Below are 57526 nucleotides of genomic sequence, written 5' to 3'. Positions count from 1 at the left end.
ATAGATCCTGACAAGCTTGTTGAACGTCGTCACGCAGCTCCCAGTCATCCAAACGCAGACGCCCAGCTTCATCCGTCACGAGTTCGCCCCGCTGTCCTTGAGCTGAGTAGAGGTGCTCACCGAATAGGCGGTTCAATTGATCAATAGTGCCTTCGTGCAGCCCCTGCTCTTTCATGATGCGATAGACCATGGCGATATACAGCGGCATCACCGGAATCGCCGCACTCGCCTGGGTAACGACCGACTTCAATACAGCAACGTTGGCGCCACCGCCGCTCGCTTTTAATTTGCTGTCGATTGCCGCGGCAGCGCGATCCAGGTCTTCCTTGGCTTTACCTAACGCGCCATGCCAGTAGATCGGCCAGGTGATTTCGGTACCGATATAGCTAAATGCCACACTGCGTGCGCCTTTCGCCAACACGCCCGCTTGATCGAGCGCTTCCATCCACAACTCCCAATCTTCGCCACCCATGACGGTAATGGTATCGTCGATCTCTTGCTGGGTAGCAGGCTCTACTTCCGCTTCGATAATCGCGTCTTTATTAGTGTCGATTGCGGTGGCACGGTAGGTTTCGCCAATCGGCTTCAGGCTGGAACGCTTCAGCTCGCCGCTGTCCGGCAGTTTACGCACGGGCGATGCCAGCGAGTAGACCACCAGATCGATCTCACCCATGTCTTGCTTGATCAGTTCAATGGCTTTTTCCCGCGCTTCATGGGAAAACGCATCGCCATTAATCGACTTGCTGTAAAGCCCTTCCTGCTTGGCAAACTTATCGAAAGCCGCACTGTTGTACCAACCGGCAGTACCCGGCTTTTTATCGGTGGCGGGCTTTTCAAAGAAGACGCCTAGCGTATCGGCCCCATAGCCAAACGCCGCGGTAATACGGGCGGCCAAGCCATAGCCACTCGAAGCCCCTATTACCAACACTTTTTTCGGGCCAGCTTGTTTATCCAAACCGCGGGCACGGGTCGCTTCAATCTGCTCGCGAACGTTCTGCTCACAGCCAATGGGGTGAGTGGTGGTACAAATAAAGCCGCGCACTTTGGGTTTAATAATCACATTGAACCTCGTTATAGGATTGATTTGGTTACCAACGTCGCCCTGCCAAGGCAACTTTTTGACTCAGTGGGGCTATTCTAGCTGTCTCCGTGCCGTGTGTCCGCTCTTGAGCTAATGTGTAGCCGTGCGCTATTGTCCGCCCTTGAGCTAGGGGCGCTTTCACGTCACGATAGTTGCCTAAGCACCGACTTTTCCAATGAGGCGACCATGAATGCACAGCAGCTAGTAGATGAACGTGGTGACCTTTGGCTAGCGCTAGCCCCGCTGTGGCTTGATCGTGAACCCAGCGAACGCGATTACGCCCATATGGTAGAGGTCGTGCAGCGCTACGATATGACCCTCAATGAACTTGAGTGGATGTTTCGCTTGGAAATGGCCCCGGTGATGTCTCGCCACCAGCTTTCAATCGCCAGCGAGTGGCGACAATTTGACGATTATAAGCTGATGAAGCAGTTGGTTAATCACAACATGCGCTTGAAGGGCTGGCGGCGCAAAAGCTGGGCGCTGTTTTCGGGGTTGACCACGATGATGGTTCGCCACCGCTGGAATGCGCTAATGAACCGTGTCGCTGTTGCGAGGGGAGAGCAGATTTAGGCTGACTTTTTCAGGCAGTCTCACTCTTGTTGTACAGACTAGCGTTATGGGTAGGCTTGATCCAGCGCTTGCTCTAATGCCAGACGCAGCGGGCTCCCATGGTCGCGGGGCCCAAAGCGCGCAATCACTTTACCATCGCGGCCTACTAAGAATTTGGTGAAATTCCACTTAATCAATTGGGTCCCCATCACACCGGGCGCTTCACGTTTAAGCCAGCAAAACAGAGGATGGGCCTGGCTGCCATTGACGTTTACCTTCTCCATCAGCGGAAAACTCACCCCAAATTTCTGTTCCCCAAACTGGCAAAAGGCCTGTGCGCTCTCGGGTGACTGGCGGCCAAACTGGTTGCAGGGGAAACCAAGCACGGTAAACCCCCGGTCTCGATAGCGCTGATAAAGCGCTTCCAGCTCGCCTAACTGTGGGGTAAAGCCACATTGGCTGGCAACGTTGACTACCAGCAGTACTTGGCCACGCAGCGCGCGTAGGTTGAACGGCAGCCCTTGGTGGGTATAGCAGTCTTGGTCGTAAATTTGCATCACTCGACCCCACAAAACCTCAAACGGCATAGCTATCACCATGCCACGACTCTACTTTTTACACCAGCGGCCCAGCGACCACTCTTAGTGCCAGCGCGATCAGCAGTACCCCTGTAATGCGGTTAATCCAGTGGGCACGCTGTTGCAGCCAAGGCAAAATGCGTGAGTGGGAAAGCAACACAGCCACCAACACGTACCAACCACCATCAATAATCATCGCTGTTAGCACTATTATAGCTTTGGCCACCGCACTCATGCCCGGTGTTACAAACTGACTTAGCAGGGCGACAAAAAAGAGGATTAGCTTAGGGTTACCTAACGCGACGAGCACGCCCTCTTTGGCTGCTTGGCCCCGGTTAGTGGTCATCACTACCGGCTGTAAGGCGCCCGCTTGACCGGCGCGCAACGCTTTAATCCCCAGCCATGCCAAATAAGCGGCGCCGCACCAGGTAATCAGTTGGAACAGCAGCGGAAAACCGGCAATTAATGCCCCCAACCCCCACACGGTCAATAGCGCGTAAAATCCCACGCCCAGCGCATGAAATATGGCTGCCGTGACACCGACAAAACGACCACCGCCTAATGTATGGCGTAGCACCAGTGCCAAACTTGGCCCCGGCGACATAGCGCCCATGGCACAGATAGCGGCAAGTGATAGCCACAGTGTCAACGGCATGCGATTTTCTCCTTGAAGGGACGACATCACGATATGAGGCGTAGGCGCCAGTATACGCTAAGCCAAGCAACACTTCGGCCAGCGTCTTAAATAACGCTGTTAGCATGGTACGCTGTTGGGTAAAATTTGCTTTTTTCGCACTTATTTCCACTTATAACTTTCAGAATCGCCGCTCAATGCGAGGGGCGTATGGCTAACACAGGACGGCAACATGGGTAGGGCTTTTCAGAACCGTAAGGAATCCATGGCCAAAACGGCCGATGCAAAGACCAAGGTCTACAGCAAATACGGGCGCGAAATTTACGTCTGCGCCAAAGCTGGTGGTACCGACCCGAACGGTAACTTAGCACTGCGCGGTTTAATGGAGCGGGCTAAAAAAGACCAAGTGCCCTCTCACGTGATTGATAAAGCGCTCGATAAAGCCAGCGGTGCCGGTGGGGAAGATTTCTCTGCCGCACGCTATGAGGGCTTTGGCCCTGGCAATGTGATGGTGATTGTCGACTGTCTAACCGACAACCCCAACCGCACCTTTGGCGATGTGCGCGGCTGCTTTACCAAAACCAAGAGTAAAATTGGTACGCCCGGCAGCGTTAGCCATATGTTTGACCACTGCGCCATCTTCTCCTTCGCCGGAAGCGATGAAGACGCCGTGCTGGAAGCATTGATGGAAGCCGATGTCGATGTCACCGACATTGAACAGGAAGGCGAGCGTATTACCGTTTTCGCGCCGCATACCGACTATGCTAAAGCCAAACAGGCGCTGCTGGATGCGTTCGGCGAGATTGACTTTGAGGTTGACGAAATTCAGTTTCTGCCGCAAACCACCACGCCGGTTGAAGGCGATGACGTGGCAATGTTTGAAAAATTCCTGGGCATGCTCAACGAGCTGGACGACGTGCAAAACGTCTATCACAGCGGTGAGCTGCCCAAGGAAAGCGAGAGCTAATCACTGCCTCTCGAGGAAGCCGAGCCCACCGCGTTGCGAGTATCCAAGGCCGCATCCGGTGGCAACATCGCTGACTGTACGCCCGCGGCACTCAGCACTTTTTTGCCGCGTAAGGTAAGATCGGTAATAAACAAAAATTGCTGGCGAGGATCCACCGGGTAGGCGCGAATACGGTAGTGGGTGCCCCAGGGTTTCTCTTCGGCTACGACAATAATTGGCTTATCGAACTTCAGATAGGCACTGGTTAGCGCCACATCGCGCAATGCTTTGCGCACCCAGCCTGCTTCGTGCTCCGGGTGAAGATAGAAGCTCGCCACGCACTGCAGGCTGGTACCGCCGTTGTTGGCATTATAAACGGCGTGATCCCACAGCTTTAAATGCGGCACATAGACCAAATCATCGTCAGGGGTTTGGATGTCAACGGTGCGCAAGCCAACGTGCTTGACCTCGCCGTAGGTATCTTCAATCTGCACCCAGTCACCGGGCCGATAAGGCAGCTCTACCGCTGAGACAACGCCCGCTATCAGGCTGCTGACGTAATCTTTCATGGCAAAGCCAATGGCTAAGCCCAGCGCCCCCATAACGGTCACCATGTTGCGTAGCGACGGCTCAATAATTGTCGGTACGATGATGGCGAGCGCAGTAATTAATATCAGCAAGCGTGTCATCGGCACCAAGGCAAAAATACGAAAACGTACTTGGCCATGCATTCGATTGCCGATCCAGTTCAGCCCACGCTGGCTGACAATAATCAGCACAATGGTTGTTAGCAGCACGACACCTAACGTAATCAGCGTTTGGCTATCAATATCGTTAAACAGTCGCGCGTACTTCTGTTGTTCTTCCATGGAATGCCCTCCGTGGGCCTATCGAGAAGGGCTGCTTAAAGAGGGTCGACCAGATAATTACGAGATTCCAATAACTGACGAACGCTCGCGTAGCTTAGCGGTGCGACCTGCCAGCGCCCTTCGCAACTTAAAATAATGCCTTTGCGTTGCAGGGCTAAACGGGCATTCAGTGCTTCATGGTGTGAGAACGGCAGCACATCTCCTAGAGCGTGGTCATCAAGGCCGCCATGAACCAGTAACGCATGCAGTACCAGTGTGGCAATATCCCCGGTGTTTGCGGAAAGCTCCGCCTCGGCAAGGGCATCCACCAGCCATAGGGCATCTTCATCGTCTGCGTTTGGCTCACGCAGCCGCTTACGCCAGTAGTGCCATGCAAGTCCTACATGACCACGGCAGTGAGCCGCTAAGCGCTGGAGCTCTTTATTAGGCGCTTTACCGTTTTGCTCAGATGCTGAATCAGACAATACCTGCTTGCCGGTTCGCGTACTGTAAACCGCTGGAGGCTGCCCTTCATGAGTCGCCAACGCCGCAAAGTAGCGTGACAGCTGTTCGCCCTCCATCGATTGCAGGGTAAATACCGGCGCGCCATTAATTCCGATCACCTGCTGAAGATACGCATAGGCCCAGCTATCACAGCCAATCACGCCCTGCCCCAGGCGGCCGCTTAAAGCGCGTTCAAGAAACTCACGAATACCCTGAATTCCTTGGGTGTGGCGTAAAAAGTGACGCTCTAAGGCCGGTACTGCCCACTTTTGCTGATTGACGCAGCGCTCTACCCACTCAGTGCCCCCCTTGGCGAGTTCGTTAAGCGTGGGGGGCGGTAAACAGGCAACCTGGTGCTCTTCCGCCCACTGCCTAACCACCGCTGTATGGCCGCCATGAGGTGGGGCAATAAAAAAGGTGACCGGTGCTTGGCAGCTTTCAAGCTGTTGCGCTAACGCCTTAGCTGCAAACGACCAATCGATTGGCGGCACTAAATGCGCCAGCCGAACCTCAGGTAGCGCGTGTAGCTCGCTCTCTTCTTTCACTTGCTGTTCGGCGGCGTTCTTGCCCACTAGCCATGTTGACACCGAACGTAATGAACGTCGCCACTGGCTGGCCTGGGTCTGCTCGGGGGTATGAAATTGATCAAGCTCAACGACTTCCCATAATGGCGTGTCGGCTGATGATGGGTGCTCCCCCATGTACCTATTCCTGTCGCTAGAAATACCAGCACTTTAGCACGGCATTCCTAAAGGCTAACCTCATCACCGAACTTATAGTCTAAAATAAAGTCGTTAACAGTAGTATTTAACGCTCTTACAGGACGGATGTCGTAGGCAACAGCTAAAGGAGAAAGCGATGAGTGTTGTTCATGTCAGCGAAGAAGAGCTACACGCCAAATTAGAAAAATGCATCGCGGGTGAGCGGCTATTGATCGAGCATGAAGGCAATCGATTCAGTGCCAGAATTCAGCATGTCGGCTTGTTGGGCGTGAAAGTAATTCCAGAAACCGAGATTAAAAATAGCCACCGCACGCCAGGTGATGTGGAAGGGATTACCGTTCCTTATGACGATATACTGGAGCTAGAGGTTAAGGGCGTTGTTTACAGTCGATTGCCAGATTAATCCTAACCTTGCACGCCCGTAAGTTAACCAAGGCGTGCAAGCTTTCAGACTAAGCTCTAGTAGGGATAACTATGCCAACTGGCTTAAAAAGTCAGGCAGATCTTGCCGAAGTGCTTGCCTGATTCCTGATGGCGAAAAGCGTCAGCGATTTCAGCGAGCGGGAATTCGCGATCGATCACTGGATGCATATCAAACGTTTCCAGCGCGCGAATCATCTCGATCTGATCGCGGCGACTACCCACAATCAAACCTTTTAAACTCGCCTGTTTGGCCATTAGCTTAGCCGTTGGCACTTCACCTTCACGGCCAGTGAGAATACCAATCAAGGCGATATGCCCACCGATTTTCACCGCGTCAATGGACTGCGGCAACGTGCCAGAACCGCCTATCTCAACAACGTGATCAACACCTTCGCCGTTGGTCAGCTCTTTTACGCGCTTACCCCAATCTGGCGTCTCTTTATAATTGATGGTGTGCTCAGCACCCATTTCACGAAGCCGCGCCAGCTTTTCGTTGGAAGATGACGTCGCAATGACCCGCGCGCCCATCAGGCGGGCAAACTGCAGGGCAAAAATCGATACACCGCCGGTGCCCAGCACCAGCACGCTATCGCCTGCTTTAATACCACCATCGACAACCAGCGCGCGCCAAGCGGTTAATCCCGCGGTCGTTAAGGTAGCTGACTCAGCGTGGCTGTAGCCTTTGGGCTGATGAGTAAACCACTCGAACGGGCGCACTACCTGTTCACGGGCATAGCCCTCTACGCCGTCGCCCGGCGTGGTGCGAAAATCGCCCACTCTTGCCGGGCCTTCCAACCAGTGGGGAAAGAAGGTAGAGACCACGTGATCGCCGACGGCAAACTCGCTCACACCTTCGCCAACAGCCTCGACCACGCCTGCGCCGTCTGACATAGGAATGCGATTCTCTTCTGTCGGAATCATCCCGGCAACCACAGCGTAGTCATGGAAGTTCAGTGAGCTGGCGTGCAGGCGTACTTTAATTTCACCGGGGCCAGGCTCCCCTGGCGCCGCTAGCTCAACGACGCCTAGTGTGTCTAAACCGCCGGGCTGCTTAAGGTTGATCGCTTTCATCGTTACCTCACTATACAAGCGTGTATGTAACTATTATCAATTGGGGCTACTGCCCTCAACATCAAGCCCAAGAAACCCACCGGACTGCCGCTGCCACAAGCTGGCATAAATACCGTTTTTCGCCAGCAGCGCCTGATGCGTGCCGGTTTCGACGATGCGGCCCTCGTCCACCACAATCAGCCGGTCAAGCATGGCGATGGTAGAAAGGCGGTGGGCAATGGCGATGACCGTTTTACCTTCCATCAGCGTATCCAGCTGCTCTTGGATCGCCGCTTCGACTTCTGAATCCAGCGCTGAGGTCGCCTCGTCCAACACCAGGATCGGCGCATTTTTGAGCAGAACCCGAGCAATCGCGATGCGCTGGCGCTGGCCGCCGGATAGCTTCACGCCCCGCTCACCCACGTGGGCATCTAAACCGCGGCGCCCTTTCGGGTCGACCAGTTCGTCGATAAAGGTATCCGCATGGGCCCGGCGTACGGCATTCCAGACATCTTCATCGCTGGCGTGAGGGCTGCCGTAACGAATGTTATCGCGCAGCGAGCGGTGCAGAAGCGACGTGTCTTGGGTCACCATACCAATCTGGTGGCGCAAGGAGGTTTGAGTCACGTCGGCAATGTTCTGACCATCAATCAGAATGCGCCCACCCTGCACATCGTAGAAACGCAGCAGCAGATTGGCGAGGGTCGATTTACCGGCACCCGAGCGGCCGATCAAACCGATTTTCTCGCCAGGGGCAATGGTAAGATCCAAGCCATCAAATACCGTTTTGCTTTCGCCTTTCGCCTGGGCATAACCAAAGCGCATGGCGTCAAACCGTATCTCCCCATCGGGCACGTTTAGCGGTTGGGCGCCGGGAGCGTCACGCACCGTTGGCTCCTGGGCAATGGTGTTCATACCATCCTGAACCGTGCCGATATTTTCAAACAGGCCAGCGACTTCCCATAAGATCCAGTCAGACATAAAGCGGATACGCATCACCAGCGCGATGGCAATCGCCAAAACGCCCAGGGAAATCGCCTCTGTGTACCAGGCGCTGATCGCCATGGCCGCCGTACCTACCAACAGCGCCGTGTTGAGCAGCGTCAAACCCACGCTCATGATCGTCACCAAGCGCATCTGGCGGTGAACGGTGACCATAAAGCCTTCCATCGCGTCTTTGGCGTAGCGCTGCTCGCGCTCGGTGTCGGCAAACAGCTTGATGGTTTGGATATTGCTGTAGCTGTCCACCACGCGGCCGGTCATCTGGGCGCGGGCGTCCGCCTGGGCCATGGAGACATCTCGCAGGCGCGGCACAAAGTAACGCATGATCGCCAGGTAGCCCACCAGCCATAAGCCCAGAGGGATCAGCAGCAACAGATCCGCCCGGCCCAGCAGGTAGGCCGCGCCAGTGAAATAGACGACGGCGTAGACCAATAGATCCATCACCTTGGTGACGGTCTCGCGGATCGCCAGCGCCGTTTGCATCACCTTTTGCGACACTCGCCCGGCAAATTCGTCTTGATAAAATGCCAGGCTCTGGCTAAGCATATGGCGGTGTGATAGCCAGCGGCCGATCATCGGGTAGTTGCCGAAAATACTCTGATGGGTGACCAGTGACTGCATCAGTACCAACAGCGGCAAGCCGATCAACAGCAATAGCCCCAGGCCAGCAAGCCACAGGCCGTTTTCAGCCCAAAAGCCTGCACGTTCAACGTTGCCTAGCCAATCGACCAGTTGACCCATGTAGCTGAAGAAAACCACTTCAGCCGCCGATACCAGCGCCGTGAACAGCGTCATTAGCAGTAACAGCGGCAACATCGGACGGGAAAAGTGCACAATAAACGGCATTAAGCCTTTAGGCGGCGTTTCAACGTTGCCTTCTGGATAGGGATCAACCCGCGTTTCGAAGTAACGAAATAGCGGCTGTAAAACACGCGACAGCATATATTTTCCTTGTGAAGAACGCGGGTAACATTGCCTACAGCGCCGATACCCTGACAGGGAAGCGGAAAAAATGCGCTACAACATAAGCTGAAACGTTAATAAGGCTGCGGAATTTCACCTTCATCGTCATCATCGTCACGCATACGAGCCTGACGTTCCGCTTCTTCCTCTTTGGCATCGTCGATGACTTCCATCAGCTCATCGACGTTAGCAATATGGGTGTCAGCATCGAAGTGGCCGGTGAGCTTGCTATCCGGATGCAGTTCGCCGGTTTCATACAGCGCCCACATCTCTCTGCCATATTCGGTATTCAGCAGCGCTGGCGCGTACTTACCGAAATAATCTCGCATGTTATCGACATCGCGATAGAGCATGGCGGCCGCGCTGTTATTACCGGCGGCGTCAACGGCCTGGGGTAAATCGATAATCACCGGGCCCGAGGCATCGACCAGCACATTAAATTCCGACAAATCGCCGTGAATCAAACCTGCGCACAGCATCCTAACCACGTCTTGAATGACTTTGGCGTAGTAGGTCTCAGCCTGCTCTGGCGTTAGCGTCACTTCGTCCAAGCGCGGTGCCACATTGCCTTCGGCATCGCTGATCATTTCCATCAACAGCACACCGTCGACAAAACCGTGGGGCTCGGGCACCCGTACTCCTGCAGAGGCAAGGCGATAAAGAGCATCGACTTCGGCGTTGAGCCATGCCTGCTCCTGCTCTTTTTGGCCGTAACGGGTTTTTTTGGCCATTGCCCGGGAACGGCGGCTGTTGCGCTCTTTACGCCCTTCTTGGTACTGAACAGCCTGTTTAAAGCTGCGCTGCTTGGCCTCTTTAAACACTTTGGCACAGCGCACTTCTTCACCGCAGCGCACCACGTAGACCTGCGCCTCTTTACCGCTCATTAACTGCACCAGCACCTCGTCGATCATTCCATCATCGACCAGCGGCTGTAATCGCTTAGGGATTTTCATGGTTAGCTGCGTCGGCTCCTCTTTGGTACGCGTTCAATAACGGATACGGCGAACACGGAAAGCCCGCCCTTTTAATTTATCACGCTCGAGTTTGGCCTGAGCCTGCTGAACTACATCACGCTCAACGGCCACATAGGCACTGCGCGCCAGCACTTTAATCTTGCCCACTTGGTTACCACGCAACCCGCCTTCGCTGGTCAGCGCGCCAAGAATGTCACCGGGGCGCAGTTTATCTTTCTTACCACCGGCTAATTGTAACGTCGCCATCAGAGGCTCAAACGGCACTGAGTGCTGGGGTTTAGGCAAAGGCTCGGTGGCAATAGGTTGCTCCAGCAAGCCTTCTAGCCGCTCCAGCCGGTAACTCTCTTTAGGCGTCACTAACGTACAGGCAATACCGCTAGCCCCGGCACGCCCTGTACGCCCCACCCGGTGCACGTGGACATCCAGCTCGCGGGCAATCTGGTAATTGAAAACGGCGTCCAGTTGGGCAATATCCAAGCCGCGGGCGGCCACGTCGGTGGCCACCAGAATAGAGGCACTCTGGTTAGCAAACAGAACCAATATACGGTCGCGATCTTTCTGCTCTAAATCGCCATTGAGCGCCACGGCGCTAAACCCGGCATCGGTTAGCTGCTCAGCCACTGCCTGGGTTTCGCGTTTGGTGTTGCAGAACACCACACTGGTGGCAGGCCGGTAGACCAGCAGTAGCTGACGCAGGGCGTCAAATCGAGCGTCTTCATCGGCGACGCTATAAAAGTGCTGTTGAATCGTAGTGGCATCATGCACTTCGGCGATTTTCACCATCACCGGCTCACGCATCACGCCACGGGTCATCACCGTTAGACCGCCCGATGACTGCTCATCGGGGAACGTCGCGCTGAACAGTAGCGTTTGGCGGTCAGTTGGGGTGTCGGCAATGATGTCATCGATGGTGGCCTGAAACCCCATATCCAGCATGCGGTCGGCTTCATCCAGCACCAAAATCGAGAGCGAATCAAGGGTCAGCGATCCTTTGCGCAAATGCTCGTCAACACGCCCTGGTGTGCCCACGACGATGTGCGCACCATGCTCTAAAGAGCCAAGCTGAGGGCCAAACGGTGCGCCCCCGCAAAGGGTCAGTATCTTGACATTAGCCATGCCACGAGCCAAACGGCGCAATTCTTCTGCCACTTGGTCAGCGAGCTCACGAGTGGGGCACAGCACTAAGCCTTGCACCGCAAAGCTCTCTACTTTCAATTTAGCCAGCAGCGCTAAGCCAAAGGCCGCCGTTTTACCTGAGCCGGTTTTCGCCTGCGCCAGCACATCGCGCCCGGCCAGCATAGGCGGCAGGCTTTCAGCTTGCACTGGCGACATTTCATGGTAGCCAAGGGACGCAAGGTTGCTCAGCAAAGCTTGCGGCAACGCTAACGAGGAGAAAGAGGAGTCAGACACGATATTACCTTGCTTGGGCCACACATGGGCGGCCATCGGAAACACAGCGTGCGCCCCCTGGAGGGCAAGTGACGCACAAACGTAACGGCACCATACCAGAAAGTGCTTCGGCCTGCGCCGCCATCACATCGACATTACGTTGCCAGAGGAACAAAAGTGGCCTGGCTCAAGGTGGCTAGATCCCGTGGCGAGAGCTCAATCTCGAGCCCTCGGCGCCCGGCACTGACATAAATATTGGCAAAGTTTTCTGCGGAGTTATCGATAAACGTCGCCAGCCGCCTCTTTTGCCCCAGCGGGCTCACGCCTCCCAATACATAACCAGTAGTGCGTTCTACCTCGTCGGGTTGCGCCATCGTTGCTTTCTTCGCCCCGGCAGCCTTGGCGATCTGTTTTAAGCCTAACTGGCAATTCACCGGTACAATGCCCACTGCCAGCTGCTTACCATCCAGCTTCACAACTAACGTTTTAAATACCTGCTCAACCGCTACGCCCAGCTTTTCCGCCGCTTCCAACCCATAGGAGTGCGCGGAGGCATCGTGCTCATACTCATGAAGCTGAAAGGCAAAGCCTGCGTGTTTTGCGCTATTAATAGCCGGTGTCATGTCGCTCTCTTGGTTAACAGCGTTGATGCTAAGGATTTTACTGTGGGGCGCATTTCGCCCTTTAGGTTAATAGCGCGACAGGTAAAAGAAAGTCAACCGATTAGAACAGGTGGAAGATTTGATTGATGCTTCTGGAAAGCTGCGCCCCAGCTACTATGCTCAACAGTGCAGTCGATAAAAGGAAGCTAACTGAAAGGAGTCCAACAATGCCAGCAACCTCTAAAGCACAGCAGAAAGCGGCAGGTGCGGCCCTTTCCGCTAAGCGCGGAGAAACCAAGCCGAGTGAACTTTATGGTTCTTCTAAAGAGATGTATGACTCGATGAGTGAGGAGGAACTAGAAGAGTTCGCGAGTACAAAGCGTGAAGGTAAGCCGCAAAAGAAAGACGATTAATCAACCGCTTGCTGACCAACAAAAACGCCAGCTTCGTTAAGCTGGCGTTTTTTAGCATTGCCTTAAACAGAACGTCAATCTTTTTCGTACACCTTAGCCAGCGACCAGTGTCAGACTGGTGACTGGGCGCAGATTTAGCCGCTTACAACGCTGCTCGACACTATCGACAATCTCTTGGGCGTCGTTGAACTGCTGCTTATCGAGTTGAATATCCACCATGAGAAAACTGCCTACCTGGGCAAGCCTCACATCGTCGGCGGTGACATCAAAATCAGCGACATCTTCCACTACGTTTTCGCGCACGCTGCTGCATGAGCCACCAAACATAAGCTCACGTAATGCCCCCTTCACCATGCGAATAGGCATAGGCAAGAAATAGCCTGCAATGATCAACACCATCACCGGGTCGGCAAAGCGCGCATAGCTGGCCCAGGGCGATTGGGTCAACACCCAAGTAAGCCCAAATCCGAGCATGACAGCAGCACTCAGCCAGGTATCCATCTGCCACTGACGTAACTCGGCGGCTAACAGCGAGGAGCGCGCAACCCGGGCGTAGCGCGCCAGCCACCACCAGGTTAATAAACAGCCTGTTACGTTGGCCACGCCAAACATCAGCGCCAAATCCAGCGTTACTAAACGGCCACCCTCAAGCAGGCTCCAAAGCGCAGACACCAACGATACGATACACACCATAGCGATCACTACGCCTTTGAGCAGCACCGCAAGCGGCTCCACCGTCAGCCGCCCAAAGGGGTAGTGATCATCCGCTGGTTTGCGCGCCTGCTTGAGGGCATAGAGCGACAGCGATGCTAACACCAAGCTTAATAGCGAATAGCCACTATCAAACAAGATCGTTATTGAACCACTGGTAAGCCCTAGCGCTAACCCGGTGAACGCAAACAGGCTAGCTGAAATGGCTGAGAATTTTAGCGCACGGCGCTCGGCAACAAAGGGGGTCACGCGGATAACTCCATCACATTTGGACAATTGTGCGCCATAATAGTGAAGCATTATGACAATCACGAATCGCTGAGTGCCAAGTTTACTGGCACTCAAAGCGAAAGAGGCAGCTATGCGTTCAGAACAAGTACAGGCTTTTATCGATGTCACGGAACACGGCTCTTTCGCCGCCGCGGCCCGACATACCGGCCTCAAGCGGAGCACCCTAAGTGCTGCGGTTAATGCGTTAGAGGACAGCCTGGGTGTGGCGTTATTTGAGCGCTCTGGCAATAGCCTTACGCTGACCGCCGTGGGCGATAGTGTGCTGCCCGACTGCTACCGGTTACTGACCAGCGCCAGCCGGATCAAAAAGCACTGCCACCAACATTTGCAGGGCGTTGAAAGCCAACTCTGCATTGCCCGCGATGACGCTTTGCCTGAAGTTTTTTGGCGCCAGGTGATGCATGACCTAAAACAGCAGTTTCCGCTCACCGCGATCTCGGTATATTTGGTGCCTCCCCAGGAGCATACCCAGTTTGTGCAGCGCCAAACGGTGGATATTGCCTTCGGCCTGTATACCGCCGAAGGCATTGACGCCAATGCAGCCAATCTTGCTCCCGTCAGTATGCGTTTAGTGGCCGCGCCTAAACACCCGCTCAGTCGCTTGCCTAGCGTAAACCGCGACGACTTAGCCCAGTACACCCAAGTGTGTTTGACCCACGTACAGGATGACAAGCTGATCAGCGAAGCGTTGTTTTCAGGTAACTACCTGGGGTTGACCATGTTTGAAGTGATTCGTGACGCGGTTATCAACGCTACCGGTTGGGCGCTACTGCCTTACCCGCTGGTTAAAGGTGCCCTGGAGACGGGCACACTGTGCACGCTTAACCATGACCTTGCGTTAGATAGTCACTACTACCGCTACGTTGAGAGCGACAACCGCGGCGTGGTTGCCACTGCCTTATTGACGAAGGTGGCACACTTCTTAGCCTCCCAGAACTAATACACAGAACTAGTACACAGAACCGGCTGACATATCGTTGAAATCTTTTTTGTGGCGAAAAACACCAAAGCCTTCCACGCTATTAAAAATAGCTAAATAAGGAGCCGCCAGGACACGCCACGTGAGGGACACAGGCAAGTGTCATCCAGGCGTAATACGCACCTGCCAGTGTCGAAGTTGCCGTCAACCAAGGAGTACTTCCAACGATGGTACGACTCGATAAGAAAGCCACTCGGCTATATGTGTTGGACACCAATGTCCTCATTCATGACCCCACCGCGCTTTATCACTTTGATGAGCACGATGTCGTTATCCCCATGACAGTGCTGGAGGAACTTGATAAACACAAAAACGGTGTTCGTGAAATCGCTCGCACGGCTCGCCAAATCAGCCGTACGCTCTCTGACCTTACTAGCCAAGTCACTTTTGACGAGATTCAACGCGGCATTCCCATTCCTCGAATCAGCGGCGAAACAGGACGCCTGCACTTCTTATGCTATAACGACTTAAAGCTCTTTGACTCACTCGATGATAGCCCTGACAACCGCATACTGGCGGAGACCTGCCGCCTACGCGAAGAGCGCCCTGACGCCTCCGTCATCCTAGTCACCAAAGATATTAATCTTCGTGTTAAAGCCGCCGCATTGAAGGTGCCGGTCGAGGATTACCTTAACGATCGTGCTTTCTCCGACAGCGACGCCATGATCGAGGGCGCCCAGGTCTACGCTTCTGCGGGCCATGGTGGCGCGGCACTCTGGGAAACGCTGAATGTTGATGTGACCGTTGAGCGTGTTGGCCATCACACGTTCTATCAGCTCACTGGCAACATGCCCCGCCAATGGCACGTTGGCATGCTGGTCTCGGATAGCGAAAACGGCGCCGAATTTGAGGCAATCGTTCGCGAACTGGGCCCTTCCTCGGCTCGCCTGCAACTGCTAACTAATTATCGTCATCACGCGGGCGTTTGGGGTGTGCATGCCCACGACAGCCGACAAAATTTCACCTTAAACCTCCTCATGGACCCCGATATTGATCTGGTGACCATTGCGGGTAATGCCGGTACCGGTAAAACCTTTATGACCCTGGCGGCCGCCTTTCAGCAGACGCTGGATGCCAAGCTGTTTGAGCGCATTGTGTTTACCCGCGCGCCGATTCCGATGGGTGAAGATATTGGCTTTCTACCCGGCACCGAAGAGGAGAAGATGTCGCCGTGGATGGGCGCCTTCCACGACAATATGGATAACCTGTTGCGCAATGAAGAGGGGGAATCAAGCTGGGACAATGGCGCCACGCGGCAGTTGATTGGCTCACGGGTACAGATACGCTCGCCAAGCTTTATGCGCGGCCGCACTTTAAACGACACTTTCTTAATCATTGACGAGGCGCAAAACTTCACCCCCAAACAGCTCAAATCGCTAGTTACCCGGGCAGGACGCAATACGAAGATTGTCTGTTTGGGCAACGTTGGGCAAATCGATACGCCGTATCTCACGGCTAACACCTGCGGCATGGCGGCGGTGGTGGAACGCTTCCGAGATTGGCCCCACGCAGGGCACATCACACTGAAAAGCGTTGAGCGCTCACGCTTGGCACTGGCGGCAGAAGAGCTGCTTTAACCCAACTGCCTCCCGCCGCTGGTATGGGGCGGGAGGCAAGGTGCCATCAACAAGCCTTATGGTTACGTTGACTTATTCACTATCGGCGTCTCTATCTACGTCCTTCCATGGCCGAGGCGTACCGATAGTATCCGCGGCAAATGCCTCGCGCTCGCCTAGCGGGCGCGCCTCGCCAATCGTGGTGTCGTTGTAAGTTTGACGCTCCATTTCGCAGTTCACTTCCGCACCGAACAGCACCACAAAGGCGGAAAGCCAAAACCATAGCATCAGCGCCACTACCGCCCCTAACGACCCATAAAGCTCGCTAAAGGTAGAGAAATAGCGCACATAAAGCGAAAGACCGCCGGAGCCTAACAGCCACATCACCGTCGCCAGCAGCGTGCCATAACTTAGCCAGCTCCACTGCGCAGAGCGTCGATAGGGCGCGTAGCGGTACAGCAGCGCGATAAGAAAACTCATAATCACCAGCAGCGCAGGCCAACGCAGCCACTGCAAAATTTTGTTTAACGGCGGATCGATCGCCAGGCTATTGACCACGGCGGGCACTATCGCAATAAAACCCAGTGAAATCAGGGTCATAATAATCAGGCCAAAGGTCAGCGATACCAGTACGGTGCTACGATGCAAAAGGCTGCGCTTTTCGGTTTCGCCATACACCACGTTAAGCCCGATCACCAAAACCCCTACCCCTTTAGAGGCAATAAACATCGCAATCAGCAGCCCCACCAGAGCACCCAGAAAGTTACCTGACTCCGCGCTCTCCACCACCTGCTGCGCCTGTTGATCAATGAGCTCGGCAGCATCCGGCGGCATAAAGCGGCTGATCTCATAGAGCTGTTGGCCTGCCTCGTAGGGGTCAAATAGCAATCCCCAGAGTGAGATCACCGCCGCGATGGTCGGAAACAGCGCCAATAAGGCATAGAAAGCCACCCCAGCGGCCAGCATGGTAATACGATTACGGCGCGCGGCGCGCACCACACGCCAAGCAATATCGTGCCAGCCACGCTGCGGTATATCGCCAGGCACAAGCGCGCGGCGGCCGCGCGCAAGTTTACCCACAGAGTGCTCCTAATAAGAGCCTGTTTGAGTACGTTCCAGGCAACCTTTTTTCTAACAGACGTATCATCGCTGGCCTTCCCACATCAGTAGCGCCGCAAGCAGTACGGCAAGCATCATCATTAAACCGCTAGTATGGTGACGCAACCAGGACTCCCCCGACAATAGCCGAGTTAGATGGCCCATCAACGTCTCTTCCGCTTTTTGAGCAGTTATCACGCTTGCCGATTTCAGCCGGCCGCAGCAGTGACCAAAAGCTCGGATAGGCACCAGTACCGCGCCAACTACAAAAGCATAGAACCCCCATAGATCGCCCGCGGGAAGCGTTTTACCCGTCAACGGACGCGTTAGTAACCACCCCACCGCGGCGAACAGTACCCCTACCGGAAATGGCCACATAATTCCCAGCCACTCTTTCAGTGGCGGCATCTCGATGCTGCCAGCAGGCAGGGGAAGCCAAAGCGGCGTCAACAGCGCGGCGATGACGGCCACTAACCAGGCGCCCCACTGCTCTCGGTTACTGCCTCCTTGATGGCGCTGCTGCCACTGTCGCCAAAGCGCAGCGCTCACCAGTGCTGCCGTACCAACTGCAGCCCAACTGAGCAGCTTGATCAACGATTCATGATGCATTTCATAGAGCGGGGCTTTCACTCCCCATTTACTGACCATGCCCGCGCCGATAGCGCCCGCCAGCGAGATACCCGGCAATGCCAGCAAGGCCCATACCAGCGGCTGCGGCCAGCGCGGGAGATGTTCGCTGATGCTGGTCCCCATAAACAGCGAGCCTTTGGCAAGCGCATGATGAGCAGCAAACAGGACTAACCCTGGCCATAGCAGCGGCCATACATCTGGCGCCACCAATCCCATGGCCACCAATGCGGTCATCATGCCCATCTGGCTGATACTGGAATAAGCCAACACGGCTTTTGGATGGCGCTGAAACACCCCATACACAGCAGCCGCAAAGGCGGCTGCAAGCCCTGCCACTAACATCCAATGGCCAAACTGGGCTAAAGCGCCTGAAACCTGAGCGTGGCTTAGCGGCAGCACACTGATCCACCCCAGTAAGCCCGCCTTAATCATCACCCCACTCAGCACCGCACTGGCAGGTGCTGGCGCCGCCGGATGCGCCAATGGCAACCATACGTGCAAGCCAATCACACCCGCTTTGACACCAAAGCCAAGGCACAGCAAAGCAGCCATCCACGCGCCGTGCTCGGCGCTGACAATGCTTTCGCGCACCCCCTGCAGCATCAGCGTGTCGGCGGCTCCCGCCGACCATAAGAAACCGCCTAAAATTAGCCCTTCGCCCAGCACCGCTAATATCAAGTATGCCTTGGCGCCTAAGCGTGCCTCTTGCGTTCCGGTGTGCACTACCAGGGCGTAGGCGGCAAAAGTCATCACTGCAAAGCCTAAATAGAAACTGGCGATATCCTGGGCAATGATGAGCAGCACATTACCCAGTAATGTTAACGGCCATAGCAGCGCCAGCCGCAGCAGGCGTCGCTGTGCGTCTTGATCCCCTCGCTGTGCTTGCGCCTGCTCCGCTGCAAAATATCCCCTCGCGTGTACCGCTGCTAAACTCCAGAGTAGTGCGGTGAACGCTAGCCATGGGCGGCTCAGCGAGTTTAATTCCCACTCCCCGCCTAGCATCCAGGCATCCATTGTCCACTGCGCTTCCCCAACGTAAGCCAATAACAGCGCTGGCCAAGCGGCGCTTAGCCATAGCACTGAAAAGTAGTCACGCTGTGCCTCGGGCGCGCGGTAGGCGAGCCACACGGCATGACCCATGACGCCAAAAGGCCACAGCAGTGCCAACGCAAGCAGTAGCGTTATCATGGCAGGTACTCCCCGCTTGCTACCCGGGCTGCCCAATCCAGGGGACTATACGGGAGCCCTGCAAACAGCCCGGCCCCAAGGCTTATCAGCGCAGTGAACACCATTGGCCACAGCAACCAGCCATGGGTTTCTAAACGCCCTAAGCGCTGTTCATGAGGCCAACTGCCTTTGCCGTGGGAAGGCCCTGGGCGAAACCAAAGACGATGCAAAATCGGTAAAAAGTACATGGCATTAAGCGTGCTGCTAGCCACCAACACAGCGACCACCCAATACATTTCAGCCTGTATCGCGCCAACGCCGAGATACCATTTGGTAATAAACCCAGCAACCGGTGGAAGTCCGATCATGCCTAACGCGCCGATGGTAAACGCAATGCTGGTCAACGGCATGCGTTTACCGGCACCGTCCATTTCATCGATGCGATGAATGCCCAGCTCTTCGGCGTAGTTGCCCGCACAGAAGAATAACGTAACCTTCATTAAACCTTGGTGAAGCAAGTGTGCCAACGCCCCGACCGTACCAAAAGGGCCGAATATGCCTATTCCCAGAATGACGTAGGAGACTTGGCTGACCGTAGAAAATGCCAGGAGTGGCTTCAGCTCCTGTTGGGCAATGGCCCTGAGCGAGCCATAAATAATCGTAATAGACGCCGCCACCGCTAGCCCGGTAATAACGCCCAGCTCCACGCTAAGCTCAATCCCATACAGATCGTAAACGACCCGTAGAATCCCGAAGGCACCTGCCTTCACCACCGCGACCGCGTGCAGTAGCGCACTGACCGGGGCGGGTGCCACCATCGCCCTAGGCAGCCAGCCATGCAGCGGCACCATGGCAGCCTTAACCGCCAGCCCACTGACTAGCAGGATAAATATTAGCGTTAGCAGGCCACGATGATCATTTAAGTAGTCGCCCAAGCCCTCTTCAGAAGAGAACGATTGATCACCCGTTAAGTTATTCAGCAGTACCGCGCCCAGCAGCAATACCACTCCCGCGCTTAGCGTGTAGCGCAAATAGACGCGTCCCGCATTGAGCGCTTGCTCCGTCCCCCGGTGAACCACCAGTGGATAAGTGGAGAGCGTCAACATTTCGTAGAAAATCAAAAAGGTAAATAGATTATCAGCCAGCGCAATGCCGATAGTGCTCGCCACGCAAAGACTAAAAAAGCCAAAGAAGCGCTTTCGATTGGCAGAGCCTTCCAAGTAACCAATGGCGTAAATCGTGGTACAGAGCCAAAGCAGTGACGATAACCCCGCAAACATCACGCCCAAGGCATCAATGCGCAGCACAAAATCAAGGCCGCCTATCACCTGGAAACTAAAAATGTCTTCATGCCCGGCGGCCACTCGCCTGACCATCAGGGTGACCAGAATAATCTTCACCACCGCCGCGCCAATGTTAATTGTCGTGCGTAGCCGCCTGGCCTCTTCCGGCAGGGCGAAAATAGTCACGGCCACCAGCAGGGAGGTGGCCAAAGCGGTTAACGGTAACCATGCGGCGTTCATGGGCTGCCTCCGTGCATCAATTCCAGCGGGAAATGAGCCAATAGCCCAAGTGCGAAAGCCGTTAAGGCGAGCAACATGGCAATTAAATCCATGCCTGGCGCGAGGGGTTGATAACGATGGCGCGGCGCCGTCTCATCAAAAGAGTAGCGAAACATGCGAAATACATAAGCCGCCGTCAGCAGCGTACCGGTTAATAGTGCCGCCACCGCCCACCACTGCTGGGTGATGATCATGGCCTCAAGCAACATCCATTTAGCGGTGAAGCCAGAACTGGGCGGTAGGCCCATCAAGGTAATCGAAGCAATGCCAAACACGAGTAACGAAAGTGGCAAACGGCGGCTGGTGCCTGCCAATCCTTTAAGGGTGTGCTCCCCAGTGGCCAATATCAGATTGCCAGCCGCCATAAACATGGCCGCTTTGGCAAAGGCGTGCCCCACCAGTTGCAGCCAAAAACCTTCCCAAGCCAAGGCACGCGGTAACGGCGCGATATCCGGCCCCAGTAACAGCGGGAAAGCCACCATCAGATAGCCCAGCTGCGCGACCGTAGACGAAGCAACCAAGGTTTTAAGCGAGTCGGTACGCCACGCCAGGAGCCCACCCCATACAATCGCCAGCAAGCCTAACCAGGCAATGATGCGAGGAGCATAGAACGTATCCGGAAGAAGGATGCTCCATAGCTGTAGCAGCATGAACATAGAGGCTTTGATGACCAGCCCGGCATGCAGCGCGCTAACCGGCGTCCAAGCATTTTCGTGAACGGGGGTCAGCCAAGCGTGCAAGGGAAACAGCGCCGCTTTCAAAGCCAATCCAGCGCCTATGAGCGCAGCGGCGAACCAAGCCACCGGGCCCGGCTCTATGACCTCAGCCAAGCCCTGTAAATCCAAACGGCCCCATTGGCCCAGAATCAGTGCCACCCCCAATAGATACGTGAGCGACCCAACTAACGCCAATAACAAATAGCGCATTCCCGCCAGCAACGCTGGCGCCTTTCCGGATAGCATTAACATGCCTACCGCGGCCAGGCCCATTAGCTCTAACGCGATATAAAGAGTGAGTAAGTCGGTGGCCAACCAAATGAGTGACAGCGCGCTCAGCGCAACGCCCATCAACGGCCATAGCCAACGCGCTAAAGGACCAGGCTCGGTTAAGCGAAAATGCCCAGGCGTGTAGAGCGCGGCGGCAACGACGATACACTGAGTCGTTAGCAGTAATAGCACGCTTAACCCGTTTAAGCGCAGCGATAAGATAAGCCCCGCTATTTCCCACTGCCAACCGAGTAGGCCCGCCTCCTGAAAGGCTATTAACAGCACGCCACCCGAGGCTAATAGCGGCACGCTGGCCAACACGACAGGCCAGGCGCGCTTAGGAGGAAATAATGCTGCCAATCCCCCCATCAACAGTGGAAAAACCAGGGCCACCAGCAACGCCCAGTGAGTAGAGACAAGCGGCGCAAAGGTGCTATCGAAAAGGCCAAAGCGCCATGTCATGCCTTGCTCCTCTGGGGTTTACCGTCACGCCCTAGCGCCTCGACCCCTTCCAAATGTAACAGCTGGCGAATGAGTAAAGCGCCAAGCATCGTCCCAAGACACGCCACCAACAGCCCTACACTGATGAGCATTTGCGCAGCCGCTGAGGTTCCCGCCACGCCAGCCAAAAGTATAAAAACGCCGGAGCCAAGCAGATTAAAGGCCAGCAGACGCCTGAAGAGATGCCGGTGCAAGGCAAACGCCGCCAGGGCAAGAGCGGCGATGAGCACCCCGGCCAATAATAGTGGGTGCTCGGCAGGTGAATACATCATATCGCCAATCACGTAGCGAATTGCCGCGCCGACCATGACAAACCAGGCCAGCGCCAAGACCACGCGCATCGCAACCCGCGACCAGGGATGGCTAAATTTATCGTGCTTTAAAGGCGCGGAAGCGCCGGGAGAAAGGAGGCCCAGTGCATAGAAGAAGCACAGCCCTGTCAGTAAAACACCTAACAGTAGCTCGGACGCCGCCAGCCATGGCGCGCCGAGCTTCAACCACGCCAGCACCATTGCGCCTGCAAAGACGAAAAAAAAACAGCTGGCACGGACTAGGTGACGATCAAACAGGCACACAAAAGCGGACCCTGTTAAGCACAGCGCCAGTAGCACTTCTATTACATCAAAGGAAGCTAACATCCGTTTACGTCACGTCCTTGCATCGGTCACGAATAGGCGCTCAGCTTAGACGAGCACTTAGCCACTTTCCAATATCGTTAACCTGCTGCGGGCAGAGTGCATGCGCCATTGGGTACTGACGGTAATTGACTGCATAACCCAGCGCTTTTAAGCGATCTGCGCCGCTGCGGCCCAGGCTCTCGGGTACAATCGGATCAAAATTACCGTGCTGAACTTCGATCGGGATCTGGCGGTTGGCTTCCGCTAACTCAATATTGTCGGCCGTCGCAAAGTAGGTCGACATAGCCAACAGCCCGCCCAGCGGTGCGGGGAAAGTAAGCGCTGCGTGATAGGCAACGGCGCCCCCTTGTGAAAAGCCCGCCACAATAATGCGCTGGTTATCGATACCCTGGTCGATCTGCTCTTGGATCAGCGCCTGGATGCGTTCAGCAGATTTCTTAAGCTGGCTCTCATCTACCCGGCGCCCCAAATCCATGGCAAGGATATCGTACCAAGCGGGCATGACCATGCCGCCATTGATAGTCACCGGCAGGCGTGGCGCATGGGGCATAATAAAGCGCACATGCGAATCTTTAGGCAGCGCTAATGCGGGTACCAGCGGCTCAAAATCGTGCCCGTCCGCACCTAAGCCGTGAATAATAAACACACACGCATCGGCGGGTTGACCATCTTTCGGTTCAATAATCAGTTCGCCAGGAGCAGTCATAACATCGTATTCCTTATCCAAAAAGCGTCACCCTAGCGCAAACCTGCGTTAACAGCGAGCAGGCCAGCGCTTTAAATGGCCATCGTCTATTAAAAAGGACGTACTTCGCTTAAAAGGGCCACACCAAAGGGATCAAGAGTAGCGCTATCGCCCCAGTCAGTATATTCAAACCACTCCCCAAACGCAGAAAATCGCTCACTCGATAGCCCCCAGGGCCATATACCATCAGGTTGGTTTGATACCCAATGGGCGTTAAAAAGCTGGCTGAGGCAGCAAACATCACCGCCACCACATAAGGCATCGGGCTAACGCCCAGGCTTTCTGCCGCGCTCATCACCACCGGAAAAATAATCACTGCGGCGGCGTTATTGGTCACCAGTTCAGTGAGTAGCGCAACCACACAGTAAGTGCCGATCAGCAGTAGCAAAGGATTCCCCGCCACTAAGGTAAGCAAACTACCGGCAATGACCTCAGCGGCGCCGGAGCTTTGCAGCGCGGCACCCACGCCAAAGGAAGCAGCAATGGTTAACAACACCGGGGTATCAAGGCCACGTTTGGCCGCCCCCACCGAGCAACATCCCGTCAACAGCGCTAATGCCGCCCCCAACATCGCGGCGTTCAACATACTCAGCACGCCCAGGGCGGCGAGCAACACAGCCCCTAACAAAAGACCCCAGGCGAGTGGCGCTTTTTCGTGTATCGGCCGGGCGGCACCATTCAGCTCGCTAATCAATAAAAAGTCGCGTGACTGACGATGACGCTCAATAAACGGTGGTCGTGCTTCCAGCAGCAGAACGTCTGCAGGCTGTAACCGCACTTGGCCCAGGTTGCCTTTCACGCGCTCGCCACCTCGGCAGATCGCCAACACCGCCGCGCCATACAAGGTTCTAAAGTGGCCGTCGCGAATACGCTGGCCAATAAACTGGCACTGATTAGAAACCACCGCTTCGACCAAGCGGCGCTCCTTGAACTCTTTTTCCAAACTGGAGGTTTCATCGCGAGAAGGAATCAGGCCACGAATCTGCTGCAATTCCACCGCCGCATCGGAGGTGCCCGCAAACACCAGCCGGTCGCCGCCTTTTAGCTGCTCGCCGGGACCCACCACGCTAACCACGTTGCCTGCGCGCTCTATTTCAACCAGAAATAGCTCCTGCAAATGACGTAGCCCGGCTTCCTCAACGCTGCGGTCAACCAATACGCCCGCCGGGTCGACCTCCATTTCAATGGTGAACTCACGGGGATTGGCAAACGCATTGGCCACCCCTTCCCGGGAAGGCAGTAAACGTGGCCCCAGTACGATCAGATAAACGAGCCCCACCACTGCCACAGGAATACCTACCCAGGCTAAATCCAACAGCCCCATCCCCAGTTCGGGGTAACGTTCCAGCAACAGCCCATGCACCACTAAGTTAGTGCTGGTACCAAATAAAGTAATCGTGCCGCCTAGAATAGACGCAAAACTGAGCGGCATCAGCAACCGCTGTGGAGATAAACGCAGCCTTCGGCTCCAGCTCATGACGGCCGGAAGATAGGTAGCGACCACAGGCGTGTTATTAACGAAGGCGCTGAGTGCTGCTACGGGCAGCAAGAGGCGTACCAGCGCGCCGCTTTCTTTATGGGGGCGGCCAAGCACATAGCGGATAATTAGATCGATACCGCCGGTTTCACGAATGCTTGCCACCAGTACATACATAAAGGCAACGGTGAATAAGCCGCTATTCGAAAAGCCCCCCAGCGCCTGCTGCGGGTCAATCACGCCCAGCGTCATCAACACAATCACCGCCCCCAGCAGAATAATATCCGGGCCTAGGCGGGAGAACGCCATTAGCGGGAAAATAGTCAGCACCACTCCTACGGCAATCCAAGCATCCAGCGACATCACCACCACATCCTAATAAATAAGCAGGGTAGTATTGTGAGGCCAGCCTTATATTCTAAAAAGTTATTTTTAGAAACACTTAAAGAACAAAATGGAATATACAGGTGTGAGGTGTGAGGTGTGAGGTGTGAGGTGTGAGGTGTGAGGTGTGAGGTGTGAGGTGTGAGGTGTGAGGTGTGAGGTGTGAGGTGTGAGGTGTGAGGTGTGAGGTAGGTATCGTTGCACTCAATCGTATAAATACAAAAAACCCCGCACTTGGCGAGGTTCTTTGGTCAATCAACGCTAGGCGGTGATTGCTAACATCTCAATATTTAAGAATTAACTTAAACAACTTTGATGTTAGAAGCCTGAAGGCCTTTTTTACCCTGGGTGACGTCGAAGGAAACCTTCTGGCCGTCTTGCAGAGATTTGAAACCTTCAGACTGAATTTCAGAGAAATGCGCGAACAGGTCGTCGCCATTGTCGTCAGGAGAAATGAAGCCGAAGCCTTTAGTGTCGTTAAACCACTTAACTGTGCCAGTTGCCATGATCGAAATCCTCGATGTAGCTAATTAAATCCGGGAAATACCCGAAGTGCAGTGGGTAGAACAAGAAACTTTCACCAGATTTAACGCTTGAGGCGCTTCTATGCTGCTGACAACGTTCGACTTGCTAACCAACTGGCGTCATTTTGCGCCTAACCCACGTGCGCGTCAACACACTTATAATCACGGCTATGCTGGCTCGTGTGACGGTATGTTGGCCGATCATTGAGCGCGCTCAGCAAGGAGCCAACCGGCTGCTTTCTCCGCAATCATCAGCGTGGGTGAGTTGGTATTGCCACTGGTAATCGTTGGCATAATACTCGCATCAGCCACGCGGAGCCCACTAATGCCATGTACTCGCAGCCGACTATCGACTACCGCCATGGCGTCATCTTCACGGCCCATTTTGGCAGTGCCAACAGGGTGAAAAATCGTCGTGCCTATATCACCCGCCAACCGGGTTAGCTCGTCATCGGTTTGGTACTCAACGCCGGGCTTCACTTCTTCAGGAGCGTACCTGGCAAACGCGGGCTGCTCGGCGATACGCCGTGTCACACGTAATGAGTCCGCCGCTACTTTGCGGTCTTCAGGTGAACTCAGGTAGTTGGGCGAAATAGCCGGTGCTTGGCGCGGGTCACTGCTTTTTAGCCGCACCGTGCCACGACTGGTGGGATTTAAATTACACACGCTAGCGGTAATCGCCGGGTACGGGTGCAGTGGTTGGCCAAAGGCCTCCAGGCTCAGCGGTTGCACATGGTATTGAATATTGGGATACGTTTGCTCCGCCGAGCTGCGGGTAAATGCGCCCAACTGCGAAGGTGCCATGCTCATTGGCCCAGAGCGCTTAAGCAGGTACTCCAAGCCAATCCCCGCTTTGCCCAACAGGGTGCTGGCGATGGCATTTAGGGTTTTGCCATTGGTGATTTTATATATCGAGCGAATCTGCAGATGATCCTGCAGGTTCTCCCCCACCCCAGGCAATTCATGCACTAATTCAACGCCCTGTTCGTTTAGCAATTCCCTCGACCCCACGCCGGAAAGCTGGAGTAGATGCGGTGTACCGATAGCCCCCGCGCAAAGCACCACCTCGCCGCTCACCATGGCACGCTGCACCTGACCATCCCGCTCTACCTCCACACCCGTGCAGCGCAGCGCCTCCCCCTGCTTTTCAAATAGCAGTCGATTGACCTGAGTGGAGTGCCAAAGCGTTAAATTGTCGCGCTTCAACGCGGGTCGCAAAAACGCTTTAGCAGTATTCCAGCGCCAGCCCGAGCGCTGATTAACCTCAAAGTAGGCCACGCCTTCGTTAGAGCCGCGGTTAAAGTCCTCGGTACGTGGAATACCTGCCTGGACGGCAGCCTCGGCAAAATCATCCAACACTTGCCATTTGAGGCGCTGCTTTTCGATCCGCCATTCGCCGCCGTGACCGTGGAAATCTCGATGCTTCGCATCGGCATCACCGCCGCCGTCAAGACGATAGTGATCTTCGTGCTTGATGAAATCGGGTAAGCAGTTCTCCCACCTCCAGGCATCGTCGCCCGCCACCTCAGCCCAGTGATCGTAATCCCGGGCCTGCCCACGCATGTAAATCATGCCATTGATGCTGGAACAGCCGCCCAGCGTCTTGCCCCGCGGATAGATCAACGAGCGGCCATTAAGCCCCTTGTCCGGCTCGGTGCGAAACAGCCAGTCGGTACGCGGGTTATTGATGCAGTAGAGGTAGCCCACCGGAATATGAATCCAGTGGTAATTATCGCGCCCGCCCGCCTCTATCAGCAGTACACGGTGGCTGGGGTTGGCACTCAGCCGATTCGCCAGCAGGCACCCGGCGGTGCCTGCTCCCACTACGATATAGTCAAACTCTAAACCCGCATTCGGCGCCGCTTGTGATTGTTGTTGAGCCATTATTGTTATCTCCGCTGGGCTTACTTCGCGGTCGGCATGACGAACTCAGCACCGGCATCTATTGAGTCCGACCAGCGCTGCATAATTGATTTCTGCTTGGTGTAAAAACGCACGCCCTCTTCACCGTACGCATGGGTATCGCCAAACAAGGAGCGCTTCCAGCCGCCAAACCCGTGCCACGCCATCGGCACCGGGATAGGCACATTGATCCCCACCATGCCGACCTGAATACGGCGGCCAAACTCCCGTGCCACTGTACCGCTTTCAGTGAAGCAACTGACGCCGTTGCCAAACTCGTGATCGTTAATCAACTGGATCGCGGTGGCAATATCCGGCACCCGCACACAGACCAGCACCGGGCCAAAAATTTCCTCTTTATAGATCGTCATCTCGGGGGTGACATTGTCGAACAGCGTGCCACCCATCCAAAAGCCTTCGGCGCAGCTCTCACCCGCCGCTGAGGCCTCAAAGGTGCGGCCATCGACGACCAGTTCAGCGCCTTCCGCCACGCCTTTTTCGATATAGCCGGTAATCCGCTGGTGGGCTTGGCGGGTCACAATGGGGCCCATTTCCGCATCAAGCTGCATACCGTCTTTAACTTTTAGCGCTTTAGCCCGCTCAGCCAGTGCCGGCACGACTTTATCCGCCACGTCGCCGACCAACACCGCCACGCTAATCGCCATGCAACGCTCACCGGCAGAGCCGTAGGCGGCGCCGATCAGCGCATCGACTGCTTTATCAAGGTGGGCATCCGGCATCACCACCATGTGATTTTTAGCCCCACCGAGTGCTTGAATACGCTTGCCATTTCGCGCGCCGCGCTCGTAGATCAAATTGGCAATCGGCGTAGAACCCACAAACGACAACGCCTTAACGTGCGGATGGTCGAGCAGCGCTTCCACCGAATCCTTGTCGCCCTGGACGACGTTGAAAACGCCGTCGGGCAGACCCGCCTGCTTTAGCAGATCGGCCATCAACAGTGAGGCGCTTGGGTCAAGCGGGCTTGGCTTCAAGATAAACGTATTACCCGCCGCAATGGCTAGTGGGAACATCCACATCGGCACCATGGCCGGGAAATTAAATGGCGTTATACCAGCGACCACGCCTAATGGCTGGCGCATCGTCCAGTTATCGATGCCGGTACTCACCTGCTCGGTATAGTCACCCTTAAGCAACTGGGGGATTCCGCACGCGAATTCAACAATATCAATACCACGTGCGACCTCCCCCTGGGCATCGGTAAACACTTTGCCGTGCTCCTTGGTAATCGCTTCGGCTAGCTCGTCTTTGTGGACATTTAACAGCTCTAGAAACTTGAACATTACTCGGGCACGGCGAATGGGCGGTGTATCGGCCCAGGCCGGAAAGGCGGCTTGAGCCGCTTCGACAGCGGTGTTCACATCTTGTGATGAAGCGAGCGATACACGGCCAGTCACGCGGCCGGTGGCGGGGTTAAAAACGTCCTGCGAGTTTGAAGACTCGCCAGCGGTGACCTGGCCATTAATAAAGTGCTGAATCGCTGTTGTTGTCATGGGAGTACCTATTTTAAGAGCGTGGCTTTAAGAGCATATGTTAAATGCTTACGAAAAAGAGCCTGCGTTTAGCCTAGCCTACTGGGCGCTGGGAACAGATCAATTGAGTTATTTAAAAGCCAGTTATAAGCTTTGCTAATATCATTGGCATGCGTTGAGGCCCATCATGCAAGACTACGCGACACTCCGCGCCTTCGTGGCCGTTGCAAGAACGGGCAGCGTATCGCGCGCCGCTGAACAGTTACATTTGACGCAACCTGCCATCAGCCTAAAGTTGAAGCAATTACAGGCCAATATAGGTCTCACGCTGTTTAGTCGTCGCCCCCAGGGGCTAGCGCTGACATCCGATGGCCATGCCCTGCTACCCGCCGCTGAAAAAGCCCTGGCCAGCGCCCAGGCGTTTGAGCAAACCGCTGGAACGCTGCACAGCACGCTACGCGGCAAGCTCTCCATTGGCACCATCGTTGACCCGGAATTTCTTCGTTTAGGTGCCTTTTTAAGCCGCCTGATGGCACGGGCGCCCCAATTAGAAACCGAACTGCAGCATGGGATGAGCGGCAGCGTTCTTAACCGCATCACACAGGGTGATCTGGATGTCGGCTTTTACCTGGCACCGCCTGGCGAAGGCCCTGGATTGAACCAGGACCATGAGGCACTGGCTTGGCGCGAACTGACCCACTTTGATTATCATGTGATTGCCCCTGCTGGCTGGGAAAACCGACTCATTGATACCCGCTGGGAGCACTTAGCCACGCTGCCCTGGATTGTGACGCCACAGGATTCCGCCCACCACCGGCTGCTAAAACAAGCGCTTGCTAAGAGCGGCGCAGTACCTAACCGGGTAGCCCAGGTTGACCAAGAAGCCTGCATGTTGGATTTGGTCCGCGCAGGCGTTGGCTTAAGCCTGGCCCGCGACGCCCTGGCAATGACTGAGCGCCAAGAGAGTGGCCTGGCAGTTGCAGAAAACATCCGCCTGCCCTGCGCATTAAGCTTTGTATGGCGACACGACAGCACTGCCGAATCGACCGTGAACGCCGCACTCAACACGCTGGAAGAAGTATGGCCACATCGTTTGGGCTAGGTTGTCAGAAAAGGGTTTTAAGGAAAGGGTTGTAAAGAAAGGGAACGCTAAGCCACTAATCGACTCAACATAAACGATAACTCGCCACCGCCACTGGAGTGCTTGCGATGACCCGATTGCCCTTTTCTCGTCCACTCACGCTTTGCGTGTTGGCTGCCGCTGGTCTCGCCAGCACTTCGCTTTACGCTCAGGCCACTCAAGCGCAATCTTCTCAAGCGCCGTCCTCACAAGCTCAGGGCAGTGCAGAAGCCACGTTTGCAGGTGGTTGCTTCTGGTGTATGGAACCTCCTTACGACAACCAACCCGGTGTTAGCGCCACCATCTCCGGTTATATCGGCGGCGAACTCGAGAACCCTACTTATGAGGATATCTCCAGGGGTGGTACGGGTCATGCGGAGGTTGTGCAGATCGAGTATGACTCAGAGAAGATCAGCTACGAGCAATTGTTGGAAATTTTCTGGCGCAACATCGACCCCTTCGCGGTAGATCGTCAGTTTTGCGATGTAGGCGACCAGTACCGTTCAGCCATCTTTTATCACGATGAAGAACAGCGTGAGTTAGCCGAAGCATCCAAAGCAGAAATGGAAGCACGCTTTGACCGAGAAATCGCCACCCAAATAGTACCTGCCACCACCTTCTGGGCGGCCGAGGAGTACCACCAGAATTATTATCAAAAGAACCCCGTTCGCTACAAATTCTATCGCTTCAGCTGTGGGCGCGATGGCCGCCTGGAAGAGGTGTGGGGAGAAGAAGCCGGTGGGCCTACGTTTGAATAAAAAGCATTAATAGTGAACTGATTGACTAAATCAATGCCCCACACTGAGTACCTCTATTATGCAGAGGCGCTCAGTTTGTACTAGAGTGGTCCTGCATTAGAAATAGACCGGTTGATTAAGCGTCCAGGAGCTGGACGTCATGACCAACACGTTGATCTATAGATAGGAGATCTTATGAGCAACAGCATCACGACGATTAACCCGACTAACGGTGAAGCACTCGATACTTACGCACTTATGAGCAGTGCTGAAGCCAAGGAAGTAGTCGATGCCTGCTACGATGCTTTTCTCGATTGGCGCCTGGAGTCACTCGAAAGCCGCGCCAAAACGGTGAAGGCGATTGGCCAAGCGATGCAAGCGCACAAAGAAGAGCTTGCCGACCTTATGGTCAAAGAGATGGGCAAACTGCCTTCTCAAGCGCGCCAAGAAGTCGATTTGTGTACCGCTATTTGTGACTACACCGCAGAACACGGCCCTAAGAAGCTAGCCGATGAAGAGCGTCAGCCGGGTAATGGTGAGCGTGGCTTTGTGACCTATTCACCCATGGGCGTCATTTACGGCATCCAGCCCTGGAACTTCCCCGCTTATCAAGTCGTTCGCTACTCTATCGCCAATATCATGGCGGGTAACGGCGTCCTGCTGAAGCACGCAGAAAACGTGACGGGTAGCGGCCTGCTGTTGGAAAAAATCTATCGTGAAGCGGGACTTCCCGAGAATGTTTTCCGCACACTCGTGATCTCTCATGACACTTCCGATGAAGTCATCGCTCACTCTGCAGTACGCGGCGTCACTTTGACAGGCAGCGACGGCGCGGGTCGTAAAGTGGCCGCTAAAGCCGCTGAGCACCTCAAAAAGACTGTGCTTGAGCTGGGCTCTAACGATGCCTACCTTGTGCTTGATGATGCCGACATGGATGTGGCGATCGACACCTGCGTTCAGGGGCGTGTCTACAACGGCGGTCAGACCTGCGTGGCAGCCAAGCGTTTTGTAGTGACTGAAAAGAACTATGAAGCGTTTAAAGAGCGCTACGTAGAACGCATGCAGTCGTTAAAGGCCGGTGACCCGACACAAGAAGGTAGCGACCTTGGCCCCATGGCTCGCGTTGACCTGCGCGACGGTCTTCACGACCAAGTGGAAGAGAGCGTTCGCAAAGGCGCGAAGATTCTCTGTGGTGGTGAAAAGCCATCCGGTAAAGGCGCATTTTACCCGGTCACCGTGCTGGATAACGTGACCCCCGGTCAGCCAGCATACGACGATGAACTGTTTGGCCCGGTTGCCGCGCTGATTCGTGCCAAAGACGATGAAGATGCGATGCGTATCGCCAACGACAGCCGTTACGGCCTGGGCGGCGGCATCATCTCTAAAGATGTTAAGCGCGCGACCGAGCTTGCCAGCAAGTACTTCGATACTGGCATGGTGTTTATTAACGGCTTTGGTGTCGCCACACCGGAGATGCCCTTTGGTGGTGTTAAAGACTCCGGTTACGGCCGTGAACACGGCGGCTTTGGCATGCTTGAGTTCGTTAATGCCAAATCAGTTATCGTCGTTCAAGAGTAATACGGTGAGCAACCGCAACTACATGCAGTGAGTTGTGAGTTGTGAGTTGTAAAAAACTAACGCCGCAGGCCTTCATCAGGCCTGCGGCGTTTTTTTTGCGCGTATGATTAAGAGCTTAGATTAAGAGCTTAAATGTTGTTCAGACGCTCGGCGCTGCCATAGCTTTATGCCTATCGCCATCACCACCCAAGTCACCAGTGCGGCAATGACATCATCCAGCACAATGCCAAAACCGCCATGCACAAACTCAGTTAGATGAATCGGCGGTGGTTTTAACGCATCAAAGAAGCGGTAAACACCAAACCCGAGCGCGATTACCAAGGGATGGCGCGCTGCCGCTAAACCAATAACCGCAAGCGGAAAGGCTACATACTCGTCGGCGACAATACTGCCATGATCCAACCCATCATAATGCCAGGCAGCAACGTGGCAAACCGGCACTGCCAGCACCAACAGAACCGCCATAACGATCCCTTGCTGGCCCAATGGGCGGCTCAATAACCACCACGCCAAGGGAATCCCCAACAGAGAGCCAAACGTACCGGGTGCAATCGGCGCTAGCCCTAGTCCAAAGCCCGTCGCTAACCAAAAATTAAACGTATCCAGCATTAACCCGCCTGCTTAGCTTGACGCTCCAGTTCGGCCGTCATCTCTGTGGGTAAGTTAAGGGCACTGGCCAACTGGTCCAGCCAAGCGCGTTCCATAGGGTTTTGATCGTCGGTCACTGCCACACTAATCAGGTACATCTCGCGTGCCGCCTGAGGGGAATCTGCCTCACGAGCCAGCGCCTGTGCATCCAGCGGTGCTTTTAACTGCTGCTCTACCCAGTTATGCATCTCTTGATCGGCACCTAAGGCATCGATCTGCTCGGTAATCAACGCCTGTTCCTGCTCATCAATGTGACCGTCGGCACGTGCCGCCAAAATCATTGCCTGCAGTAGCTCCAGGCTGCGACGCTCTTGGATCTCACCGCTGAGGACTTCAACCCGTTCACCCTCTGAGGCATTCTGAGCAGTATTTTGCTGACCACTGTCATTTTTTGCCGCCTGAGAGCTTTGCCAAGCTTTCCACGCCAGCATGCCTACCCCGGCAATGGCGCCATATTTAAGCGCTTTGCCACCCATGCTGCGGCCGCGCTTAGAGCCTACTAACATGCCCATGGCGCCGCCACCGAGCAGGCTTTTAACATCGAAGCCGCTAGAAGAGCCGCTTCCTTGGCCACTGCTACCGCCGCCTAATTGCTTAGAAAGCCCACTCAGCATGCCTTTAACATCGACACCGCTGCTACTGCCGCCCTTCTGGCTGCCGCCGGCTTGCTGCATCAGCTGCTGTAAAATCTTGCTTGCGTTCATCCTTGCACTCCTAAGTCGATATTATCTTTAGAGCTCGTTTGTCGATTAACACACTTTATAAATCATTCTATATGAACGCAGCATGAACTAACGCTGGCTTGGGCTTTAAATGTCATAGCCTTTAAATGCCTGAGTCTTTAAATACCTTAGAAATTAAAGAAGTGCGCCCTTCACTTCCACCGAGCTCCCGTGCCGGCTCGCGCTCACCTCTATACGGATGGGCATTTGCTCTTTGAGCTCGATGACATGGGAAATCACCCCAATCATACGCCCGCCCATTTGCAGTTCGCTCAGCATATTTATGGCTTGATCCAGAGCATCTTGATCGAGGCTACCAAACCCTTCATCGATAAATAGCGTATCCAGTTGAATACCGCCAGCGTAAGCCTGCACCACATCCGAAAGACCCAACGCTAACGACAGCGCAGCCATGAAAGACTCCCCGCCGGAAAGCGTGGCTACCGAACGGTTCTTGCCGGTGTAAGTGTCAGCCACATCTAGCTCAAGGCCTGACGCTTTATTGCCCTTAGTGGGATCCTCGCGGCGCACCAACTGATAACGCCCGCGGCTCATGCGTACTAGCCGTTCAGAAGCCTGAATCAGTACGTCATCCAGCAGCACGCCGAGCACGAAGCGTTGCAGGCTAATGCGATGCCCGGTGCGACCGTTAGCGACTTCGCTTAGCGTGCCCCACACCTGATACTGGGCTTCAAGTTCAGCCTGAGCCATGTGAGCCTTGGCCAGTTTTTGGCGGATGCCATGCAGTGTGGTTAAGCGTCCATCCAGCGTCCGCCACGCCTCTAGCTGGGAGTTTTCTTCCGCTTGGGCGGCCTCGGTTTGACTAGAAAGCGCAGCCAAATCGGGGGGCGTTTTTTCAGCCAGTTGAGCGTGGTAATTCTGCAGCGCCCCTTCTAATTCGGCCAAACGGCGCTGGTACGTTTCTACCTGGCGAATGAGCTCCTGACGCTGAGCATCATCCAACTGGGCTGCCTGAAAGGCGGCCTCATCCTCAAAGGGGCTGGCCTGAAGCGCTGACTGCCACTCTACTTGGGTCTGTTCAAGTGTTTGTTTAGCCTGCTCGACTCGCTCGCTGGTTCCCCTTAGCTGCTCTTCCGCTCGCGCCAGTTGGGTTTGGCTGTTCGTCAGCGCCAGCTGAGCACTATCCCAGGCTTGTTCAATTTGGGTAACTTGGCGCTTGAGTTCCGTGAGCGTTTTTTGCATTGCGGCAGGATCACGAGCGTCGTCAGGCAGCGACTGACTCAACTGATCGCGCTGGCTTTCTAGCCTTAACGCGTCCTCTTTGGCTTTTTCAACCGCAGGCCGCTGGGCTTTAAGCTGTTTATCCAGTGCGCCCCACTCACGCCTTAACGCATCACGGGCGGTGATTTGTTGGCTAATCTCGCGCTCAACGCTTGCCTGCCGAGAGACCTGGCGATGCAACTCATCGCAGGTTTTTTGTAGCTCATTCAGCGGTTGGCTAGCCCACTCGCCTAACTGCTGATTGAGTCGCTGTACTTGCTCGCTGTGGTAGTTTATCTGCTGCGCTAGCTGCTGGTGGTGGCGTTCAGCGCCCTGGAAAGATTGACGGGCCTGCGCCTGGGCGGCGCGAGCGTCTTCCACCTGCTCTTTGGTGACGATGTCTGCATTATTAACGGCCGGGGTCGGATGCGCCAGGCTGCCGCAGACAGGGCAAGGGGCATTATCCTCAAGAGTGAGCGCTAACAGCGCGGCCTGCCCTTGATGCCACCGCATCTCCTGCTCGGTAGCGAAGCGTTCCGCCTGCTCTGACTCACTGCGCCGCTGGTCTAGTGCTGCCGTTGCCTGCTGTTGTTGCGTGGTGAGCTCGCGTCCCTGATCGGTTAGCGCATCCAGCTCTTTACGCTGGGTTAGCAGCGTTTCATAGCGATGTAGCTCGACAGGGGCGCTGGCCAGCTGCTGGCGTTCCGTCTGTAACCGTTCGAGATTAACGCCTGCCGCCTCGCCCTGTTGGCGAATGGTGTCCAGTTGCGCCTCATCGCGTTTGAGGGCACCGTCAGCTTGTTGCCAAGCGGCCTGTGCCGTTTGGTATCGCGCCTGTAGTTCGCTTAATTGTTGGCCTTTGTGAATAAACTCGCTCAACTGGCGATGACGCTCGCGCAGCTCAGGGAGCCCTGCCTGACGCTCGCGGGCCGCCTCAAATGCACGCTGCGCCTGCTCCGCGCTAGTGCGCTGGCTGCTCAGTGCGGCGTCTGCCTGCTGCTGTTCCGCGTGCGCGGTGCTTAGTGCCTGCTGCGCTTGAGTTAACGCCGTACGCTGGGGGCGCAACGCCTGTGCGTGTTGACTTTGGGTCAAATGGCCCTGGATGCTGATGACCTGGCTTTGCTGTTCAAGATGGCGCGTTTTTTCAGCCGCCAAGCTATCCCGCGCTTCAAACTGACGCTGAAGTGCCTGGGCATCATCACGCTGTTTTTCGGCTTTACGTCGCTGCAGTTGGGCGGTTTCGAAGTTCTTTCGCGCTTGCTCGACCTGGGGCGTCAACGCTGCAAGCTCTTGCTCTAAAGCCGCTTCACTCTCCAGCTCACCACCGGCGAGAATGCCGCTGATATGTTGGCGATGCTCTTTCACTTCCCGTTCAATTTGATTGGCCTGAAGGCGCAAACGCTCTTCAATACGCTGAAAGATTTGCGTTTGAAACAGCTGGGAAAAAATCTCCTCGCGCTTTTTGGAGTCAGCGATCAGCAATTCGCGAAACTTGCCTTGGGGCAGCACCATCACTTGGCGAAACTGGTTGGCATCCAGGCCTATCAAGGTTTGCAGCTCAGCGGTGGCATCGTTGACTTTGCGCGCCACCAAGCAAGTCTCTACCTCGCCATCCGCGTTTAAGCGCCATAGCTGCGCTTCCGCGTTATGGGTGGTGGTGCCTTCGCCACGTGCCTTGGGGCGCTCTTGCTGCGGCACGCGGCGTACCCGGTAATCCGCCCCGCGCAAGCGAAAATCAAGCGTAACTTCCGTTAGCAGCGTGGCGTTCGCTTGGTCGCAGCGCATCTGAGAAGGTTCACGCTCGTTACCCGTCGTTTGGCCATAGAGCGCAAAACATAACGCATCCAGAATCGAACTTTTGCCCGCGCCTGTTGGGCCATTAATCAGAAATAGCGGGCTTCTTCCTAACGCAGTGAAATCGATGTTTTCTGAACCTGCAAAGGGGCCGAACGCCTGCATGGTAAGGGTTAACGGCGTCATTCTTGGGCCTCATCGCGCTGCAGCTGGTTAATCAACTCGGCCATGGCGCTAGCCTGCTTATCGCTCATGGCATCACCGCTGGTCTGAGTGAAGAAGTCACTAAACATATCTAGGGCATCAAAGCGTAACCGCTCGCGGTCAAGTTGCTGAGTGCCTCGTGCTTCCAGCATGCCGGGCTTTTCCAGATGCAGCACATTGGGGTACACCTCACGCAGTTTGCCCATGGGGTCGAGGATGGCGTGGCGATCGGTCAACCGCACCAACAGGTAATCGTCTGCTTGTGCATCCGTTCTTCCCTGGGCGATTAGCGCATCAATCTCACCCTCTAATACGCGCACTTCACGGCTGGGTATTAGCGGAATCTGTTCGATGTGCTTTATCCCGCTCGCGCCTACTTCCACCAGTGTGACGCCTTTGCTCTGGCTGGCTTCGGAAAAGCTGTACTTGAGCAAGGAGCCGCTATAGCGAATATGCTCACCGCCGCGATACTGCGGGCCGTGCAGGTGGCCAAGCGCCACATAATCGAAGCCCTGCATAGGCTCCCAAGCCACGCTTTCGGCACCGCCTAACGTTAGCGGGCGCTCGGAGTCGGAGGCGCTGCCGCCATCTACAAAGCAGTGGCTCATTAGTAGGCAGGGGCGTGTTGCATGGCGGCGCTCGCTAATCTGCTCGACCAAATAGCGATGGGCGCCGTCAAAGTCGCGCACTTCCACGTTAAACAGGCTGCGCACATGCTCAGGGTCGGCGTAAGGAATGCCGAATATATCCACTTCGAGGCCGTCAATGGTCAGCGTAACCGGCGTGGCAAACTCAGCTAAATCGGAGAGAATATGCAGCCCGGCTTGGCGCAGGTGGCGCGCGCCAAAGCGCAACCGCTCGGCGCCATCATGGTTGCCTGAAATCATGATGACCGGCAGCTTGCGCACCTCGCATAGCGCATGCAGCACCTCATCGAGCAGCGTTACCGCCGCCGAAGGCGGCACCGAACGGTCGTAGATATCGCCCGCAATCAGCACCGCATCGACGTTTTCCCGGTCAATTATTTCGATGAGCTGGTTAAGCACATGGCGCTGGTCTTCCAGCAACGAAAGGTTGTGAAATAGCCGACCCAGGTGCCAATCAGCGGTGTGGAGTAAACGCATAACAAGCTCAACAGCCAATAGTGTCGCGGCATCATAGCAACCTATTGGCGCTGCGTTTAGCGCTAGCGTTGAGCTTATAGAAAATGTCGTTACGGCGTTCTGGGGAGCTGGCGTTTATGATCGGTGCGTTGATAGGTGTTGGTAATGGTGGTGTAGGCCTGTTCGCTAACCTGCTGACCGGTAAGAAAGGCATCGATTTCGGTGTAAGTGACGCCTAATGCCTCTTCGTCAGCCAATTGAGGTTTAAGCGACTCTAAATCAGCAGTGGGCTGTTTCTCTACCAGTATAACGGGCGCGCCTAACGCAGCACCGACCTCTCTCACCTGCCCTTTGGTAAGCCCTGTCAGCGGCACCAGATCGCAGGCGCCATCACCATACTTGGTGAAAAAGCCCATTAATGCTTCTGCTGCTTGGTCGGTCCCCACCACTAAACCCGACTTGGCGCCAGCAACCGCGTACTGCGCCACCATTCGTTGACGCGCCTTAATATTGCCTAATACAAAGTCGCGTTGAGCGGCATCTTGAAACGTTAATCCACCCTCCTCCAAGGACGCTAGCAAGACGTCACTGGCTGGCTTCACATTGATATCAAGCACTTCATCAGGGGTAATAAACGTTAGTGCCTGTTGAGCGTGATCCTCATCTTTCTGCTCGCCGTAAGGCAGCCGGATGGCATAAAAGCGTGCCTCAACCCCCTTTTCGCGGGCCTTTTCGACGGCCAGTTGGGCTAAACGTCCAGCAACGGTGGAGTCCACCCCGCCGCTAATCCCCAACACAAGCGCGTGCTGTCCTGTCTCTATCATCTGGCTGCACAGAAAATCGACGCGCGCCTCAATTTCATACTGCGGCTCAATCGATGCTTTTACCTGCAAATCTGCCTGGATACGCTGCTGAGTTACTTGGTTAGTCATGGGGCTTCCTGCCTCCCGGTTATGGATAGAGATTTCATCATTAAGATTCATCAACGCGGGGCGCTTTGCCTGCCAATACATCACCATGATGCTTTGGCAGCATTTCTAGCGCATAGTGCGCAGCGGCAAGACGTACCTCATTACGATCACCTGAAAAGCGTTTCGTCTCCACTACCATGTATACCTCTTGGGCATGTCGAAACGCCCAGGCAAAGCAAACGGTTCCCACCGGTATATCATCATGGGGCTCTGGGCCCGCAATACCGGTGTTCGCTATGGCAACATTGGCATCGTTATTGTTTAAAGCGCCTAACGCCATTTCGCGTGAGGTGACTTCGCTAGTCAGGCCATACGTATCGATGGTGTCAAAACTGACGGCTAAATAGCGATTTTTGGCCTCGGGTGAATAAACAGCCAATCCACAATCGATCGATTGTCCGCTACCCGGTATGCCCGCTAGCTCTGAAACAATTAACCCCGCCGTGCACGATTCAGCCGTGGCCATTTTGAGTTCGTGCTTTTTTAGATACTCGCTAATCTTTTCAAGCAGTTCCACTGCTTATCTCCTTATAACATCATACCTCTGACTCCATTTACACCTTTGAAGCACTATAGTTAAGCACCGTTATTTGTCTAAAGCCTGTCGCCATTATTAACATTGTTTATGTGCGTGAATTAACGTCAAAACAGCTATAAAAAAGCCCCGTCCGAAGGCGAGGCTGTGATTTGCTAATGGGTTATATTAGCGCCGAAATGCATCGGGATAGTTGGTTAGATCCACGTTCCATAACACCGGCAACAAGAAATAAACCGCCGCGACGATGAGTAGCATGGCAATAATGTTGATCCAAAAGCCTGTGCGCACCATCTCAATGATTTTGAGTTTACCAGTGGCGAAAATAATCGCGTTAGGCGGCGTACCCACCGGGAGCATAAAGGCACAATTGGCGGCCATGGCGGCGGGCACCATCAGTACAAAGGGATGAATATCCAGTGCAAGGGCCAACGACGCTAGCACCGGCAGAATCATCGTGGCCGTGGCGGTATTTGAGGTGATTTCAGTTAAGAACAACACCATACCGGTCGCTATGAGAATAACCAGCAAGAAGTTAACGCCTTCCAACACGCTCATTTGCCCACCGATCCACTCGGCCAGGCCCGAAGAGCCAAACCCTGCGGCAATCGCTAAACCACCGCCGAACAGTAACAAAATGCCCCAGGGCACATCTTTGGCAATATCCCAACCCAACAGGCAGCCGCCTTTATTTTTGGAAGGGATCAAAAACAGCAGCAGGGCCGCGACCACCGCGATCATGGTGTCATTGATGCCGGGGATATTAATGATCTGGCCTTGCCATAAAAATGAGCGGGTAATCCACATAAAGGCCGCAAACAGAAAGACCACCAACACCGCTTTCTCTTCAAAGCTGGTTTTACCCAGGGCCTCTTTTTCTTTGTGAATAAGCTCCCGCCCACCCGGCAAGTGACTAAATTCAATCCTGAAAAATACCCGTGTCAGTAGCAGCCACGCGCTAAACAGCAGCACCAGCACGACAGGGAAAGCAAACATTAACCAGCCAGCAAAAGAGATTTCGATACCAAACAGCTCATTAACAATCGCCGCCAGGATAATGTTCGGTGGCGTGCCAATCAGCGTGCCGAGGCCACCAATGGTACCGCCGTAGCCAATACCAAAAATCAAAGCCTTACTGAATTTTTCGATTTCGTCACTGTGGTCCCCATCACTTTTTTCAAGTTCCTGGCTAACCTGGTAAACAATCGCGGTACCGATAGGCAGCATCATCATCACCGACGCTGTATTAGATACCCACATCGATAAAAAGCCGGTCGCGGCCATAAAGCCGAACACAATGCTATTAATACTGGTGCCCAATACGGCAATAATCGACAGGGCGATACGCTTGTGCAAATCCCACTTTTCCATCGCCAAGGCGATCATAAAACCGCCCAGAAACAGGAAAATAATCGGGTTGCCGTACGCCGCCGTTACCGTATTGCCATCCAGTGCGCCGGTAATGGGTAATAGTACAATGGGCAGTAGCGAGGTAGCAGGAATGGGGATAGCTTCGGTGATCCACCACACCGCCACCCACAACGTAGTGGCCAACACCATACGCCCTTCAAAGCTTAAATCTTCAGGGTGAAAGAACATCACCACAAAAGCGAACAGCAGCGGTCCAAGCAGCAATCCAATTTTCTGTGGGTTGGTATAGGCAGGTGGCTTAGGTTGATGAGATGGCTCGCGCTTGGCACTGGAAGCCGCCGCCTTCGCGGCACCGCCCGTGGGCAGCGCGCACATCAAGAGTTTTTTGGCTTGGTAGTGGGAGTGCCATAGCTGATCCCATACCGTCATCAGGGCTGTTTTATGCATAACGTAAGCGCCACTTGCGGTCAGAGTGAAAAGAAAAGGTCGGCGGCAGCTTTGCGATAAATGAGCCGCCCCAAGGGCCATACTGGATCTCCTTTGGCGCCCTTTATTAACTGCAATAGGCAATTAGTCCAGTCATTTGCCCAAAATTGCCACTAAAGTCTAACGACTTTAGTTTTATTATTAGCGCTTACTAACAGTGACATAAGTGCATTGCCCGCGTAAGTTAGCGCAACTATTAAATAAATAGTGACGCATTAAGATTAAGGAGAATCGAGTGCTCGACCGCTGGACAATGCCGCTTACCCATCGCCCCTTAAAATGCATCGCACGCCCCTTGCAGCAAGTAGGCATAACGCCTGACCAAGTGACGCTAACCGCTTTTTTAATCGGCATTTCCGCATTACCGCTGCTGGCATACGAGCAGTATGGGTTGGCCCTGCTGGTCATTGTGCTTAACAGACTCGGTGACGGCGTGGACGGGGTCTTGGCACGGTTGAGTGGCCGCACTAGCGACGCTGGCGGTTTTTTGGATATCGGGCTCGACTTTGTTTTCTACGCGGCCGTGGTGCTGGGGTTCGCGCTGGCAAACCCTGCCCAGAACGCACTAGCAGCTGCCTTGCTGCTATTTGCTTTTATCGGCACCGGCACCTCGTTTTTGGCGTTTGCGATTGCTACCAAACAGCAGGCGATAGAGCGTCCCCACTTTCCCAACAAGGCCTTTTATTATTTAGAAGGGCTGACCGAAGGCACCGAAACCGTCATGACGCTGGTGGTTTTTTGTCTATTCCCAGCGTACTTTGCGAGCTTAGCGACTCTATTCTCCATTGCTTGTCTTATCACAACGGCAATACGCTTATGGGGTGGCTATTGGACGCTACGCAGGCCTGAAAAACCTTAGCGCACCCTGGGCTGTTTACGCATTTGCTTCTCATTGGCGGCTATATTAAGCTCAGTTTCGTACCTCACACGTACCATTCAAATTCAGGCGGTTACCTCAGGTTAACCGCTGTCGCAATCACACGGAGCAGTGATATGCATAGCGAAACGTTAAATGACCTTTCCCTGGCGGGCCTTCAGATCGCCATTCAAGATATCAAGGATGAACTCTTCGATACTCCCGAGTGCGACTACGCTATTGCCCAACTGCTTAGCCAGTGGGGCCAGTCTGAAAAAGCCGAACAATTACTGGATGAGATGCTGCTTAAATGGGGCACATCGCCTGACGTTATCGCCTTAACGCAGCGTGGCCATACAGAAATGAAAGCTGAAATGACGTCAGAAATGACCGGGAGTGAACTGCTCGCGGAGAATGACGAACCAATGCACAAGCCAACAAATACAGCACCTGCACAAGTTCGCGTTGTTGCGGCTTGACCCGCTAATTTAGCTTTTAAAAACGCCCCTGGCCGCTTTCTCGGCAGGGGCATTTTTATAGACACCGGCAGGCGTTAATCGAGATGATCCAGCGTGACGATAATGTCTTCAGTTGAGACATCCACGTTCAAGAAGGTGTAGCTGTCATTATCTTCATCGACGAGGCGGATATCAAAATAAGGGTTGGTATATCCGGTTAACGTCACCCGTTGAGTATCGCCGTTCATCAACACATCACTTCCCAACACATCCTCTTCCCAACTTTTTGAGCTCCCCGGGCTCACGTACATGTAGTAAATGGTGTAGCCGGTTCGATTAGTGATATCCACATAGTAATCTGCCGCTACCGCCAGTGATGACGCTATTAGCGCCACGAGTGCAACCAACACCGTTCTGATCCGCATTGGAAAGTTCCTTGGACTTTTTTTAGGTAAACAGCAAGTTGTGAGTAAAGCACCGCTGAGTTTGAACACTCGACGACATTTTCAGTATATAGCCTGCGAGTCTTTTACACAGCCGCCCGCAGACTACAAGCAACTGGTAGAATACCGCCCCTTTCAGGTGCATTAGTGGCCCATCGCCGTAATGCCCTCCTTTTCACTACCTGAGAGTTGCGCCATGTTCGCCACCGCCCACGCAGTTTTCCAGCCGCTTTTACGGCTGGGTCTTATCCCGCAGATTGTAATCGGTATCGTTGCCGGGGTATTGATCGCCCTGTTTGCACCGGGCGTTGCCAGCGATGTGTCCTTACTGGGCCAGCTATTTATTGCCGCTTTACAGGCAGTGGCACCTATTTTGGTGTTTGTGCTGGTGGCGGCAGCCATCTCTGCTCATCAAAAAGGTCAACCTACCCACATGCGCCCTGTGCTGGTGCTGTATGTGGTTGGCACGCTGATCGCCGCCTTCATTGCGGTGGCGGCCAGTTTTCTTTTTCCTACAGAGCTTTCATTGAATGCAGGTCAAGTGGATGGCACTCCACCTGGAGATATTTTTAGCGTCCTGCGCGATCTGCTGTTGAACGCCGTGGCCAATCCCGTTAGTGCATTGATAGAGGCTAATTTTATCGCTATTTTGGCCTGGGCCATCGGCCTGGGTTTAACGCTGCGCCAAGCCAGCGACACCACCCGACAGGCACTAAGCGATTTATCCGCAGCAATTACCCGCATCGTTACCCTGGTCATTCGTTTAGCACCGCTGGGCATCCTGGGTTTGGTGGCAGGCACGCTGGCAGAATCTGGCGTCGAGGCGCTGCTCAACTACGCACGGCTGTTAGGTGTGATCGTCGGCTGCATGCTGTTTGTCGCGCTGGTGAGCAATCCGCTACTGGTGTACATCACCACCCGACAAAACCCTTATCCACTGGTATTTACGTGCCTGCGGGGCAGCGCGATTACCGCCTTTTTCACCCGCAGTTCGGCAGCGAATATTCCGGTCAATCTAGAACTTTGCCGCCGCCTGAAGCTCGACCCTGACACCTACTCTATTTCGATTCCGTTAGGCGCGACGATCAATATGTGCGGCGCGGCCATTACGATTACGGTGATCACCCTGGCCACGACTCATACGCTGGGGATTAATGTTGATTTCGCCACGGCGCTGCTGCTATGCGTGGTTTCAGCGCTGGCGGCCTGCGGCGTTTCAGGCGTAGCGGGCGGCTCACTGATGCTGATTCCCATGGCCGCCAACCTGTTTGGCATTCCCACCGAAGTAGCCATGCAGGCAGTGGCGATTGGCTTTGTGATTAGCGTGGTACAGGACTCAACCGAAACCGCACTCAACTCCTCTACGGATGTCCTCTTCACCGCTGCCGCCTGCCAGTCACAAGAGGCGAAGCGTTCATAAACGCTCACTACCGGGAGTGGCTTTTTATAATAGCCACTCCTTGTCGCTTATTGGATAGCTTAAAAAGCCCAGCCAAACGCTCGCGCTCGTCCTCTTCATAAAAACTCGGATCATCGAATAGATCGCGCTGAGTATCATCGGCTCAAAATGCGCGGTGTGGGTAATCAATGCCGTGACGTGGCGGCGACGATAAATGGCATAAAGCCCCAGTAGGGTAAACACACAGGCGATATAGAGCGGTAGGCCGTGGCTCCCCACTGCCGCCATTAGTGAGCCCGCCGCAATCGGCGCCACTGCACAGCCAGCGCCATGCATGACCAGCATATCCGCCGAGCCGGAAACCATACCCAAGGGCTAACAAAGATAAGGTGCAAAAGCGCTACCGAGGCACAAATCGAGGCACAGAAGCCAAAGGTGCGGATGTGACCCATGCGCCTGATCAAACGCCCACTTACCCAGATGCCGCAGATAAAGCCGACAAAATAGCCAGACATAATTATCCCGAGCACCGCACTGAAGAAGCTCTCATCAGTTCCCCGCAGCGTTAGCAGTGTATTCAATAATCGCTGCCCAGCAGCAACAACGCCACGCTCTGCAGTATCGATTTAACCGGTTTGAGTATTGCCAATGAACGCATTGCGTTTCCTCGTAGCAGACAACTTAAAGGTCATCAAAAAAGTTCATGCAGAAAGTAGATGCATAAAGAGTGCCACTGAAAGCTTTCGCTACCACCGTTGACAGGCTAACGTTCTTTATATAGAACGTTCTATATAAAGAACAGCCGGACACCCCATTATGGATCAGCTCTCCCTAAGCACCTTAGGTCAACATTTACAGTCACTGCGATTAGCCCGGGGTTGGTCACTTTCGCAGTTAGCCAATGACGCGGGCATTGCCAAATCCAATTTGTGCCGCCTGGAGCAGGGGAACGGTAATCCAACGCTGGATACTATTTGGCGGTTGGCGGTGCAGCTCAACGTCCCTTTCGGTACATTAGTGGCGCCCATTACCGTACCGCTAGGCGAAGATGGCGTGCAGGTGCGTTTAATTGATCAGGGCAAAGATACTCCCCAAGTAGATGCCTATTGGATGCGCTGCGCGCCCCACACCCTGCGCCATGCCGAAGCCCATACCGCTGGCACTCGCGAATCGCTGACGTTGATTAGCGGCTCGCTTGAAGCGGGGCCAGCAGGCGACACTACCCAGCTTGGGCCAGGGGATACGATCACCTTCGCTGCTGACCAGCCGCATCTTTATCGTACCCAAGAAACAGAAGCCACCTTGATGATGACCATCACCTACGGCATAAAAGGCGAAACGCCATGAACCAACTTGCCAGCCACTCCCCAATCCGCAACGCATTCAAAGGCGTGCGTGAAGCTATTCCCCTGCTGGGCGGCTATATACCGGTCTCGCTCTCGTTTGGATTAGTCGCCACCCAGGCGGGGTTTAGCATGTGGGAAGCCGCCGCGATCTCGGCGCTGATTTACGCCGGTGCCTCGCAGTTTTTGTTCGTCGGCATGGTGGCGGCGGGATCACCGCTCTGGTTAGTGGTGGCAATGACGCTGCTAATCAACGTACGCCATGTGGTGTACGGCCCGAACCTCGCGGCATTATTACCGCGCAGCGGCCACTGGCCCTGGCTGATGCATGGCCTGACAGACCAGGTATTTGCCCTGGCGCTTACGCGGCTTCCACAGCTCGCTGCGCCTGAGCGATTTGGCTGGTTTGTCGGCGCATCGCTACTGGCCTGGGGGGTGTGGATTGTCGGCACCATGGTTGGCGCTACAGCGGGTGAAACGTTAACCGCCCGCTGGCCGCTGCTCGGTGAAGTGATGCCCTTCGCCCTTCCCGCACTGTTTCTGACCATGGTCGCGCCGCGCTTTACCGACAAACGCTGGGCTTTGGCGCTGAGCTGCACGATTCTTTCTGCACTGTTATTAACGTTTTATGGCTGGAGCAACGTCGCGATTCCGCTAGCTGCCGCCTGCGGTGCGCTCTGTTTTTATATAGTCAAGTTTCAAACGGGGAGGTGTAACCCATGAGCACTGCACTCTGGCTAGCCGTGGTGGCTTCGGCACTGGGTACTCTGCTCATGCGCGTAGTGCCTTTCCTCTGGATGCAACGCCGTTTAAACAGCGCGACCGGGATTAATAACATGCCTCAGTGGCTTGGCATTCTCGGCCCGCTGATGATTGCGGCGGTTTTGGGTGTATCCATCATGCCGGTCAACCCAAGCGCGATCTCCTGGTTCGCAACGGCCATCGGGCTCTCTGTGACACTATTGGTATGGTGGAAATTACGCTCATTGGGCTGGCCAGTGGCGGCTGGGGTAGCGGTATTTGGGCTAGTGCAGGTGATAGCTTACATTTGATAATGCTTTGCATTATCTTTTATCTCATGCCATCATTCTGCTTTTAGACTTCTACCAGCCAGTGGCATGTATGCAAACCGCACACTTTCATCGCTGTCAGGATTGGATACGTGTGTTGCTTGTAGCCACCGCGGCGCTCTTTCCACTTTTCGCCCCCGCCGCCCCGCTACACGCTTCAACTGAGTCGCCACGCGTCGTTACGCTTTACCAGGGAGCGACTGACAGCGCTATTGCCCTGGGGCTGACGCCGATCGGCGTGGTCGATTCCTGGCTTGAAAAGCCCATGTATCGCTACCTGCGCGATCCACTGGCTAGCGTTGAGCACGTGGGGCTGGAAACGCAGCCCAACTTGGAAAAGATTGCTTGGCTCAATCCCGACCTGGTCATCGCCAGCGATTTCCGCCACGCCAGCATCGCGCCGCTGCTCACCGCAATTGCGCCCACGGTGTCAGCGCCAACGGTGTTTAATTTCAAAACCACGCTCACGATTGTCGCCGATGCCTCTGGCCGCCAAGCAGAGGCCAGTGAGCTCCTGCAGCGCTGGGAAAAACGAACTGACGATTTTAGCCAGCAGATCGCCACCAAGTTAGGCAGTGACTGGCCACAAAAAGTGGCCGTGGTGCGTTTTAAAAGTGATCACGTGCGTATTTATACCCGTGGTTTTGCGGGCTCGATATTAACCGAGCTGGGCTTTGCGCAGCCAGAGACTCTGCCCACTCAAGGCTGGGGCATGAAGCTCACCAGCACCGAAAACATTCCTGTATTAGAGGCCGACGTACTGTTCATTCTGCTGGAGCCTGATGACCCCGCTATTGCGGATAATTATCAGCACTGGCAGGGACACCCGCTTTGGCAGCAGCTCTCGGCCGTGCAACACGGGCGTGTATTCGAGGTCGACCCGGTCAGCTGGATGATGGGCGGCGGCATTTTGGCGGCCAATGCCATGCTGGACGACCTTTACACGCACTACGGTCTTGTCACGCGCGCCGCATCGCCGTTGCAAGAGTGCCGAGATGCTTCAATTAATGCGGAGCAAACTGGATGCTGACCCGCCATTCTTTCAAGAGTAACGCTGTAAAAAGTAACTCTATAAAAAGTACTTCTATAAAGAGCACGCCTGCCAAAAGCGCTGGTTTGTTGCTGGCTGGCTTAGCAGCCGTCGGCGCTTTTATCGCCAGTGTGATGCTGGGCAGTACTGACATTGCCTGGTCTTCCTTATGGGCGGCGCTTAACCATTACGACCCCAGCCAAGTAGCCCATATCATCCTGTTCACCGAGCGCCTTCCCCGTGCGGTGATTGCCGCGCTGGTCGGCGCCAGCTTGGCAATGGCGGGGGTATTGATGCAAACCATGACACGCAATCCGCTGGCATCCCCAGGCATTTTAGGCCTCAACGCTGGGGCGATGTTTTTTGTCGTCGTCGCCGTGTCGCTGCTGCCACTGCATACCCCTGCCCACTACGTCTGGGCAGCCCTGCTGGGGGCTTTTGTGGCTGCCGTGTTGGTGGTGCTACTCAGCCGTAGTCGGCACGGTGAGCTCTCCCCGCTGCGCGTCGTTCTTGCCGGGGTGGCGGTAACGGCAATGTTTGTATCGTTTAGCCAAGGATTATTAGTGATCGATCAACAGAACTTCGAAAGCGTACTCTACTGGCTGGCAGGCTCGGTATCTGGGCGCGAACTTTCACTGGTCGTGCCCTTATTGCCCCTCTTTGGCGGCGCACTGCTACTCAGCGCGCTGCTTGTACGCCACGCCAACGCGCTGCTGCTTGGCGATGAGATAGTGACTGGGCTGGGTATGCAAGCCACCACCATCAAACTGCTACTCGGATTAGTGGTGATTGTATTGGCGGGCGGCGCGGTGGCACTGGCAGGCATGATTGGGTTCGTGGGACTAATTGTGCCGCATATGGCACGGGGGATATTCGGCATCGACCACCGCTGGCTGCTGCCCGCCAGCGCTCTGCTGGGTGCCTGCTTACTACTCCTGGCCGATGTGGCCTCGCGCCTGTTAATGCCCCCTCAGGAGATACCGGTCGGGGTCATGACGGCGCTGATCGGCACGCCCTTTTTTATCTATCTAGCGCGACGCAAGATGGCTAGCCAATGACGCAATCATCAACGCTTACCTATGAAAGCGGCGCTAACAATGAAAGTAATCGCTTACTGCACAGCCTTTGGCTGTTGAGCCTGTTGTTAGCAGCAAGCGCGGGGCTCTCGCTCTGCTTGGGTAGTTTTCCCACCCAGCCGCTTCAGGTGTTGAGTGCACTGACAGCGCCCGCTCATAGCGATATCGCTTTTATCATTTGGCAGCTACGCCTGCCCCGTATTGTGCTGGCGATACTGGTCGGGGCTGCCCTGGCGATGTCGGGCGCCATTTTGCAAAGCATTGTGCGCAATCCGCTGGCATCGCCGGATGTAGTCGGCATTACCAGCGGTGCCGCGCTGGCGGCGGTGCTGTATCTGACGCTCTTGAGCACATCTTTAAGCACGTTATTGAGCATTCACTGGCTGCCCGCGGCGGCCATGCTGGGCGCACTGGTGTCCGCGTTACTGGTCGCTAGCCTTGCGTGGAAAAACGGCATCAGCCCATCGCGCGTGGTACTGGTCGGTATTGGCCTTGCCGCTGCCATGGGCGCTGGCACTACGTTGCTGATCGTGATCAGCGAGGATTCGGCGGCCATGACCGCCTACGTATGGCTCACCGGCAGTCTGTATGCTGCACAGTGGGGGGATGTGATGGGGTTGATGCCTTGGCTGTTGGCGGCGACCCCCGTTGTGCTTGCCTTTTCCCGACACGCCGATGCCATGGCATTGGGCGATCAAGTGGCGGAAGGGCTTGGGGTGCCTATTCTGCGAAGCCGAATGATACTACTGGGTTGTAGCGTAGCGCTGGCAGGCGCCGCCGTCGCCTTTGCAGGTGGCTTGAGTTTTGTGGGGTTAATCGCGCCCCATCTGGCGGCCAAGTTGGTGGGGCGAAACCTGGCGCGTTTAGTGCCCGTTTCTGCGCTGGTAGGGGCATTGATCGTCGTTAATGCGGATCTGCTCGGGCGAGTGGCCTTTTTACCCAAAGACCTACCGGCGGGCATTTTCGTTGCCGGGATTGGCGCGCCCTTCTTCGTTTACCTGCTACATCGATCGCGCGGCCGCGTTTAAGGTCTACTCAGAAAAAACGGCGCCCCACACGGGCGCCGAATACAGCTTACGAGCATTGGAACGACTGCTTAAAAATCCAGCTGATAGCCGAGCGTAAAGGTACGGCCCCGCCCGGTGAAGTAGTACTCGTCGCTGATGCGCGCGGCCTGCGAGTAATAAGTAATATAATCTTCATCGGTGAGGTTTTCGATGCCCACGGATACCCTACCGGCAGGCAGGCGGTAGGCCAGCGAGGCATCCAGCAGACCATAACCGTCAAAACCAAGCTCAGAGTCGTCGACGCTACGATCAAAATAATAGCTGCCCTGTAGGCGGGTTGAAATACGCTCATTCCAAGCTGCACTCCAGCCCAGCTTGAGCGTGTCGGGCGCGATATTAATCCCGGTCAGTTTGGTATCCACACTGCCATCGCCATCTTGATCCGACTTACCCTCGGTATGGGCGTACGAGAGCGACAGGTCATGCTTGTCGGCGACCTGCATGTCGCCGGTAATCTCGACACCCTGGATCTCGGTTTTCTCCCGGCTACCGTCCCAGGAGCCATTCTGCTCGGTAAGCCGCTGGCCGTAATCGGAGTTGGATTCGTAATAGCTGATCTCTAACCCATAATCATCCCAATCAAAACGCGCGCCGATTTCCCGGTTATCAGTCACGATGGGTTGAAGCTGAAGCAAGGTATCCACATCCTGGCCCGGCGTACCGATCCCGCGCAGTACCCTGCCCACGTCAGGCATACCGAAACCTTCCGAGTAGCTGGCATACAGCTGCGCCCAGTCAGTCGCTTGGTAGGTAACGCCTGCGTTATAGAGCGTTTCATTGAAGCTGGGGTTGCCACCATCGACGGTGACGTTGTCTTGAGTGATATTGCTGCGGTCGATGGTTTGAAAAGTATCCACCTCCAGCTCGGCGTGTTCATGACGCACACCGGCGTGTAACGTCAGCGGGTCGGCTATCTTGAATTGCCCCTGCAGAAAGGGCGCCAAGTTCCGATAGCGGCTTTCCGGCACATAGGTTCGCCCGGTCTGAACCAGCATCTGGCTCGTCTCATCATCCAGTACGTCCAGGCCCACCGTGACCCCTAACCGATCATCCAGCATGCCATCGCGGTTCAAGGTGAATTTGGCACCGCGTTTGTCAGACTCATTGCGTGTCTGATCGTATTGGGTATTTCCCGCACTATCCATATAGGGGAAAAACGGCGTGGTAGCAAAGCGTGCGCGAAAGCGCTGCTGATACACCTGGGCATCCAACGCATTGCCATACCAATCAGCGTGGGAGTAGGCAAGCCGCGCCGAGGTCACTTCGTTAAAGCCAGGCTCACCGTCACGGTTGCCACGGCGCGCGGTGGTGGGCACACCTGCGGCGCGATCTCCTGGCACCGGCACGTAATCATTGCCCTCTTCCAACTCGAAGTGGTTAAGCGAGGCTTCGATTTGCTGATTGTCATCGATCCAGTAGCCAAGTTTACCGAACAGGTCATAGCTCTCTGAATTTTGCAGCTCACCAGGGTAAGCAATACCCACGATTTCATCATTGCCATCGTAAAAGACCCCGCGCTCCTGGCGGGTAGCCGCAGCAACGAAATCCCAGTCGCCCTGCTGGCCACTAATGCGGTAATCCAGCTTGTTGCCTAACCCACCCGATTGGAAATCATCGTCCGTGGTCAGGCTGATGCCAGCATGCTGACTGATACCACCACCTTCAGCACGTCGTGTGACGAAGTTAATCAGGCCCCCGGTGGCGCCCAAACCGTGCTCCGCACTGGCACCATGAATGACTTCGATACGCTCGACCATGGAAAGGTCAATGGTATAGCTATCCCGCGAGCTATCGCGCAGTGGGTTGGATTGGGGCACGCCGTCGATAAGAAACAGGGCATCGCGACCCCGCAGCGTTTCACCGGCGTTAGAGAGTTTCTGGCGGCTGGGTGAATAAGAAGGAATCAAATTGCTCAGCACTTGGCCGGGATCATCGCTAATAGCCAGCTGTTGCTCGATCTCTTCACGTGTGATGACGGTCACCCGTTGCGGTGTTTGGCCCTCTTCACTGCGGCTACGGGTAGCGGTGACGACCATGGTGGCATTGGCGTCGCTGGTAGCATGTTGCGCCTCGTTGATACCCGACGCTTGCCCCTGGGCTTGGCTAGCCGCCACTAGGCCAGCGAGCGTCAACGTGGGCCAAAACACCTGACTTTTTTTCACATACATCTTCTTTTTATCCCCCTGCTTGTGAGTGAATGATCCCTTTAAATAGTAATGCGCATCTAAATGATAACTATTATATTATGAGGATAAAAACCGTTAGCGTCTACCCAGCGCGAACAGCCCGTTCGATAAAGTGGATGCGCTTGGCTGCCTGAAGACAGTGAGGGATGCCTAATGGGCGACTACCGACAATTGAAAATGAGAATATGTTTACTTATGGTGCTAGCTCTTTCGACCACTCAAGCGGGTTCATGATGAAACACCCTTCCCCTCGACCACCTCGCTTGCAGGGAGCATCACTCCGTGCGGGCTATGACGCTCGCCGGGTGCTGGATGGCGTGGATATCACCATCGCCGAAGGCAAGCTCACCGTGCTGCTGGGGCCCAACGGCAGTGGCAAATCTACGTTGCTAAAAACCCTTGCCCGTACCCTCACGCCAAGCGCCGGGCACGTTTATCTGGATGGTCAGGACATTCACCGCAGTAATACACGCGAGGTCGCCAAACGCCTGGGGTTACTTCCCCAAGGGCCTGTGGCGCCGGAAGGGCTGAGCGTAAAACAGTTAGTAGGCATGGGCCGCTTTCCGCACCAGGGCTTGTGGCAGAAGAACGCCCAGCAGGACGCCGCGGCCATTCGTGAAGCCATGGCGTTTACCAACGTGACGGAATTCGCCGACCGCAACGTCGATGCCCTTTCCGGCGGGCAACGCCAGCGCTGTTGGATCGCGATGGTGCTGGCACAACAAACCGACTTAATCCTGCTCGACGAACCCACGACCTTTTTGGATCTCAAGGTGCAGGTTGATTTGCTAGCACTACTCTCACGCCTGGCCCACGAGCACGGTCGCACCCTGCTCTTAGTGCTCCACGACTTGAATCTGGCCGCCGCTTACGCTGACCACTTAGTAATGATGCGCGACGGCCATATCGTCACCAGCGGCCCGCCTAGCGACATATTTACCGCGGAGAACCTTCAGCGCGTTTTTGATCTGGAGGCCCATGTCATCCACGACCCTGAAAGCGGAAGCCCTATTTGTGTGCCGCGTAAACGGCACCAGGTTGCCAGCGAGCCGGGAGTGGTTGTTTAGCAGCACTGTGTTGGCGAGCCAAGGTGGTGGGTATTCACTCAGGCACAAAAAAGCCCGGCAAACAGTGCCGGGCCCTTTAGAGCATTAACGCATTACCAGCTGTATTTCACGCTGCCAATCACGCTGCGGGATTCACCGTAGTAGCACCAGTATTCACAGCTTGCTACGTACTCTTTATCGGTAAGGTTATTAACGTTGACCTGCGCTTCCCAACCATCGGCAAACTCATAGCCCACCATCGCATCAACCAGCGTGTAACTATCCACTTCTGTGTTGTCCGCGACGCTAGTATCAACGGTGCTGCCTACATAACGAACACCGCCGCCAAGAGTAACGCCATTCAGCGCACCGCCGGTAAAGGCGTAATCCAACCAGGTAGAGGCTTGATGACGCGGAATTAACGGCGCACGGTCATCATCTTCCAGGCGAGAATCGGTATAGGTGTAAGCCGCGGTGATTTTTAAGTCATCGGTAAGATAGCCAACGCCTTCCAGCTCAAAGCCCTGCGAGGTGCGCTCACCTTCTTGCACCTGGAAACCTGCAGGTGAGTTGACCAGCGTATTGCTCTCTTCCAAATCAAACAACGCTGCCGTTACGTAACCATCCCAACCAAAGGGAGCCACCTTCACACCGGCTTCCCACTGGCGACCTTCGCGGGGATCATAAAGCTCGCCATCGCTATCCACCCGGCCCAGCGGGTCAAAGGATTCTGTGTAGCTTATGTAGGGGTTAACACCGTTTTCACCCAGGTACATAGCACCACCCGACCAAGATACTTGATCGTCATCCGAACGCTGGGTCGTTCCTGCCGTTAGATTACTGTTTTCAGTTTCTGCTTGGTCGTAGCGCACACCGCCTAGCAGTACCCAGCGATCATCAATGCGTAACTGATTTTGGGCATAAAGGCCGGTTTGCTCCTTATCGATTTCTCGGGTAAGCAGGTCATCCGCGCCTACTGGCGTAAAGTTGCCATAAGTGGGGTCAAAGATATCGATAGGATCGCCAAACGGGAAAGGATCCGCTTCCTGACCACTCACACCGAGGTTCTGATAATCGGCGCCTAAAAGCAGCGTATTTTCGGTGCGGTCGGTGTACCAAGTGCCTACCATGCGGTTATCGACAGTCCAGCTGTCGATCGAGCCATCACGATAAACATGGCCACGGGCTGCCTCACGCTCATCGGCCATAAAGAAGGCGTAAGTACTGCGTAGTTCTAAATCCAGCTCGCTGTAGCGTAAATCCTGCTCGAAGCGCCAGGTATCGTTGAGGCTGTGGCGCAGTTCGTAACCCAGCGCCCACTGTGTACGCTCATCTTTATCGTAACCCGGTTCGCTGAAGTTGGTTTGCGGATCAACGCGGCCAAAGGGCGTATTTTCCACCGTGCCGTAGGGTAATTTGAAGGCGTTCACGGGCACGCCGTCATCTTTTTGCACACTGGCTAAAAAGGTAACGGTCGTGTCGTCGCTGAAATCAACCGCTAGGCTTGGCGCAAAGTAGTAACGTTCATTCTCTGTCGCATCTAAATCGCCATCACGCTCTTTATAGAGCCCCACTAGGCGATAGCGTACATCATCTGACTCGCCCACTGGCCCGCTAGTATCAATGCCTACTTGGCGATGGTTGCGGTTACCAAGCTGCAAATTGACCTCCCCTTGGGGCGTTTCGGTCGGACGCTTGCTCACCGCATTAATCAAGCCGCCAGGAGGCGCCTCACCGTACAAAATAGACGATGGGCCTTTAAACACATCGACCCGCTCAAGGCCGTATGGCTCCGGCAACCACTGATAAAACCCTTCGCGGTAGATACGCAAGCCATCTTGATAAGTCGACTGATCAAAACCGCGTACCTTGAACCAATCGGTGTTGTTGTCGCTGCCGAAATGACCTGACAACACACCCGCCCGATAACGGAAGGTTTCGTCTAACTGCTGAACGTTACGGGTTTCCAACTCTTCACGGTCAACGCTCGACACCGGGCGCGGCGTTTCTACCAGCGGTGTGTCGACCTTAAGTGCAGTAGCCGTCACTACCACGGTTTCATTGGAAGCAGCCACTTCTTGGGCAGAGGCAGATGCACAAAGGAGCACCGCGGTAACGGGGATTAGCGCAGAAATCGAGCGCGCCAAGGGGCGACGAGCAAACGGCAGACGAGGCATGGCAGAGTCTCAGTTAGAATTAGAAGCAAGGGGCAGCAGATCAATAAGCATCATGATAATCGTTGTTATTAGCATTCATGATAGCGCTTTTAAATAGTGGCTTTCAATGGCCTGACGAGGGAATTTTAAAGTCGCCTGAGAGCGACACCAGCTATAAGTAACCTCGAAGGATATAAGCGGTTGAGTGTGCGCTGGCGCAAATAAATTGGATAATTCTAAATTAGGTAATCTTCAATTATTCAAAGTGCAGTTCCTTCATTTGCTCCAACCTTTTATTTTCCATCGAATTGAGGCACGTCTAACAAGATGACTGTTGATGACTAAAGATCGCGCCGGGTCTGATGAATTGAACCTGACCCATGAATTTCTGGCCATGATGCTCGGGGTTAGCCGTGCAGGTGCGCGGACTAATCCGTTACCAGCGTGGAACAATCACCTTACTTGATCGGCCAGGCCTAATCGAGGCGTCCTGTGAGTGCTATGGCGATGATTGCGCGATGTACGCCAAAATGTTGTCGTTGTTATAGAGGCGACGTCATCCCCAGATTGAGTAGCGCTAAACTTTGGAGCCCTCCCGTGCAAATCACAGAAGATAAAAATCGCCTACTTGCCCGCTAGCACCGTTCACGCACCACGTGGGTCTGCAAAAGCTACTTGCTATGTCTCCTCACAACCGCAGCAACTACCGTGATCATTCTCCTGGCCGCTGCGCGCAGTACCAATATCGCCGTCGACTACTTAATACCAAATTCTTTACAGAGTTAAACACGGCCAGCCCGCGCGCACCGCTGGCTGGGTCGTTCCGCGCTCGCTTGCTTGGCGTGACGTCGCGGCCTTTTCAGATCCATTGCATGAATAGCCGCCGCGTGTGCTGCCATTGCCGAAGGTCTGGAAGGCATACCGGAACGAAACTGAAAGGGCTTCACAAGCGACGATGAAGCCAACGCGATTGAGACTCTGTTGGACTACCTCGGCGAGCCACTAGCCGAATAACCAACGCGGCCTGGCACGCGCCGCTAAGGCGTTACCCGCTAAGCTGGCCCTACTTTTGCGCTCAAGGCGCGTTAGACCCGCGTTAGCTTTTGATTAAGCGCGCTTAACGGCAAGGGGTTACACGGCTATAGTGTTCCCATTGAGAAAATAAACGCCAATAGAAAAGCTGTGAAGGCAAAGTGACGAAGACCGATAATAACCAAGGCACTGCCAATCCATTAATGGAGTACACCCATGATCAACTTCTTTGAAGGCCATCTCGGAAGTATCACATTGCTTTTGACAGTAGGAACGTTTTGGATGGCGCTTTCGACTCGTGCAGCGGCTAAAGCTTCCAAGAAAATTTTCGAACTAGAGGCCCGTCCTTGCCTAGTATTCAACAAGCCGATGTTTCGGATACATCAAGAAAAGGATGAAAACCAAATTCACGTCAATACTGCATTGACCCTAGGGCCTGTTGACGTTTTGAGGGATAGCATTGGCAGGATAGGGGCAAACTCACAGAATACAGGTTCCGACACCAACAAACTGCGAGCTTGCCATGCCCCGACTGATGCTCACAGATGA

Annotated in this window: 52 protein-coding genes (1 of these 52 cut by a window edge); 20 read left to right on the top strand and 32 right to left on the bottom strand. The window is 54.9% G+C overall.

Annotated elements, in window-relative coordinates:
• Nucleotides 1-1060, bottom strand: the 5' portion of a protein-coding gene (gene fabV, locus HUO07_RS00260) for an enoyl-ACP reductase FabV (protein ID WP_176301884.1). Its footprint begins 152 nt before the window's first position; only the first 1060 of its 1212 coding nucleotides appear in the window; the start codon lies at nt 1058-1060; its stop codon lies off the left edge, out of view.
• A 207-nt stretch (nt 1061-1267) separates the two neighbouring features.
• Between fabV and HUO07_RS00255 the strand changes: the two genes are divergently transcribed.
• Nucleotides 1268-1654, top strand: a complete 387-nt coding sequence (locus HUO07_RS00255; RefSeq protein ID WP_176301883.1) for a DUF7079 family protein — start codon at nt 1268-1270, stop codon at nt 1652-1654.
• A 44-nt stretch (nt 1655-1698) separates the two neighbouring features.
• On the opposite strand, the gene HUO07_RS00250 is transcribed toward HUO07_RS00255, so the two are convergent.
• Together HUO07_RS00250 and HUO07_RS00245 are read right to left on the bottom strand one after the other, a co-directional pair.
• A complete protein-coding gene (locus HUO07_RS00250) occupies nt 1699-2190 on the bottom strand; it encodes a glutathione peroxidase (RefSeq protein ID WP_176302055.1) in 492 nt (163 codons plus the stop codon).
• Nucleotides 2191-2248: 58 nt separating this feature from the next.
• A complete protein-coding gene (locus tag HUO07_RS00245) occupies nt 2249-2866 on the bottom strand; it encodes a LysE family translocator (protein WP_176301882.1) in 618 nt (205 codons plus the stop codon).
• 211 nt (nt 2867-3077) lie between these two features.
• Here HUO07_RS00245 and HUO07_RS00240 point away from each other — a divergent pair, with 211 nt between their 5' ends.
• Complete coding sequence (locus HUO07_RS00240) at nt 3078-3812, top strand: YebC/PmpR family DNA-binding transcriptional regulator (protein WP_176301881.1); 735 nt, start codon at nt 3078-3080, stop codon at nt 3810-3812.
• On the opposite strand, the gene HUO07_RS00235 is transcribed toward HUO07_RS00240, so the two are convergent.
• Together HUO07_RS00235 and HUO07_RS00230 are read right to left on the bottom strand one after the other, a co-directional pair.
• Nucleotides 3809-4660, bottom strand: a complete 852-nt coding sequence (locus tag HUO07_RS00235; RefSeq protein ID WP_176301880.1) for a mechanosensitive ion channel family protein — start codon at nt 4658-4660, stop codon at nt 3809-3811. The two genes, HUO07_RS00240 and HUO07_RS00235, sit on opposite strands and share 4 nt — an antisense overlap.
• Nucleotides 4661-4695: 35 nt before the next feature.
• Complete coding sequence (locus tag HUO07_RS00230) at nt 4696-5844, bottom strand: hypothetical protein (protein WP_176301879.1); 1149 nt, start codon at nt 5842-5844, stop codon at nt 4696-4698.
• 157 nt (nt 5845-6001) lie between these two features.
• On the opposite strand from HUO07_RS00230, the gene HUO07_RS00225 reads away from it, so the two are divergent.
• A complete protein-coding gene (locus HUO07_RS00225; protein WP_176301878.1) occupies nt 6002-6268 on the top strand; it encodes a hypothetical protein in 267 nt (88 codons plus the stop codon).
• Nucleotides 6269-6351: 83 nt separating this feature from the next.
• On the opposite strand, the gene HUO07_RS00220 is transcribed toward HUO07_RS00225, so the two are convergent.
• The 5 genes from HUO07_RS00220 to ybaK all read right to left on the bottom strand — a co-directional run bounded on the left by HUO07_RS00220 (nt 6352) and on the right by ybaK (nt 12289).
• Nucleotides 6352-7359, bottom strand: a complete 1008-nt coding sequence (locus HUO07_RS00220) for a zinc-dependent alcohol dehydrogenase family protein (protein WP_176301877.1) — start codon at nt 7357-7359, stop codon at nt 6352-6354.
• Between the two features lie 36 nt (nt 7360-7395).
• The gene (locus HUO07_RS00215) at nt 7396-9282 is read right to left on the bottom strand and encodes an ABC transporter ATP-binding protein (RefSeq protein WP_176301876.1); all 1887 of its coding nucleotides are present in this window, start codon (nt 9280-9282) and stop codon (nt 7396-7398) included.
• A gap of 95 nt (nt 9283-9377) precedes the next feature.
• Nucleotides 9378-10256: a PA4780 family RIO1-like protein kinase gene (locus HUO07_RS00210; RefSeq protein WP_176301875.1), complete on the bottom strand. Its 879-nt coding sequence runs from the start codon at nt 10254-10256 to the stop codon at nt 9378-9380.
• 33 nt (nt 10257-10289) lie between these two features.
• Complete coding sequence (gene dbpA, locus HUO07_RS00205; protein ID WP_176302054.1) at nt 10290-11723, bottom strand: ATP-dependent RNA helicase DbpA; 1434 nt, start codon at nt 11721-11723, stop codon at nt 10290-10292.
• Nucleotides 11724-11821: 98 nt separating this feature from the next.
• Nucleotides 11822-12289, bottom strand: coding sequence for a Cys-tRNA(Pro) deacylase (ybaK, locus tag HUO07_RS00200; protein WP_176301874.1), 468 nt, complete (start codon nt 12287-12289; stop codon nt 11822-11824).
• A 206-nt stretch (nt 12290-12495) separates the two neighbouring features.
• Between ybaK and HUO07_RS00195 the strand changes: the two genes are divergently transcribed.
• The gene (locus HUO07_RS00195; protein WP_008958114.1) at nt 12496-12681 is read left to right on the top strand and encodes a DUF3008 family protein; all 186 of its coding nucleotides are present in this window, start codon (nt 12496-12498) and stop codon (nt 12679-12681) included.
• Between the two features lie 93 nt (nt 12682-12774).
• Here the strand turns inward: HUO07_RS00195 and HUO07_RS00190 are convergent, their stop codons facing one another.
• Nucleotides 12775-13641: a cation diffusion facilitator family transporter gene (locus tag HUO07_RS00190; protein WP_176301873.1), complete on the bottom strand. Its 867-nt coding sequence runs from the start codon at nt 13639-13641 to the stop codon at nt 12775-12777.
• A gap of 112 nt (nt 13642-13753) precedes the next feature.
• Between HUO07_RS00190 and HUO07_RS00185 the strand changes: the two genes are divergently transcribed.
• Entirely contained in the window at nt 13754-14623 is an 870-nt protein-coding gene (locus HUO07_RS00185) for a LysR family transcriptional regulator (RefSeq protein WP_176301872.1), read from the top strand.
• Nucleotides 14624-14829: 206 nt separating this feature from the next.
• Nucleotides 14830-16239 carry a PhoH family protein gene (locus tag HUO07_RS00180; protein WP_176301871.1) on the top strand — a complete coding sequence of 470 codons (1410 nt, stop codon included), beginning with the start codon at nt 14830-14832 and terminating at the stop codon, nt 16237-16239.
• A 72-nt stretch (nt 16240-16311) separates the two neighbouring features.
• On the opposite strand, the gene HUO07_RS00175 is transcribed toward HUO07_RS00180, so the two are convergent.
• The 10 genes from HUO07_RS00175 to HUO07_RS00130 form a co-directional block, all read right to left on the bottom strand.
• Nucleotides 16312-17298, bottom strand: coding sequence for a YihY/virulence factor BrkB family protein (locus HUO07_RS00175; RefSeq protein WP_008958120.1), 987 nt, complete (start codon nt 17296-17298; stop codon nt 16312-16314).
• A gap of 63 nt (nt 17299-17361) precedes the next feature.
• Nucleotides 17362-19134, bottom strand: a complete 1773-nt coding sequence (locus HUO07_RS00170) for a proton-conducting transporter transmembrane domain-containing protein (RefSeq protein ID WP_176301870.1) — start codon at nt 19132-19134, stop codon at nt 17362-17364.
• A complete protein-coding gene (locus HUO07_RS00165) occupies nt 19131-20636 on the bottom strand; it encodes a complex I subunit 5 family protein (RefSeq protein ID WP_176301869.1) in 1506 nt (501 codons plus the stop codon). Before HUO07_RS00165 ends, HUO07_RS00170 begins: the two co-directional genes overlap by 4 nt.
• Nucleotides 20633-22123 carry a complex I subunit 5 family protein gene (locus HUO07_RS00160; protein WP_176301868.1) on the bottom strand — a complete coding sequence of 497 codons (1491 nt, stop codon included), beginning with the start codon at nt 22121-22123 and terminating at the stop codon, nt 20633-20635. Before HUO07_RS00160 ends, HUO07_RS00165 begins: the two co-directional genes overlap by 4 nt.
• A complete protein-coding gene (locus HUO07_RS00155; RefSeq protein ID WP_176301867.1) occupies nt 22120-22800 on the bottom strand; it encodes a hypothetical protein in 681 nt (226 codons plus the stop codon). The genes HUO07_RS00160 and HUO07_RS00155 overlap by 4 nt, the downstream gene beginning before the upstream one ends.
• A 40-nt stretch (nt 22801-22840) precedes the next feature.
• Complete coding sequence (locus HUO07_RS00150) at nt 22841-23506, bottom strand: alpha/beta hydrolase (RefSeq protein WP_176301866.1); 666 nt, start codon at nt 23504-23506, stop codon at nt 22841-22843.
• A gap of 109 nt (nt 23507-23615) precedes the next feature.
• A complete protein-coding gene (locus HUO07_RS00145) occupies nt 23616-25385 on the bottom strand; it encodes an SLC13 family permease (protein ID WP_176301865.1) in 1770 nt (589 codons plus the stop codon).
• A 323-nt stretch (nt 25386-25708) separates the two neighbouring features.
• Complete coding sequence (locus HUO07_RS00140; RefSeq protein ID WP_008958127.1) at nt 25709-25912, bottom strand: cold-shock protein; 204 nt, start codon at nt 25910-25912, stop codon at nt 25709-25711.
• 219 nt (nt 25913-26131) lie between these two features.
• A complete protein-coding gene (locus HUO07_RS00135; protein ID WP_176301864.1) occupies nt 26132-27814 on the bottom strand; it encodes a GMC family oxidoreductase in 1683 nt (560 codons plus the stop codon).
• Nucleotides 27815-27834: 20 nt separating this feature from the next.
• A complete protein-coding gene (locus tag HUO07_RS00130; protein ID WP_176301863.1) occupies nt 27835-29346 on the bottom strand; it encodes a CoA-acylating methylmalonate-semialdehyde dehydrogenase in 1512 nt (503 codons plus the stop codon).
• Between the two features lie 166 nt (nt 29347-29512).
• Between HUO07_RS00130 and HUO07_RS00125 the strand changes: the two genes are divergently transcribed.
• The 3 genes from HUO07_RS00125 (at nt 29513) to HUO07_RS00115 (ending at nt 32760) form a co-directional block, all read left to right on the top strand.
• Nucleotides 29513-30427 carry a LysR family transcriptional regulator gene (locus tag HUO07_RS00125; protein ID WP_176301862.1) on the top strand — a complete coding sequence of 305 codons (915 nt, stop codon included), beginning with the start codon at nt 29513-29515 and terminating at the stop codon, nt 30425-30427.
• A gap of 107 nt (nt 30428-30534) precedes the next feature.
• On the top strand, nt 30535-31203 hold the full coding sequence (gene msrA, locus HUO07_RS00120; RefSeq protein WP_176301861.1) for a peptide-methionine (S)-S-oxide reductase MsrA: 669 nt from the start codon (nt 30535-30537) through the stop codon (nt 31201-31203).
• Nucleotides 31204-31377: 174 nt separating this feature from the next.
• The gene (locus HUO07_RS00115) at nt 31378-32760 is read left to right on the top strand and encodes an NAD-dependent succinate-semialdehyde dehydrogenase (RefSeq protein ID WP_176301860.1); all 1383 of its coding nucleotides are present in this window, start codon (nt 31378-31380) and stop codon (nt 32758-32760) included.
• Between the two features lie 120 nt (nt 32761-32880).
• Here the strand turns inward: HUO07_RS00115 and HUO07_RS00110 are convergent, their stop codons facing one another.
• The 7 genes from HUO07_RS00110 to HUO07_RS00080 all read right to left on the bottom strand — a co-directional run bounded on the left by HUO07_RS00110 (nt 32881) and on the right by HUO07_RS00080 (nt 41776).
• The gene (locus HUO07_RS00110; protein ID WP_176301859.1) at nt 32881-33369 is read right to left on the bottom strand and encodes a phosphatidylglycerophosphatase A family protein; all 489 of its coding nucleotides are present in this window, start codon (nt 33367-33369) and stop codon (nt 32881-32883) included.
• On the bottom strand, nt 33369-34112 hold the full coding sequence (locus HUO07_RS00105; RefSeq protein WP_176301858.1) for a tellurite resistance TerB family protein: 744 nt from the start codon (nt 34110-34112) through the stop codon (nt 33369-33371). Before HUO07_RS00105 ends, HUO07_RS00110 begins: the two co-directional genes overlap by 1 nt.
• A gap of 153 nt (nt 34113-34265) precedes the next feature.
• Nucleotides 34266-37331 carry an AAA family ATPase gene (locus HUO07_RS00100; protein ID WP_176301857.1) on the bottom strand — a complete coding sequence of 1022 codons (3066 nt, stop codon included), beginning with the start codon at nt 37329-37331 and terminating at the stop codon, nt 34266-34268.
• A complete protein-coding gene (locus tag HUO07_RS00095) occupies nt 37328-38473 on the bottom strand; it encodes an exonuclease SbcCD subunit D (RefSeq protein ID WP_176301856.1) in 1146 nt (381 codons plus the stop codon). The genes HUO07_RS00100 and HUO07_RS00095 overlap by 4 nt, the downstream gene beginning before the upstream one ends.
• A gap of 89 nt (nt 38474-38562) precedes the next feature.
• Nucleotides 38563-39384 carry an ammonia-dependent NAD(+) synthetase gene (nadE, locus tag HUO07_RS00090; RefSeq protein ID WP_176301855.1) on the bottom strand — a complete coding sequence of 274 codons (822 nt, stop codon included), beginning with the start codon at nt 39382-39384 and terminating at the stop codon, nt 38563-38565.
• A 40-nt stretch (nt 39385-39424) separates the two neighbouring features.
• Nucleotides 39425-39940, bottom strand: coding sequence for a CinA family protein (locus HUO07_RS00085; protein WP_176301854.1), 516 nt, complete (start codon nt 39938-39940; stop codon nt 39425-39427).
• A 186-nt stretch (nt 39941-40126) separates the two neighbouring features.
• Nucleotides 40127-41776, bottom strand: coding sequence for a DASS family sodium-coupled anion symporter (locus HUO07_RS00080; protein ID WP_246286378.1), 1650 nt, complete (start codon nt 41774-41776; stop codon nt 40127-40129).
• Nucleotides 41777-42050: 274 nt separating this feature from the next.
• Between HUO07_RS00080 and HUO07_RS00075 the strand changes: the two genes are divergently transcribed.
• Entirely contained in the window at nt 42051-42674 is a 624-nt protein-coding gene (locus HUO07_RS00075; RefSeq protein ID WP_176301853.1) for a CDP-alcohol phosphatidyltransferase family protein, read from the top strand.
• A gap of 134 nt (nt 42675-42808) precedes the next feature.
• Nucleotides 42809-43150 (top strand): hypothetical protein, encoded by a 342-nt coding sequence (locus HUO07_RS00070; protein ID WP_176301852.1) that lies wholly within the window; start codon nt 42809-42811, stop codon nt 43148-43150.
• Nucleotides 43151-43224: 74 nt separating this feature from the next.
• Here the strand turns inward: HUO07_RS00070 and HUO07_RS00065 are convergent, their stop codons facing one another.
• Nucleotides 43225-43554, bottom strand: a complete 330-nt coding sequence (locus tag HUO07_RS00065) for a hypothetical protein (RefSeq protein ID WP_008958143.1) — start codon at nt 43552-43554, stop codon at nt 43225-43227.
• Nucleotides 43555-43768: 214 nt separating this feature from the next.
• On the opposite strand from HUO07_RS00065, the gene sstT reads away from it, so the two are divergent.
• A complete protein-coding gene (gene sstT, locus HUO07_RS00060; protein ID WP_176301851.1) occupies nt 43769-44992 on the top strand; it encodes a serine/threonine transporter SstT in 1224 nt (407 codons plus the stop codon).
• Between the two features lie 24 nt (nt 44993-45016).
• Here the strand turns inward: sstT and HUO07_RS21660 are convergent, their stop codons facing one another.
• Nucleotides 45017-45316 (bottom strand): hypothetical protein, encoded by a 300-nt coding sequence (locus HUO07_RS21660; RefSeq protein WP_246286377.1) that lies wholly within the window; start codon nt 45314-45316, stop codon nt 45017-45019.
• A 471-nt stretch (nt 45317-45787) separates the two neighbouring features.
• Between HUO07_RS21660 and HUO07_RS00050 the strand changes: the two genes are divergently transcribed.
• The 6 genes from HUO07_RS00050 (at nt 45788) to HUO07_RS00025 (ending at nt 50518) form a co-directional block, all read left to right on the top strand.
• On the top strand, nt 45788-46318 hold the full coding sequence (locus HUO07_RS00050) for a helix-turn-helix domain-containing protein (protein ID WP_176301850.1): 531 nt from the start codon (nt 45788-45790) through the stop codon (nt 46316-46318).
• On the top strand, nt 46315-47037 hold the full coding sequence (locus HUO07_RS00045) for an AzlC family ABC transporter permease (RefSeq protein WP_176301849.1): 723 nt from the start codon (nt 46315-46317) through the stop codon (nt 47035-47037). The genes HUO07_RS00050 and HUO07_RS00045 overlap by 4 nt, the downstream gene beginning before the upstream one ends.
• A complete protein-coding gene (locus HUO07_RS00040; RefSeq protein ID WP_176301848.1) occupies nt 47034-47366 on the top strand; it encodes an AzlD domain-containing protein in 333 nt (110 codons plus the stop codon). The genes HUO07_RS00045 and HUO07_RS00040 overlap by 4 nt, the downstream gene beginning before the upstream one ends.
• A 70-nt stretch (nt 47367-47436) precedes the next feature.
• A complete protein-coding gene (locus HUO07_RS00035; RefSeq protein ID WP_176301847.1) occupies nt 47437-48414 on the top strand; it encodes an ABC transporter substrate-binding protein in 978 nt (325 codons plus the stop codon).
• 89 nt (nt 48415-48503) lie between these two features.
• Nucleotides 48504-49472 (top strand): FecCD family ABC transporter permease, encoded by a 969-nt coding sequence (locus tag HUO07_RS00030; RefSeq protein ID WP_281362612.1) that lies wholly within the window; start codon nt 48504-48506, stop codon nt 49470-49472.
• Nucleotides 49469-50518 carry a FecCD family ABC transporter permease gene (locus HUO07_RS00025; RefSeq protein WP_176301845.1) on the top strand — a complete coding sequence of 350 codons (1050 nt, stop codon included), beginning with the start codon at nt 49469-49471 and terminating at the stop codon, nt 50516-50518. The genes HUO07_RS00030 and HUO07_RS00025 overlap by 4 nt, the downstream gene beginning before the upstream one ends.
• 68 nt (nt 50519-50586) lie before the next feature.
• On the opposite strand, the gene HUO07_RS00020 is transcribed toward HUO07_RS00025, so the two are convergent.
• A complete protein-coding gene (locus HUO07_RS00020) occupies nt 50587-52725 on the bottom strand; it encodes a TonB-dependent receptor (protein WP_176301844.1) in 2139 nt (712 codons plus the stop codon).
• Between the two features lie 251 nt (nt 52726-52976).
• Between HUO07_RS00020 and HUO07_RS00015 the strand changes: the two genes are divergently transcribed.
• Nucleotides 52977-53810 (top strand): ABC transporter ATP-binding protein, encoded by an 834-nt coding sequence (locus HUO07_RS00015; RefSeq protein WP_176302052.1) that lies wholly within the window; start codon nt 52977-52979, stop codon nt 53808-53810.
• Nucleotides 53811-53902: 92 nt separating this feature from the next.
• Here the strand turns inward: HUO07_RS00015 and HUO07_RS00010 are convergent, their stop codons facing one another.
• Nucleotides 53903-55966 (bottom strand): TonB-dependent siderophore receptor, encoded by a 2064-nt coding sequence (locus HUO07_RS00010; RefSeq protein WP_176301843.1) that lies wholly within the window; start codon nt 55964-55966, stop codon nt 53903-53905.
• Between the two features lie 1227 nt (nt 55967-57193).
• Between HUO07_RS00010 and HUO07_RS00005 the strand changes: the two genes are divergently transcribed.
• Entirely contained in the window at nt 57194-57526 is a 333-nt protein-coding gene (locus HUO07_RS00005) for a hypothetical protein (protein WP_176301842.1), read from the top strand.

The organism is Vreelandella maris, from assembly GCF_013371085.1.
GTDB classification, from domain to species: Bacteria; Pseudomonadota; Gammaproteobacteria; order Pseudomonadales; family Halomonadaceae; genus Vreelandella; species Vreelandella maris.
Note: the sequence above shows the minus strand (reverse complement) of the source record. Positions and strands in the feature narration are given on the sequence as shown.

What these genes read in the sequence shown, in the direction of transcription:
- HUO07_RS00040 (WP_176301848.1), top strand. Translation starts at nt 47,034, where the DNA reads ATGAGCACTGCACTCTGGCTAGCCGTGGTGGCTTCGGCACTGGGTACT.
- HUO07_RS00010 (WP_176301843.1), bottom strand. Translation starts at nt 55,966, where the DNA reads ATGCCTCGTCTGCCGTTTGCTCGTCGCCCCTTGGCGCGCTCGATTTCT.
- HUO07_RS00250 (WP_176302055.1), bottom strand. Translation starts at nt 2,190, where the DNA reads ATGCAAATTTACGACCAAGACTGCTATACCCACCAAGGGCTGCCGTTC.
- HUO07_RS00165 (WP_176301869.1), bottom strand. Translation starts at nt 20,636, where the DNA reads ATGAACGCCGCATGGTTACCGTTAACCGCTTTGGCCACCTCCCTGCTG.
- HUO07_RS00160 (WP_176301868.1), bottom strand. Translation starts at nt 22,123, where the DNA reads ATGACATGGCGCTTTGGCCTTTTCGATAGCACCTTTGCGCCGCTTGTC.
- HUO07_RS00050 (WP_176301850.1), top strand. Translation starts at nt 45,788, where the DNA reads ATGGATCAGCTCTCCCTAAGCACCTTAGGTCAACATTTACAGTCACTG.
- HUO07_RS00025 (WP_176301845.1), top strand. Translation starts at nt 49,469, where the DNA reads ATGACGCAATCATCAACGCTTACCTATGAAAGCGGCGCTAACAATGAA.
- HUO07_RS00225 (WP_176301878.1), top strand. Translation starts at nt 6,002, where the DNA reads ATGAGTGTTGTTCATGTCAGCGAAGAAGAGCTACACGCCAAATTAGAA.
- HUO07_RS00095 (WP_176301856.1), bottom strand. Translation starts at nt 38,473, where the DNA reads ATGCGTTTACTCCACACCGCTGATTGGCACCTGGGTCGGCTATTTCAC.
- HUO07_RS00240 (WP_176301881.1), top strand. Translation starts at nt 3,078, where the DNA reads ATGGGTAGGGCTTTTCAGAACCGTAAGGAATCCATGGCCAAAACGGCC.
- HUO07_RS21660 (WP_246286377.1), bottom strand. Translation starts at nt 45,316, where the DNA reads ATGCTGGTCATGCATGGCGCTGGCTGTGCAGTGGCGCCGATTGCGGCG.
- HUO07_RS00105 (WP_176301858.1), bottom strand. Translation starts at nt 34,112, where the DNA reads ATGAACGCAAGCAAGATTTTACAGCAGCTGATGCAGCAAGCCGGCGGC.
- HUO07_RS00035 (WP_176301847.1), top strand. Translation starts at nt 47,437, where the DNA reads ATGCAAACCGCACACTTTCATCGCTGTCAGGATTGGATACGTGTGTTG.
- HUO07_RS00020 (WP_176301844.1), bottom strand. Translation starts at nt 52,725, where the DNA reads ATGTATGTGAAAAAAAGTCAGGTGTTTTGGCCCACGTTGACGCTCGCT.
- HUO07_RS00130 (WP_176301863.1), bottom strand. Translation starts at nt 29,346, where the DNA reads ATGACAACAACAGCGATTCAGCACTTTATTAATGGCCAGGTCACCGCT.
- HUO07_RS00245 (WP_176301882.1), bottom strand. Translation starts at nt 2,866, where the DNA reads ATGCCGTTGACACTGTGGCTATCACTTGCCGCTATCTGTGCCATGGGC.
- sstT (WP_176301851.1), top strand. Translation starts at nt 43,769, where the DNA reads ATGTTCGCCACCGCCCACGCAGTTTTCCAGCCGCTTTTACGGCTGGGT.
- nadE (WP_176301855.1), bottom strand. Translation starts at nt 39,384, where the DNA reads ATGACTAACCAAGTAACTCAGCAGCGTATCCAGGCAGATTTGCAGGTA.
- dbpA (WP_176302054.1), bottom strand. Translation starts at nt 11,723, where the DNA reads ATGGCCGCCCATGTGTGGCCCAAGCAAGGTAATATCGTGTCTGACTCC.
- HUO07_RS00115 (WP_176301860.1), top strand. Translation starts at nt 31,378, where the DNA reads ATGAGCAACAGCATCACGACGATTAACCCGACTAACGGTGAAGCACTC.
- HUO07_RS00135 (WP_176301864.1), bottom strand. Translation starts at nt 27,814, where the DNA reads ATGGCTCAACAACAATCACAAGCGGCGCCGAATGCGGGTTTAGAGTTT.
- ybaK (WP_176301874.1), bottom strand. Translation starts at nt 12,289, where the DNA reads ATGACACCGGCTATTAATAGCGCAAAACACGCAGGCTTTGCCTTTCAG.
- HUO07_RS00155 (WP_176301867.1), bottom strand. Translation starts at nt 22,800, where the DNA reads ATGTTAGCTTCCTTTGATGTAATAGAAGTGCTACTGGCGCTGTGCTTA.
- HUO07_RS00180 (WP_176301871.1), top strand. Translation starts at nt 14,830, where the DNA reads ATGGTACGACTCGATAAGAAAGCCACTCGGCTATATGTGTTGGACACC.
- HUO07_RS00195 (WP_008958114.1), top strand. Translation starts at nt 12,496, where the DNA reads ATGCCAGCAACCTCTAAAGCACAGCAGAAAGCGGCAGGTGCGGCCCTT.
- HUO07_RS00210 (WP_176301875.1), bottom strand. Translation starts at nt 10,256, where the DNA reads ATGAAAATCCCTAAGCGATTACAGCCGCTGGTCGATGATGGAATGATC.
- HUO07_RS00150 (WP_176301866.1), bottom strand. Translation starts at nt 23,506, where the DNA reads ATGACTGCTCCTGGCGAACTGATTATTGAACCGAAAGATGGTCAACCC.
- HUO07_RS00230 (WP_176301879.1), bottom strand. Translation starts at nt 5,844, where the DNA reads ATGGGGGAGCACCCATCATCAGCCGACACGCCATTATGGGAAGTCGTT.
- HUO07_RS00140 (WP_008958127.1), bottom strand. Translation starts at nt 25,912, where the DNA reads ATGGCAACTGGCACAGTTAAGTGGTTTAACGACACTAAAGGCTTCGGC.
- HUO07_RS00170 (WP_176301870.1), bottom strand. Translation starts at nt 19,134, where the DNA reads ATGATAACGCTACTGCTTGCGTTGGCACTGCTGTGGCCTTTTGGCGTC.
- HUO07_RS00015 (WP_176302052.1), top strand. Translation starts at nt 52,977, where the DNA reads ATGAAACACCCTTCCCCTCGACCACCTCGCTTGCAGGGAGCATCACTC.
- HUO07_RS00110 (WP_176301859.1), bottom strand. Translation starts at nt 33,369, where the DNA reads ATGCTGGATACGTTTAATTTTTGGTTAGCGACGGGCTTTGGACTAGGG.
- HUO07_RS00005 (WP_176301842.1), top strand. Translation starts at nt 57,194, where the DNA reads ATGATCAACTTCTTTGAAGGCCATCTCGGAAGTATCACATTGCTTTTG.
- HUO07_RS00070 (WP_176301852.1), top strand. Translation starts at nt 42,809, where the DNA reads ATGCATAGCGAAACGTTAAATGACCTTTCCCTGGCGGGCCTTCAGATC.
- msrA (WP_176301861.1), top strand. Translation starts at nt 30,535, where the DNA reads ATGACCCGATTGCCCTTTTCTCGTCCACTCACGCTTTGCGTGTTGGCT.
- HUO07_RS00145 (WP_176301865.1), bottom strand. Translation starts at nt 25,385, where the DNA reads ATGTCGCTGGATGCTTGGATTGCCGTAGGAGTGGTGCTGACTATTTTC.
- HUO07_RS00100 (WP_176301857.1), bottom strand. Translation starts at nt 37,331, where the DNA reads ATGACGCCGTTAACCCTTACCATGCAGGCGTTCGGCCCCTTTGCAGGT.
- HUO07_RS00220 (WP_176301877.1), bottom strand. Translation starts at nt 7,359, where the DNA reads ATGAAAGCGATCAACCTTAAGCAGCCCGGCGGTTTAGACACACTAGGC.
- HUO07_RS00235 (WP_176301880.1), bottom strand. Translation starts at nt 4,660, where the DNA reads ATGGAAGAACAACAGAAGTACGCGCGACTGTTTAACGATATTGATAGC.
- HUO07_RS00215 (WP_176301876.1), bottom strand. Translation starts at nt 9,282, where the DNA reads ATGCTGTCGCGTGTTTTACAGCCGCTATTTCGTTACTTCGAAACGCGG.
- HUO07_RS00185 (WP_176301872.1), top strand. Translation starts at nt 13,754, where the DNA reads ATGCGTTCAGAACAAGTACAGGCTTTTATCGATGTCACGGAACACGGC.
- HUO07_RS00125 (WP_176301862.1), top strand. Translation starts at nt 29,513, where the DNA reads ATGCAAGACTACGCGACACTCCGCGCCTTCGTGGCCGTTGCAAGAACG.
- HUO07_RS00080 (WP_246286378.1), bottom strand. Translation starts at nt 41,776, where the DNA reads ATGCATAAAACAGCCCTGATGACGGTATGGGATCAGCTATGGCACTCC.
- HUO07_RS00045 (WP_176301849.1), top strand. Translation starts at nt 46,315, where the DNA reads ATGAACCAACTTGCCAGCCACTCCCCAATCCGCAACGCATTCAAAGGC.
- HUO07_RS00065 (WP_008958143.1), bottom strand. Translation starts at nt 43,554, where the DNA reads ATGCGGATCAGAACGGTGTTGGTTGCACTCGTGGCGCTAATAGCGTCA.
- HUO07_RS00255 (WP_176301883.1), top strand. Translation starts at nt 1,268, where the DNA reads ATGAATGCACAGCAGCTAGTAGATGAACGTGGTGACCTTTGGCTAGCG.